53 protein-coding genes (2 of these 53 cut by a window edge) are annotated in these 56,602 nt (G+C 70.6%); 31 read left to right on the forward strand and 22 right to left on the reverse strand.

Going from position 1 to position 56,602, the window contains the following annotated elements; genetic code table 11:
* Positions 1 to 1,401: the 5' portion of a transglycosylase domain-containing protein gene (locus HNR57_RS06015; protein WP_184558831.1), read on the reverse strand. It extends 756 nt beyond the left edge of the window; the window shows 1,401 of its 2,157 coding nt (coding positions 1-1,401); its start codon is at positions 1,399 to 1,401; its stop codon lies off the left edge, out of view.
* Between the two features lie 252 nt (positions 1,402 to 1,653).
* On the opposite strand from HNR57_RS06015, the gene HNR57_RS06020 reads away from it, so the two are divergent.
* Positions 1,654 to 1,875, forward strand: a complete 222-nt coding sequence (locus HNR57_RS06020; protein ID WP_184557282.1) for an FmdB family zinc ribbon protein — start codon at positions 1,654 to 1,656, stop codon at positions 1,873 to 1,875.
* A gap of 56 nt (positions 1,876 to 1,931) precedes the next feature.
* Positions 1,932 to 2,699, forward strand: coding sequence for a DedA family protein (locus HNR57_RS06025; protein ID WP_184557285.1), 768 nt, complete (start codon positions 1,932 to 1,934; stop codon positions 2,697 to 2,699).
* Here HNR57_RS06025 and HNR57_RS06030 read toward each other — a convergent pair.
* Genes HNR57_RS06030 through HNR57_RS06040 form a run of 3 tightly spaced genes read right to left on the reverse strand, consistent with a single transcriptional unit; the run spans position 2,620 to position 7,220 of the window.
* Entirely contained in the window at positions 2,620 to 3,429 is an 810-nt protein-coding gene (locus HNR57_RS06030; RefSeq protein WP_184557288.1) for an HAD family hydrolase, read from the reverse strand. The genes HNR57_RS06025 and HNR57_RS06030 overlap by 80 nt on opposite strands.
* On the reverse strand, positions 3,429 to 6,023 hold the full coding sequence (locus HNR57_RS06035; protein WP_184557291.1) for a phosphoribosyltransferase: 2,595 nt from the start codon (positions 6,021 to 6,023) through the stop codon (positions 3,429 to 3,431). The genes HNR57_RS06030 and HNR57_RS06035 overlap by 1 nt, the downstream gene beginning before the upstream one ends.
* A 30-nt stretch (positions 6,024 to 6,053) precedes the next feature.
* A complete protein-coding gene (locus HNR57_RS06040; protein WP_184557294.1) occupies positions 6,054 to 7,220 on the reverse strand; it encodes an HpcH/HpaI aldolase/citrate lyase family protein in 1,167 nt (388 codons plus the stop codon).
* 227 nt (positions 7,221 to 7,447) lie between these two features.
* Here HNR57_RS06040 and HNR57_RS06045 point away from each other — a divergent pair, with 227 nt between their 5' ends.
* Positions 7,448 to 8,362 carry a TerD family protein gene (locus HNR57_RS06045; protein WP_184557297.1) on the forward strand — a complete coding sequence of 305 codons (915 nt, stop codon included), beginning with the start codon at positions 7,448 to 7,450 and terminating at the stop codon, positions 8,360 to 8,362.
* 37 nt (positions 8,363 to 8,399) lie between these two features.
* On the opposite strand, the gene HNR57_RS06050 is transcribed toward HNR57_RS06045, so the two are convergent.
* From HNR57_RS06050 to HNR57_RS06075, 6 genes are all read right to left on the reverse strand, one after another.
* Entirely contained in the window at positions 8,400 to 9,137 is a 738-nt protein-coding gene (locus HNR57_RS06050) for a TerD family protein (protein WP_184558833.1), read from the reverse strand.
* Between the two features lie 128 nt (positions 9,138 to 9,265).
* Positions 9,266 to 10,411, reverse strand: coding sequence for a DUF475 domain-containing protein (locus HNR57_RS06055; protein WP_184557300.1), 1,146 nt, complete (start codon positions 10,409 to 10,411; stop codon positions 9,266 to 9,268).
* Between the two features lie 125 nt (positions 10,412 to 10,536).
* A complete protein-coding gene (locus HNR57_RS06060) occupies positions 10,537 to 11,112 on the reverse strand; it encodes a TerD family protein (protein WP_184557303.1) in 576 nt (191 codons plus the stop codon).
* A gap of 139 nt (positions 11,113 to 11,251) precedes the next feature.
* A complete protein-coding gene (locus HNR57_RS06065) occupies positions 11,252 to 11,827 on the reverse strand; it encodes a TerD family protein (RefSeq protein WP_031131329.1) in 576 nt (191 codons plus the stop codon).
* A 146-nt stretch (positions 11,828 to 11,973) separates the two neighbouring features.
* Positions 11,974 to 12,432 (reverse strand): peroxiredoxin, encoded by a 459-nt coding sequence (locus HNR57_RS06070; RefSeq protein WP_102908925.1) that lies wholly within the window; start codon positions 12,430 to 12,432, stop codon positions 11,974 to 11,976.
* A gap of 105 nt (positions 12,433 to 12,537) precedes the next feature.
* On the reverse strand, positions 12,538 to 12,975 hold the full coding sequence (locus tag HNR57_RS06075; RefSeq protein ID WP_062926619.1) for a DUF3052 domain-containing protein: 438 nt from the start codon (positions 12,973 to 12,975) through the stop codon (positions 12,538 to 12,540).
* Between the two features lie 418 nt (positions 12,976 to 13,393).
* Here HNR57_RS06075 and aceE point away from each other — a divergent pair, with 418 nt between their 5' ends.
* Positions 13,394 to 16,141 carry a pyruvate dehydrogenase (acetyl-transferring), homodimeric type gene (gene aceE / locus HNR57_RS06080; protein ID WP_184557306.1) on the forward strand — a complete coding sequence of 916 codons (2,748 nt, stop codon included), beginning with the start codon at positions 13,394 to 13,396 and terminating at the stop codon, positions 16,139 to 16,141.
* 70 nt (positions 16,142 to 16,211) lie between these two features.
* Positions 16,212 to 16,958 carry a potassium channel family protein gene (locus HNR57_RS06085; RefSeq protein WP_246554311.1) on the forward strand — a complete coding sequence of 249 codons (747 nt, stop codon included), beginning with the start codon at positions 16,212 to 16,214 and terminating at the stop codon, positions 16,956 to 16,958.
* 65 nt (positions 16,959 to 17,023) lie between these two features.
* Here HNR57_RS06085 and HNR57_RS06090 read toward each other — a convergent pair whose 3' ends face one another.
* Positions 17,024 to 17,332, reverse strand: a complete 309-nt coding sequence (locus HNR57_RS06090) for a small hydrophobic protein (RefSeq protein ID WP_184557309.1) — start codon at positions 17,330 to 17,332, stop codon at positions 17,024 to 17,026.
* A gap of 235 nt (positions 17,333 to 17,567) precedes the next feature.
* Positions 17,568 to 19,193, reverse strand: coding sequence for an MFS transporter (locus tag HNR57_RS06095; RefSeq protein ID WP_184557312.1), 1,626 nt, complete (start codon positions 19,191 to 19,193; stop codon positions 17,568 to 17,570).
* A gap of 115 nt (positions 19,194 to 19,308) precedes the next feature.
* On the opposite strand from HNR57_RS06095, the gene HNR57_RS06100 reads away from it, so the two are divergent.
* The 3 genes from HNR57_RS06100 to HNR57_RS06110 all read left to right on the forward strand — a co-directional run bounded on the left by HNR57_RS06100 (position 19,309) and on the right by HNR57_RS06110 (position 22,141).
* A complete protein-coding gene (locus HNR57_RS06100; protein WP_246554312.1) occupies positions 19,309 to 19,941 on the forward strand; it encodes a TetR family transcriptional regulator in 633 nt (210 codons plus the stop codon).
* Positions 19,942 to 20,014: 73 nt separating this feature from the next.
* On the forward strand, positions 20,015 to 21,223 hold the full coding sequence (locus HNR57_RS06105) for an alpha/beta hydrolase (RefSeq protein WP_184557315.1): 1,209 nt from the start codon (positions 20,015 to 20,017) through the stop codon (positions 21,221 to 21,223).
* 66 nt (positions 21,224 to 21,289) lie between these two features.
* On the forward strand, positions 21,290 to 22,141 hold the full coding sequence (locus HNR57_RS06110; RefSeq protein ID WP_184558839.1) for a DUF4429 domain-containing protein: 852 nt from the start codon (positions 21,290 to 21,292) through the stop codon (positions 22,139 to 22,141).
* A gap of 78 nt (positions 22,142 to 22,219) precedes the next feature.
* Here HNR57_RS06110 and HNR57_RS06115 read toward each other — a convergent pair whose 3' ends face one another.
* Both HNR57_RS06115 and HNR57_RS06120 read right to left on the reverse strand, forming a co-directional pair.
* Positions 22,220 to 23,236, reverse strand: coding sequence for an aldo/keto reductase (locus HNR57_RS06115; RefSeq protein ID WP_184557318.1), 1,017 nt, complete (start codon positions 23,234 to 23,236; stop codon positions 22,220 to 22,222).
* Positions 23,233 to 23,697 (reverse strand): MerR family transcriptional regulator, encoded by a 465-nt coding sequence (locus HNR57_RS06120; protein ID WP_184557321.1) that lies wholly within the window; start codon positions 23,695 to 23,697, stop codon positions 23,233 to 23,235. The genes HNR57_RS06115 and HNR57_RS06120 overlap by 4 nt, the downstream gene beginning before the upstream one ends.
* Before the next feature lie 162 nt (positions 23,698 to 23,859).
* On the opposite strand from HNR57_RS06120, the gene HNR57_RS06125 reads away from it, so the two are divergent.
* Both HNR57_RS06125 and HNR57_RS06130 read left to right on the forward strand, forming a co-directional pair.
* Positions 23,860 to 24,267, forward strand: coding sequence for a GNAT family N-acetyltransferase (locus HNR57_RS06125; RefSeq protein WP_184557324.1), 408 nt, complete (start codon positions 23,860 to 23,862; stop codon positions 24,265 to 24,267).
* 18 nt (positions 24,268 to 24,285) lie between these two features.
* The gene (locus HNR57_RS06130; RefSeq protein ID WP_184557327.1) at positions 24,286 to 25,101 is read left to right on the forward strand and encodes a serine hydrolase domain-containing protein; all 816 of its coding nucleotides are present in this window, start codon (positions 24,286 to 24,288) and stop codon (positions 25,099 to 25,101) included.
* On the opposite strand, the gene HNR57_RS06135 is transcribed toward HNR57_RS06130, so the two are convergent.
* The gene (locus HNR57_RS06135) at positions 25,098 to 25,754 is read right to left on the reverse strand and encodes a pirin family protein (protein WP_184558841.1); all 657 of its coding nucleotides are present in this window, start codon (positions 25,752 to 25,754) and stop codon (positions 25,098 to 25,100) included. The two genes, HNR57_RS06130 and HNR57_RS06135, sit on opposite strands and share 4 nt — an antisense overlap.
* 61 nt (positions 25,755 to 25,815) lie before the next feature.
* Here HNR57_RS06135 and fasR point away from each other — a divergent pair, with 61 nt between their 5' ends.
* The 5 genes from fasR (at position 25,816) to fabF (ending at position 30,750) form a co-directional block, all read left to right on the forward strand.
* Positions 25,816 to 27,021 carry a fatty acid biosynthesis transcriptional regulator FasR gene (gene fasR, locus HNR57_RS06140; protein WP_184557330.1) on the forward strand — a complete coding sequence of 402 codons (1,206 nt, stop codon included), beginning with the start codon at positions 25,816 to 25,818 and terminating at the stop codon, positions 27,019 to 27,021.
* Positions 27,022 to 27,110: 89 nt separating this feature from the next.
* Positions 27,111 to 28,043, forward strand: coding sequence for an ACP S-malonyltransferase (locus HNR57_RS06145; protein ID WP_184557333.1), 933 nt, complete (start codon positions 27,111 to 27,113; stop codon positions 28,041 to 28,043).
* Positions 28,044 to 28,059: 16 nt separating this feature from the next.
* A complete protein-coding gene (locus tag HNR57_RS06150; RefSeq protein WP_184557336.1) occupies positions 28,060 to 29,061 on the forward strand; it encodes a ketoacyl-ACP synthase III in 1,002 nt (333 codons plus the stop codon).
* A gap of 81 nt (positions 29,062 to 29,142) precedes the next feature.
* A complete protein-coding gene (locus tag HNR57_RS06155; RefSeq protein WP_003989952.1) occupies positions 29,143 to 29,391 on the forward strand; it encodes an acyl carrier protein in 249 nt (82 codons plus the stop codon).
* An 87-nt stretch (positions 29,392 to 29,478) separates the two neighbouring features.
* Complete coding sequence (gene fabF / locus HNR57_RS06160; RefSeq protein ID WP_184557339.1) at positions 29,479 to 30,750, forward strand: beta-ketoacyl-ACP synthase II; 1,272 nt, start codon at positions 29,479 to 29,481, stop codon at positions 30,748 to 30,750.
* Positions 30,751 to 30,898: 148 nt separating this feature from the next.
* Here the strand turns inward: fabF and HNR57_RS06165 are convergent, their stop codons facing one another.
* Complete coding sequence (locus tag HNR57_RS06165) at positions 30,899 to 31,393, reverse strand: DUF3145 domain-containing protein (RefSeq protein WP_184557342.1); 495 nt, start codon at positions 31,391 to 31,393, stop codon at positions 30,899 to 30,901.
* A gap of 259 nt (positions 31,394 to 31,652) precedes the next feature.
* Between HNR57_RS06165 and HNR57_RS06170 the strand changes: the two genes are divergently transcribed.
* Complete coding sequence (locus HNR57_RS06170; protein WP_184557345.1) at positions 31,653 to 32,540, forward strand: SGNH/GDSL hydrolase family protein; 888 nt, start codon at positions 31,653 to 31,655, stop codon at positions 32,538 to 32,540.
* A gap of 27 nt (positions 32,541 to 32,567) precedes the next feature.
* Positions 32,568 to 33,539, forward strand: a complete 972-nt coding sequence (locus HNR57_RS06175; RefSeq protein WP_184557348.1) for an aldose epimerase family protein — start codon at positions 32,568 to 32,570, stop codon at positions 33,537 to 33,539.
* 82 nt (positions 33,540 to 33,621) lie between these two features.
* Here HNR57_RS06175 and HNR57_RS06180 read toward each other — a convergent pair whose 3' ends face one another.
* Positions 33,622 to 36,102 (reverse strand): beta-glucosidase family protein, encoded by a 2,481-nt coding sequence (locus HNR57_RS06180; RefSeq protein ID WP_221342150.1) that lies wholly within the window; start codon positions 36,100 to 36,102, stop codon positions 33,622 to 33,624.
* Between the two features lie 64 nt (positions 36,103 to 36,166).
* On the opposite strand from HNR57_RS06180, the gene HNR57_RS06185 reads away from it, so the two are divergent.
* Positions 36,167 to 36,748, forward strand: a complete 582-nt coding sequence (locus HNR57_RS06185; protein ID WP_184557354.1) for a TetR/AcrR family transcriptional regulator — start codon at positions 36,167 to 36,169, stop codon at positions 36,746 to 36,748.
* A 1-nt stretch (position 36,749) separates the two neighbouring features.
* Here the strand turns inward: HNR57_RS06185 and HNR57_RS06190 are convergent, their stop codons facing one another.
* The gene (locus tag HNR57_RS06190) at positions 36,750 to 37,136 is read right to left on the reverse strand and encodes a RidA family protein (protein ID WP_184557357.1); all 387 of its coding nucleotides are present in this window, start codon (positions 37,134 to 37,136) and stop codon (positions 36,750 to 36,752) included.
* Between the two features lie 50 nt (positions 37,137 to 37,186).
* Between HNR57_RS06190 and HNR57_RS06195 the strand changes: the two genes are divergently transcribed.
* On the forward strand, positions 37,187 to 38,125 hold the full coding sequence (locus HNR57_RS06195; RefSeq protein WP_246554313.1) for a LysR family transcriptional regulator: 939 nt from the start codon (positions 37,187 to 37,189) through the stop codon (positions 38,123 to 38,125).
* Between the two features lie 90 nt (positions 38,126 to 38,215).
* Positions 38,216 to 39,448, forward strand: coding sequence for a pyroglutamyl-peptidase I (locus HNR57_RS06200; protein ID WP_184557363.1), 1,233 nt, complete (start codon positions 38,216 to 38,218; stop codon positions 39,446 to 39,448).
* Here HNR57_RS06200 and HNR57_RS06205 read toward each other — a convergent pair.
* Positions 39,399 to 40,226 carry an EI24 domain-containing protein gene (locus tag HNR57_RS06205; protein WP_184557366.1) on the reverse strand — a complete coding sequence of 276 codons (828 nt, stop codon included), beginning with the start codon at positions 40,224 to 40,226 and terminating at the stop codon, positions 39,399 to 39,401. The genes HNR57_RS06200 and HNR57_RS06205 overlap by 50 nt on opposite strands.
* 143 nt (positions 40,227 to 40,369) lie before the next feature.
* Between HNR57_RS06205 and HNR57_RS06210 the strand changes: the two genes are divergently transcribed.
* A complete protein-coding gene (locus tag HNR57_RS06210) occupies positions 40,370 to 42,943 on the forward strand; it encodes a M14 family zinc carboxypeptidase (RefSeq protein WP_184557370.1) in 2,574 nt (857 codons plus the stop codon).
* Positions 42,940 to 44,085, forward strand: a complete 1,146-nt coding sequence (locus HNR57_RS06215) for a serine hydrolase domain-containing protein (RefSeq protein ID WP_184557373.1) — start codon at positions 42,940 to 42,942, stop codon at positions 44,083 to 44,085. Before HNR57_RS06210 ends, HNR57_RS06215 begins: the two co-directional genes overlap by 4 nt.
* Positions 44,086 to 44,163: 78 nt before the next feature.
* Here HNR57_RS06215 and HNR57_RS06220 read toward each other — a convergent pair whose 3' ends face one another.
* A complete protein-coding gene (locus tag HNR57_RS06220; protein ID WP_184557376.1) occupies positions 44,164 to 44,583 on the reverse strand; it encodes an organic hydroperoxide resistance protein in 420 nt (139 codons plus the stop codon).
* 94 nt (positions 44,584 to 44,677) lie between these two features.
* Complete coding sequence (locus HNR57_RS06225) at positions 44,678 to 45,700, reverse strand: NADP-dependent oxidoreductase (RefSeq protein WP_184557379.1); 1,023 nt, start codon at positions 45,698 to 45,700, stop codon at positions 44,678 to 44,680.
* Positions 45,701 to 45,802: 102 nt separating this feature from the next.
* On the opposite strand from HNR57_RS06225, the gene HNR57_RS06230 reads away from it, so the two are divergent.
* A complete protein-coding gene (locus tag HNR57_RS06230) occupies positions 45,803 to 46,252 on the forward strand; it encodes a MarR family winged helix-turn-helix transcriptional regulator (RefSeq protein WP_184557382.1) in 450 nt (149 codons plus the stop codon).
* Between the two features lie 176 nt (positions 46,253 to 46,428).
* Here HNR57_RS06230 and HNR57_RS06235 read toward each other — a convergent pair whose 3' ends face one another.
* Positions 46,429 to 47,301, reverse strand: a complete 873-nt coding sequence (locus HNR57_RS06235; RefSeq protein WP_184557385.1) for an SCO2400 family protein — start codon at positions 47,299 to 47,301, stop codon at positions 46,429 to 46,431.
* Positions 47,302 to 47,554: 253 nt separating this feature from the next.
* Here HNR57_RS06235 and HNR57_RS06240 point away from each other — a divergent pair, with 253 nt between their 5' ends.
* The 8 genes from HNR57_RS06240 to HNR57_RS06275 all read left to right on the forward strand — a co-directional run.
* Entirely contained in the window at positions 47,555 to 48,718 is a 1,164-nt protein-coding gene (locus HNR57_RS06240) for a mandelate racemase/muconate lactonizing enzyme family protein (RefSeq protein WP_033306141.1), read from the forward strand.
* Positions 48,715 to 49,719: a zinc-dependent alcohol dehydrogenase gene (locus HNR57_RS06245; RefSeq protein WP_184557388.1), complete on the forward strand. Its 1,005-nt coding sequence runs from the start codon at positions 48,715 to 48,717 to the stop codon at positions 49,717 to 49,719. The genes HNR57_RS06240 and HNR57_RS06245 overlap by 4 nt, the downstream gene beginning before the upstream one ends.
* A gap of 122 nt (positions 49,720 to 49,841) precedes the next feature.
* On the forward strand, positions 49,842 to 50,810 hold the full coding sequence (locus HNR57_RS06250) for a hypothetical protein (RefSeq protein WP_184557391.1): 969 nt from the start codon (positions 49,842 to 49,844) through the stop codon (positions 50,808 to 50,810).
* Between the two features lie 139 nt (positions 50,811 to 50,949).
* Entirely contained in the window at positions 50,950 to 52,062 is a 1,113-nt protein-coding gene (chvE, locus tag HNR57_RS06255) for a multiple monosaccharide ABC transporter substrate-binding protein (protein ID WP_376772181.1), read from the forward strand.
* 46 nt (positions 52,063 to 52,108) lie between these two features.
* The gene (mmsA, locus tag HNR57_RS06260; protein ID WP_184557396.1) at positions 52,109 to 53,659 is read left to right on the forward strand and encodes a multiple monosaccharide ABC transporter ATP-binding protein; all 1,551 of its coding nucleotides are present in this window, start codon (positions 52,109 to 52,111) and stop codon (positions 53,657 to 53,659) included.
* Positions 53,656 to 54,900 carry a multiple monosaccharide ABC transporter permease gene (gene mmsB / locus HNR57_RS06265; protein WP_107454755.1) on the forward strand — a complete coding sequence of 415 codons (1,245 nt, stop codon included), beginning with the start codon at positions 53,656 to 53,658 and terminating at the stop codon, positions 54,898 to 54,900. Before mmsA ends, mmsB begins: the two co-directional genes overlap by 4 nt.
* A 56-nt stretch (positions 54,901 to 54,956) precedes the next feature.
* The gene (locus HNR57_RS06270; protein ID WP_184557399.1) at positions 54,957 to 56,105 is read left to right on the forward strand and encodes an aldose epimerase family protein; all 1,149 of its coding nucleotides are present in this window, start codon (positions 54,957 to 54,959) and stop codon (positions 56,103 to 56,105) included.
* Between the two features lie 171 nt (positions 56,106 to 56,276).
* On the forward strand, positions 56,277 to 56,602 hold the start of the coding sequence (locus HNR57_RS06275) for a pyridoxal phosphate-dependent aminotransferase (RefSeq protein WP_184557402.1). Its footprint extends 1,456 nt past the window's final position; the window shows 326 of its 1,782 coding nt (coding positions 1-326); it begins with the start codon at positions 56,277 to 56,279; its stop codon lies off the right edge, out of view.

A 56,602-nucleotide genomic window follows, 5' to 3' on the forward strand; every position in this document is an offset into this window, starting at 1 on the left:
GGCTGCGGCGTAGACGAAGGGCAGGAAGGCCGAACCGGCGGGCACGGTGGTCGCGTTCGACTCGTTGTAGCCCTGCGTGCGATGGTCGGGACCGCCGTGGACGGCGAGGATCCGCCCGTCGGTGGCCACCGATGAGGCGCCGAAGTGCAGGGACTTCGCCTTGGCCGCGTCCTTCTTCCGCGCCTGCTTGCGGGCCTTGACCACGGCGTCGGTGAGTGCGGTCTCCTGCTTGCGGTCGAACGTCGTGTAGATCTGGAAGCCGCCGAAGTCGAACTCCTTGTCCGAGAGGTGCGCCGCCTTCTTCGCGTACCGGGCGGCCAGCTCCACGAGGTAGTCGCTCTGCTTGCCGGTGTCGAACCCGGGCGCCCGCTTGAGCGGTTCGGGGAATTCCGTGTACCGGGCCCGCTCGGCCTTCGACAGGGTGCCGACGTCGACCATGCGGTCGAGGATCCAGGTCCAGCGCTCCACCGCCCGGGCGTGGTTGGCCTCGCTCAGGGCCGGGTCGTAGAGCCCCGCGCCCTTGAGGAGGGAGGCGAGGAAGGCGGCCTCGCTGACGTCGAGCTCGCCGACCTCCTTGCCGTAGTAGGCCTGGGCGGCGCGCTGTATGCCGTAGGTGCCGCGGCCGAACCAGCTCGTGTTGAGGTAGCCCTCCAGGATGTCGTCCTTGCTCATCCCGTTGTCGAGCTTGAGGGCGATCATGGCCTCGGTGAACTTGCGGCCGACCGAGCGGTCCTGGTTGAGGTAGACGTTCTTGACGTACTGCTGGGTGATCGTGGAGCCGCCCTGGGTCTCTCCCTGGCCGAGGGTGCGCCACACGGCGCGGGCGAGGCCGCTGAGGGATATCCCCGGGTCGCTGTAGAAGCTCGCGTTCTCCGCCGCCAGCACCGCGTCGCGGACGTCCTCCGGTATGTCCTCCAGCGGCATGGCCTGCCGCCGCACCCAGCCGGTGCGGGCCATGGGCGTCCCGTCGGACCAGAAGTAGACGTTGTCCTGCTGGGTGGCGTACGAGTTGAGGTTCTCCGGGATGTCGGTGGCGGCGTAGGCGGAGCCGAGGAGCACGACGGTCACACCGGTGAACGCCAGCGCCGCGCCGAGCCACTGCCGCCAGGAGGGTGCCCAGCGCCGCCAGCCGGCACGGTCGGCGTGCGGGTAACGGGGCCTGAGGCGGCGGGCGTCGGACAAGACGCGGGTGACGAGCCGCGTCAGCCCCGGGGATGCGGCGGGGAGACGGGACAGGGCGGAGGCACGGGGGGCCTTGCGCCGGCGGCGTGACCTGCCGCGTCCGCTGCCGTCCGGCGCCGTGCCGGAGCGCGTGCCCGCGCTGCCGGTGGCGGCCGGCTCGACGGCGCGCAACATCATGGTCTCGTCCGCGTTCGGGGAAGCGGGGACCTTCAACTGCATGGTCTCGTCCGATTCCCGCCCAGCCTTGGACACGGCTGCGTCTCCCTCCCGCTCACGGTGGTGCTCGCGCGGAAGGACATGGCTGCCGTGGTCGACGGCAGCGAGCCCTCACGTTCCCCCGCCCTTACGGCTTCTCGCGGCGTTCGAAAGTTACCAGCGGCCTTTACAGTTCCTCCACACCGGTACGGCAAGAGTGATCAAACGGAATCCCGAAGGGCCCGCATGTCCGCCGTCGCGGATTAACCTGTCTCCATGCCTCGCTACGAGTACCGCTGCCGGACCTGCGGCGACACCTTCGAACTCAGCCGCCCCATGGCGGAGTCCTCCGACCCCGCCGCCTGCCCCTCCGGTCATGAGGACACGGTGAAGCTCCTCTCCACGGTCGCGGTCGGAGGCTCGGCCTCCGCCCCGGCTCCGGCGCCCCGTGCGGGCGGCGGCGGGGGCGGCTGCTGCGGAGGCGGCTGCTGCGGCTGACGCGCTTCCCGGGTTTCCTCAGGAGTCCTTCAGCTTCGGTTTCCTAGCGTGGTGGCATGACAGCCATCGCAGCGGACGCCGGACCGCAGTGGGTCAACGACCTGATGGACGCGCTGGGCGCGCCGGGTGCCGGTCTCGCCATCGCCCTGGAGAACCTGTTCCCGCCGCTGCCCAGCGAGGTGATCCTGCCGCTGGCCGGGTTCGCCGCGAGCAGCGGCCGGATGAGCCTGCTCGCGGTCCTGCTGTGGACGACGGCCGGCTCGGTGATCGGCGCGCTCGCGCTGTACGGGGTCGGCGCGCTGCTCGGCCGTGACCGGACGGTGGCGATCGCGGGCCGGCTGCCGCTGGTGAAGGTCTCGGACATCGAGAAGACCGAGGCGTGGTTCCTCAAGCACGGCACCAAGGCCGTGTTCTTCGGCCGGATGATCCCGATCTTCCGCAGCCTGATCTCCGTGCCGGCGGGCGTGGAGCGCATGCGTCTGCCGGTGTTCCTGGGGCTGACCACCCTGGGCAGCGCGATCTGGAACACGGTGTTCGTGCTCGCGGGTTACTTCCTCGGCGCCAACTGGCACCAGGTCTCGGACATCGTCTCGACCTACTCGAAGGTGGTCCTGGCCGTGGCGGCCGTGGCGGTGGCGGCGTTCATCGCGGTACGACTGCTACGACGCCCTGAAGGTGCGCGGGGAACCGCGCGACAAGCCACCGCGCAGCCGCACCCGCACGACGACCAGGACACCCGAGTCCTCAGGCGCCCCGTACCGCCCCCAGAAACTCCCGCAGGATCCGCTCCCCGGCGAGGACACCCCGGTCGGGAAGCACCCTGATCGAGGGAGCCGTGAAACCGGTGTCGGCCAGCTCCCCGTGGCCGGGCCGCCAGCCCTGGTCCGCCGCGAGGAGCAGGTCGGTGTCGAGCAGGGAGTCACCCGCGGCGAGCGTGATATCGGCCCCGGTCCGCCGGGCGACCTCCCGCATCGCCGCGCTCTTGGTGAGCGGCTTGGGAACGGCGTAGATCTTGCGGCCCTGGAGGGACACGGTCCAGCCGCGGTTCTCCGCCCACACCGCGAGTTCCTTCACCCAGTCCTCGTCGAGCAGCTCGCGCTCGACGACGAGGTAGGCGAAGAGGTCGTCGGCGACGCGGTGCTTGCGCACCCAGACCGGGTCGGCGGCCCTCAGCAGATGCTCCTGCACCTCGGCCAGGGGCGCGCACTGGTCGGCCAGCCGTGCGGTGACCTGGGCGTGCCAGTCAGGGTCGGAGACCCCGTCCACCATGAGGTGTCCGCCGTTCGCGCAGATCGCGTACGTGGGCTGCGGACCCGGCAGGTTGATGCGCTGGTACTGCTTGCGCGTCCGGGTCGTCGTGGGCACGAACACGGCCGCGTCGCCCAGGTCGGTGAGGAGCCGGGCCGCCGTCTCCGTCATGTACGACAGGGGCTTGCTCTCGTGCACCTCGACGCACAGCAGCCGGGGGGCCCGCGCGTCCGGCATGGTGAGCGCCAGGGCGGCGGCGGAGTAGATCAGGGTGCGGTCGAGGTCGCTGGCGACGAGTGCGGGCATCAGAGGGTCACCGCCTTGCCGTCGGCGCCGGTCGCGCCCCGGGTGTACTTGGGGTGGATCAGGCCGACGCAGGTGTAGGGCAGTCCGTCGACCTCCTCGACGGGCACGCCGCGCTGTTCGGCCAGCAGGCGTACGTGGTCCAGGTCGCTGCCCGCCCCGGCGCGTGCCAGGACCCTCCAGGGCACGCGGCGCAGCATGACCCGGGTGGTCTCGCCGACGCCGGGCTTGACGAGGTTCACGTCGTGGATGGCGTACTCCTCACTGATGCGCTCGACGGCGGCCCAGCCCTCCCAGGTGGGCGAACGGTCGGTCGCGAGCAGTTCCTTGGCCTGGGCGCAGGCGGCGTCGGCGATCTCGGGGAAGCGGGCGGACACGGCGTCCAGGAAGGCCACCGAGACGTCGGTGGCGGCGAGGTCGCGGTAGAACTTCGCGCCGTGGAAGTCGTGCGGTCCGACCAGGTCCGCACGCAGCACGGTCCGCGAGATCAGGCCGGAGACGGTGGAGTTGAGGCAGGCGGAGGGGATGAGGAAGTCCTCGCGGGTGCCGTAGGTGCGGACGCAGGAGCCCGGGTCGGCCAGCACCGCGATCTCGGGGCTGAAGCCCGTGATGCCGTCGGAGTTCTCGAACTCCTCCAGGGCCTGGGCGAGTTCGCGGGTGATGGCGCCCTTGCCGGTCCAGCCGTCGACGAAGACGACGTCCCGGGGGTCGTGGTGCTCGGCGAGCCAGCGCAGCGCGTTGGCGTCGATGCCCCGGCCGCGGACGATCGACACGGCGTAGTGCGGCAGGTCGAGGCCGTGCCGGTGCTGGGCCCAGCGGCGCATGAGGATGCCGACGGGCGTCCCGGCGCGGGCCAGGGAGACCAGCACGGGACGCGGGGACCGCTCCGCGAGGACCGTCTCGGTGACGACGCCGACGGCCTGGGCGATACGGGCCGCCGACTCCTTCAGCGCGGCGTGGAACAGCTCCTGGTACTGCTCGCTGGGCTGGTACTCCACGGGCAGCGACTCCGCGTAGTGCGCGCCGCCGCTCTGGATGGCCTCCTCGCGCTCCTCGGTCGGCGCCTCCAGCGTCACGTCCGAGAGGTCCTGGAGCAGCCAGCCGACCTCCTCGGGCGCGTACGAGGAGAAGGCGGGGCCGCGGAGGGGCTCGGGCAGCATGGAGGGCCTTTCGGGGGCGTACGACGGTATGACGGCGAGGAGGACCCGCGGCGTGTGCGCGGCGAGGCGGGCCAGCAGACCGCCGGGCGCGTGCAGGGCGGGGGTGTCCCCGGCCGAGTCGACCACCGCGACGACGGCGTCGAAGCCGGCGCCCGCGACGTTGTAGGCGTAGCGCTCGCCGGGGCCGTCGGCGGGATCGTCGTGGGCGGGGAAGGCGAGGCGGGTGCGTATCGCGTAGCCGGGGTCATCGACGGCGAGGACGGGTGAGCGGGTGGTGGTGGAGTAACGGACCTCGATGTCCGTCACACGTTCCAGCTCCCGGGCCAGCCTCAGCGGCGCGTACATCAGCTCCTCGAAGCCGAGGATGTGTACGCGGCGGGCTTCTGCCGGCAGCGCGTCCGCCAGGCGGCGGGCCATCGCCGGGAGGGCGTCCTCCAGGCGTTCCCGATGGGCGGGGGTGAAGCCGTGACGTCCGCCGTCCGGCAGGTCGGCGGGCCAGTGCAGGTCGATGCGGTCGCAGTCCGGCTGCGGGCCGGTGGGGGCCGGTCGCGCGGTTCCCCGCGCCCCTGGGGAGACGGCCTCCTGGCCGGCTTCGACGGCAACGCCGCTGTCCGGGGGCGCGGGGAACTGCGCGACCGGCCACGACGGTGCCGCGGACGACCGAACACCAGCCGCGGCACTCTCGGCCTCGTACCGCGCCACGAGCTCCTGCCCCTTCTCCAGCACCCCCTCCGGCAGCCGTACGGTCCCCGACGCTGCCGTGACCAGGTCGACCCGGGCGCCGATCTCCCCGGCGAATTCCGCGAGGCGCCCCGCATCGGCGGCGGACCGCATGTCCACCAGCGCCACCACGACATACCTCCGCCGCGGATACCGCCCATGAAGATCACGGACAGTGTTCAGCACCGTGTTCCCCGTGGAGAACTCGTCGTCGACCAGGACCAGCGGCCCGTCGCCGGTGAGCAGCGCGGGGTCCTCCGGCAGCAGCAGGTGCGAGGTCGCGTGGGAGTGGGCCTCCTCGAAGCCGCCGGCCGGGGCGACACCGGCGACCGGGCGCCGGGTGGAGTGCAGGTAGGGGGCGAGGCCCAGCCCGTCGGCGACGGAGTGGCCGAGGCCGGTCGCGGTCTCGGCGTAGCCGAGGACAACGGCCCTGCGGGCCTCGTCGTCGCCCAGCAGGTCCCGCACCCGGCGGCCGAGCTCGACTCCGTAGCCGTACACCACGGACGGCGACTGCGGCACGTGCTTGCCCAGGACGTTCGACACCAGCAGGTGGGCGCGCTTGGGATTGCGCCGCAGTGCCAGCCCCAGCAGGCCGGTCAGCCGGTCGTCGCCGGCGAGCTCCACACCGAGCCGCTCGGCGACCCAGCTGCCGGACCAGACCCCGTCGGCGTCCTCGCGCACCTCGCGGTGCTCCCCCTCGTTCACTGCCTTCTCCATGAACCCTTCGAATCCTCGGAAGCCGCGCGGTCAGGCCGGCAGTCCCGCCGCCAGCAGTTCCACGAAGCCGATGTCCTGGTTCGCCACGCCGAAAACCTCGGCACGCAGCAGGGTCCGCTCCGCCCAGGCCCGGTGCGGCTTCACCTCGTTCATCTTGTTCGTGTACGCCGATCTCAGCACACCCCCGCCGCCGCGCTCGGGGCGCAGGATGTCCTGGGCGTCCGTGAACTCCTCGTGGCTGACGACCGACAGGGCGTGCACCGGCAGTACGTGCGAGGGGTGGATGCAGGTCTTGCCCAGCAGTCCGTTGGCGTGGTCCAGGGAGATCTCCCTCAGCAGGCCGTCCATGGCGTGCTCAATCAGCTTCTCGCGCAGCTCCGCGGCCTGCACCTCCAGGAAGGGGCTCTGCCGCAGCAGCGGCTTGAACATGCGCTCCTGGACCCGGAAGTACTCCCACACCGGCCCGGTGACGGTGAAGCCGGTCCCGTCGGCGCGGCCCAGCATGTTCACCACGTCGGCGATCACGGAGGCGACGATCTGCACGTCGTAGGCCGTCATGTCGGGGCCTCTGCGCAGCCCGTAGGAGGAGCAGAAGTCCGTCACGCCGAGGCGCAGGGCGAGGACGCGGTCGCGGTACTTGTCGATGGCCCGGGAGATGCCCTCCAGGGTCTCCACGCGCGACTCCCGGTACAGCAGCTCCGGGGACTCCAGCACGGGCATGGCGAAAAGGCGGCGGCCGCTTTCCGCCTCGGTGGTGGCGAGGGCCTCCAGGAAGGGGATGCCGCGTTCCTCGGTGAACTTGGGCAGGACGAATCCGGACAGCAGCCGGACGGCGGGACCGAGGCGTCGTACCAGGTCCGGGATCTGCTCGGGGACGCGGACCCGGATGAACAACAGCGGCGGGTCGGCGTCCGGCAGGGCGTCGAGGGCGGTGATCTGGCGGACGAGGTTCTCCTCGCCGGGGCCGACGTCCGCGTCGTCGATCGAGTCCTCCAGGCACAGCACCATCGAGACCACGCCGCGCGCGGCCTGCTTGAGGACGTCGTCGGCCAGGCGCGGCCGGGTGGCGGGGCTGTACAGCGTGGCGCCCAGGGCGACGGAGAGCAGGCGGCCCGGGGAGTCCGGGGTGAACGCGCACGGCTCGCGGAAGAAGAGACGCTTCCGCACCTCAGGGGCGATGTGCCCGAAATGACGCATAAAGCTCCCCCGTGGTGATGTTGCGGCCTGCGAATCGACGAAAGGTGGCCGGTAATAGTACGTAGATGTCCATGTCACAGGTTCCCATGAGGCATGAATTTCAGGTAACGCGGGCAAGCACAGCCGGGCCCGGCCATGACGACGGTAGTCCGCGGCGGCCGTCGGCGCCGCTCGTGACCGCGGCCCCCGCGTTGTCGTGAGCAGGACCGAGAGGGCAGGATGACCGCATGACGCACGCCATGCTGAAGGGGTCGAACGTCCCGCTGGAAGCCACCACGGTGCGCGCCGTGCTGCGCTGGACACCGGGGCAGGGGGTTCCTGACGTCGACGCCTCCGCGCTGCTCCTCGGCCCCGACGGTCGTGTGCGCTCCGACGAGGACTTCGTCTTCTACAACCAGCCCCGGCACCCGGCCGGGAAGGTGTGGCGGCTCGGCAAGAAGCGGGTCGCCGAGGGCCTGACCGACACGATCCAGACAGATCTCACCGGTGTCGAGTCCGGGGTCAGCCGGATTCTGCTGGTCGCATCGGCGGACGGTGTGACGTTCGACCGCGTGCGGGAGCTGCGCATCCTGCTGTACGACGCGGCGGACACCGGCGCCGAGGCGCTGGCGTATTTCGACGTCACGCCGGAGACGGGCGAGGAGACCGCGCTGATCTGCGGTGAGCTGTACCGGCGCGGGGAGGGCTGGAAGTTCCGGGCGCTGGGCGAGGGCTATTCGAACGGGCTGAAGGGGCTCGCGACCGACTTCGGCATCTCGGTGGACGAGTCGGAGGCGGCGGAGGAGGAGGAGGCGACCACGACGGTCCCCGCGCCGCCGACCACGAACACGGCCGCGCAGCCGACGACAGCGGGCGCTGCCCAGCAGCCCCCCGAGGTCTCCGTGCCGCTGCCCCCGGAGCAGCCGACCGCGGCGCCCGGACAGCCCGGCTACGGATATCCGCCGCAGCAGCCGCCGGCGACGCAGCCGGCCTACGGCTACCCGCAGACCACCGGCCGGCCCGCGTACGGCTACCCCCAGGCGCCGGCAGCGTCGGGTGCCGCGGGGGCGCAGAGCGGCTACGGCTACCCGCCGCCGGTCACCGCGGTCCCCGACCCGGACTTCGCGCTGCCCCCGCAGGGCCCGCAGTTCGTGGGGCGCTGAGCAGAGCTCCGGCGCGTGGCCGGTCACGGCCGCGCGGTCAGCGGTCGACCTTGGTCTTGTAGCCCCGCCCCCACTGCAGTCCCCACCCGTACAACCGGTCGAGCTCGGCCTGGAAGCCGTAGACGAACTTCGCCTCGCGGCGGACGATGATCTCGTTCTTCACCTTCTCGATCATGACGACGGCGCAGGAGCGGGCCTGCGGCTGGCGTTCGTCGAGGTGGATCTCGACGCGGGGGCCGTTGCTCGGGTAAAGGGTGACGATGGCGTGCGCGCGGTCGAAGGCGGGCGTCTGGTCGTAGATGTAGACGAAGACCAGCAGCCGCTTGATGCTGTCGCGGTGGTCGAGGTTGATGTACATCGTCTCGCCGGACGCGGAGCCGAAGCGGTCGTCGCCGCTGAGCTTGACGTACGGCGCGGCGTTGGTGTCCCCGAAGTAGCCGCCGAGGGGCTGGACGACGCCCTTGCTGCCGTCCTGGAGCTCGTAGAGGCAGCCGAGGTCGAGGTCGACGTTGACCATGCTCTGGCTGTGGCCGACGACCTCGGGGGGCTTGAGGGCCCGGAAGGGATGGCGCAGCAGGCTCTCGCGCTGGGAGCCGCCGAAGTCGGAGGTGCGCATCCGCCAGCTCAGGTTGACGCGCAGATGGCCGGTGGCCGCGCCCTGTTTGGTCAGTGATATCTGCGCGCGTCGCTTGGTCAGCTCGATCGCGTTGGTCGACGCGTCGCCCGAGTCGAACTGCGCCTCGCGCCCACGCCGAAGTCCGTCGAACAGGCCCATTCCGCCCCCACGTTCACTCGGAGACCGCAGGTCATCACCGTACCCACGGCCCATGACGACCGACGGGGCGGCCGCCGAGGAGTCCTCGGTGGCCGCCCCGCACAGAGCGTTCCTCACCCGGAGGGGTGTCACACCCCGGACGAGACCTCAGTCTTCGAGTCCGAGCCGGCGTCCCCCTCGGCCGCCGCGATGGCGCGGTTGCGCCGTACGGAGGACCAGAAGGAGGCACCGATCAGGACGACCCCGATGAGGCCGGTGATGATCTCGTTGATCTCGTACCGGATGGTGACGAGCAGGATCGCGGCGAGCGCGCCGATGGCGTAGTGCGCGCCGTGCTCCAGGTAGACGTAGTCGTCGAGGGTGCCCTGGCGGACCAGGTAGACCGTCAGCGACCGGACGTACATGGCGCCGATGCCGAGGCCGAGGGCCATCAGGACGATGTCGTTGGTGATGGCGAAGGCGCCGATCACGCCGTCGAAGGAGAAGGACGCGTCCAGGACCTCCAGGTAGAGGAACATGAAGAACGCGGCCTTGCCCGCCACGACGACCGCGGAGCGCGGCTTGCCGGCGCGCACCGCTTCTTCCTCCTGCTCGTGCTCGCGTTCCTCCTCCTCTTCGAGCTTGTCCTCGAAGTAGCCGGAGAGACCGCCCACGATCATGTAGGTGATCAGGCCCGCGATGCCGGAGAGCAGGACCGTCTCCGCCTTGTCGACGTGGGTGCCGCCGTGCTGGTGGGCGTGGGTCGCGAAGGTCATGGCCGAGATCAGCAGGACGATCAGCGCGATGCAGACCGACAGCATGTCGACCTTGCCGAGCTTGGCCAGCGGACGCTCCAGCCAGCCGAGCCACTTGATGTCCCGGTCCTCGAAGATGAAGTCGAGGAAGATCATCAGCAGGAACATGCCACCGAACGCGGCGATCGCCGGGTGCGCGTCGGTGACCAGCTGCTGGTACTGGTCCTTGTCGGTGAGCGCGAGATCGACGGCCTCGATCGGCCCGAGCTGGGCGCTGATCGCGACGATCACGACAGGGAAGATCAGCCGCATGCCGAAGACGGCGATCAGGATGCCGATCGTGAGGAAGATTTTCTGCCAGAAGGCACTCATCTTCTTCAGGATCCCGGCGTTGACCACCGCATTGTCGAAGGACAGCGAGATCTCGAGGACGGACAGGATCGCTACGACACCGAACGCGGTCCACCCTCCGTAGAAGACCGCTGCGACCAGGCCGAGCGCGGTGACCGCGAACGACCACCCGAAGGTTTTCAGAACCACTGGCTACCCAATCGTGTGTGTACGGGGCTCCCCCGCGCCGTACCCGGCTTTACGAACTTTTGAAGCCGAAGTCTAGTCGGGCCCCCTCCGCACCCCACTGGCCCCTGGATTTTGCTCATAACGCGTTATGAGACGTTGACCCCGAAGTCCAGTGCGATGCCCCGCAGCCCCGACGCGTACCCCTGCCCGACGGCCCTGAACTTCCATTCGCCCTGATAGCGATAGAGCTCGCCGAAGATCATCGCGGTTTCCGTGGAGGCGTCCTCGCTGAGGTCGTAGCGGGCGAGCTCCTGGCCGTCGGCCTGGTTGACCACCCGGATGAAGGCGTTGCTGACCTGGCCGAAGGTCTGGCCGCGCTCGTCGGCCATGTGGATCGAGACGGGGAACACGATCTTGTCGCACCCCGGCGGCACCTTGGGCAGGTCGATCAGGAGCGACTCGTCGTCGCCGTCGCCCTCGCCGGTGAGGTTGTCGCCGGTGTGCTCGACCGAGCCGTCCGGGCTCTTGAGCTGGTTGTAGAAGACGAACCACTCGTCCCCGAGCACGCGCCCGTTGCTGCACATCAGGGCGCTGGCATCGAGGTCGAAGGGTGCTCCGGTGGTGGAGCGCGCGTCCCAGCCGAGCCCGACCAGCACCTGAGTGAGGTTGGGTGCGGCCTTGGACAGGGAGACATTGCCCCCCTTGGCGAGCGTGACGCCCATGATGCTGTCCCTCCCCTTGGGGCCACAGGCCCGGTGGTGTCACTGAGGTGGTCCTGCACGTCCGGCGCCGCACGTAAACCGTGCGGCGCCGGACAAGAAGGCCTTCGGGCCCTGTCGCCAGGGCCCGTGCGGTGGTGGTTCAGACGTTCACGCCGAAGTCCTGCGCGATGCCGCGCAGGCCCGAGGCGTAGCCCTGGCCGATGGCGCGGAACTTCCACTCCGCGCCGTGCCGGTAGAGCTCACCGAAGACCATCGCGGTCTCGGTCGAGGCGTCCTCGCTCAGGTCGTACCGGGCGATCTCGGCGCCGCCCGCCTGGTTCACGACGCGGATGAACGCGTTGCGCACCTGGCCGAAGGACTGCTGGCGGGTCTCGGCGTCGTAGATCGAGACCGGGAAGACGATCTTTTCCACGTCGGCCGGGACGGTGGCGAGGTTGACCTTGATCTGCTCGTCGTCGCCCTCGCCCTCACCGGTGAGGTTGTCACCGGTGTGCTCCACGGAGCCGTCCGGGGTCTTGAGGTTGTTGAAGAAGATGAAGTGCTGGTCGTTGCCGACCTTGCCGGAGTTGTTCAGCAGCAGCGCGCTGGCGTCCAGGTCGAAGTCCGTGCCGGTCGTGGTGCGGACGTCCCACCCCAGACCGATGATGACCGCGGTCAGGCCCGGCGCCTCCTTGGTCAGCGATACGTTGCCGCCCTTGCTGAGGCTGACTCCCACGAGTCCTCCATTGGTGTCCAGGGGCGGGATGCCCCGTTGTGCTCGGATGTCGGATCAACGAGTCGATCCTAGTGACGGGTTCCCGCCCCACCCAGGCCCTGAAGCAGGGAATTGAGCGGGTGTCGGGCGCGTGCCGCCCGACCGGGTCACAGGGAGTCGAGCGCCTTCACGTAGTCGTTCAGGTCGCGCGCGTCCGGCAGGCCGTTGACGACGGTCCACCGCACGACGCCTTCCTTGTCGATGACGAAGGTGCCGCGCACGGCGCAGCCCTTGTCCTCGTCGAAGACGCCGTAGGCCCGTGAGACGTTGCCGTGCGGCCAGAAGTCGGACAGCAGCGGGTACTCCAGGCCCTCCTGCTCGGCGAAGACGCGCAGGGTGTGGATGGAGTCGTTGGAGACGGCGAGCAGCTCGGTGTCGCGGTCGGAGAACTGCGGCAGGTTGTCGCGCAGCTCGCACAGCTCGCCGGTGCACACGCCGGTGAAGGCGAAGGGGTAGAAGAGCAGCACCACGTTCTTGCGGCCCCGGAAGTCGGACAGTTTCACGGCCCTGCCGTGGTTGTCCTTGAGCTCGAAGTCAGGGGCCTTCTCGCCGGCCTGGATCGCCATCGCTGTGGGTGTCCCTTCGTGGGGCTTTTCGGGTGGGACCACCCTACGCAGGCACCGGCACAGGCCGATGGGCGGGCCGACGGCGCCGGCCCGCCCGCGGTTCGACTACCGCTTGGACTTCGCGGCCTTGGGCGTGGCCAGCCGGCTGCCGCTCCAGTCCTTGCCGACGCTGACGCTCTTGGACGCCGTCAGACCCGCCGTGGTGGCGGCTTCCGAGATGTCGCTCGGCTCCACGTACCCCGAACGGCCGGTCTTCGGCGTCAGGAGCAGGATCGCGCCGCCCTCTTCGATGTACGTGGTGGCATCCACCAGCGCATCCGTCAGGTCGCCGTCGTCGTCACGGAACCACAGCACAACGGCATCGGCCACGTCGTCGTAGTCCTCGTCCACCAGGTCGGCCTCGATGATGCCCTCGATGGCCTTGCGGAGCTCCTGGTCCACGTCGTCGTCGTAGCCGATCTCCTGGACCACCTGCCCGGGCTGGAACCCCAGCCTGGCGGCAGGGTTCGTCCGCTCCTCCGCGTGGTCCGCGGTCGCGCTCACGGGTTGCCTCCTGATCATGTCTTGGGAATAACTCAGCCACGCGCGTGCGCGAAGCATTGGCCGTAGTCCACACGGGCGGGGCGGATCGCGCAAGTACCCGGCCGTTCAGACCGCCGAAACGGTGACGATCCTGGCCGTGTCACCGCAACTCCAGGCACACCATCATGGCCCCAGGTGACGCACACCACACCTTTCTGCCCCGTTTGGGCGTTTGGGAATCGTCTGTGGGTACGAGACTCGAAGGTATTCACCCCATACGTCACGGAGTCGATCTCACGTCTGGGTTACCGCTCGGTAGAGATGACGTTTCACGGCCGCGAGGTGGACCATGGGGAGCGGCGCGCCCCCCAGCGACGACGCCCCGGCGACGACAGCGAAACAGCGGCCCTCGCAGGCCCTCTGACAGGTAAGGAACAGCGTGGCTTCCGCATCCGATCGCAACCCGATCATCATTGGCGGCCTTCCGAGTCAGGTTCCTGACTTCGATCCCGAAGAGACTCAGGAGTGGCTCGACTCCCTCGACGCCGCCGTCGACGAGCGCGGCCGGGAACGTGCCCGCTACCTGATGCTGCGGCTGATCGAGCGGGCCCGCGAGAAGCGCGTGGCCGTGCCGGAGATGCGCAGCACGGACTACGTCAACACCATCCCCACCAAGAGCGAGCCGTTCTTCCCGGGCAACGAGGACATCGAGCGCAAGGTCCTCAACGCCACCCGCTGGAACGCGGCGGTGATGGTCTCCCGGGCCCAGCGCCCCGGCATCGGGGTCGGCGGGCACATCGCCACGTTCGCGTCCTCCGCCTCCCTCTACGACGTCGGCTTCAACCACTTCTTCCGCGGCAAGGACGAGGGCGACGGCGGCGACCAGGTCTTCTTCCAGGGGCACGCCTCGCCGGGCATCTACGCCCGCGCGTTCCTGCTGGACCGGCTCGGCGAGCAGCACCTGGACGGCTTCCGCCAGGAGAAGTCGAAGGCGCCGCACGCGCTGTCGTCGTACCCCCACCCGCGGTCGATGCCGGACTTCTGGGAGTTCCCGACGGTGTCGATGGGCCTCGGCCCGATCGGTGCGATCTACCAGGCGCGGATGAACCGCTACATGGAGGCGCGCGGGATCGCCGACACCTCCAAGTCGCACGTCTGGGCGTTCCTCGGCGACGGCGAGATGGACGAGCCGGAGTCGCTGGGCCAGCTGTCCATCGCCGCCCGCGAGGGCCTGGACAACCTCACGTTCGTCGTCAACTGCAACCTCCAGCGGCTCGACGGCCCGGTGCGCGGCAACGGGAAGATCATCCAGGAGCTGGAGTCGATCTTCCGGGGTGCCGGCTGGAACGTGATCAAGCTGGTCTGGGACCGCAGCTGGGACCCGCTGCTCGCCCAGGACCGCGACGGCGTGCTCGTCAACAAGATGAACACCACGCCGGACGGGCAGTTCCAGACGTACGCCACGGAGACCGGCGCGTACATCCGCGACCACTTCTTCGGTGACGACCACCGGCTGCGGGCGATGGTCGAGGGCATGACCGACGACCAGATCCTGCACCTCGGCCGCGGCGGTCACGACCACAAGAAGATCTTCGCGGCGTACAAGGCGGCCGTGGAGCACAAGGGCCAGCCGACGGTGATCCTCGCCAAGACGATCAAGGGCTGGACGCTCGGGCCGAACTTCGAGGGCCGCAACGCCACGCACCAGATGAAGAAGCTGACGGTCGACGACCTCAAGCGCTTCCGCGACCGTCTGCACCTGCCGATCCCGGACAAGGAGCTGGAGTCCGGCGTGCCGCCGTACTACCACCCGGGCCGGGACTCGGAGGAGATCCAGTACATGCACGACCGCCGCAAGTCTCTCGGCGGTTACGTCCCCACGCGCGTGGTCCGCTCCAAGCCGCTGGCACTGCCCGATGACAAGACGTACGCGACCGTGAAGAAGGGCTCGGGCCAGCAGTCCATCGCGACGACCATGGCCTTCGTCCGGCTCCTCAAGGACCTCATGCGGGACAAGGAGATCGGCAAGCGGTTCGTGCTGATCGCGCCCGACGAGTACCGCACGTTCGGCATGGACTCGTTCTTCCCGAGCGCGAAGATCTACAACCCGCTCGGTCAGCAGTACGAGTCGGTCGACCGCGACCTGCTGCTCGCCTACAAGGAGTCGCCGAACGGCCAGATGCTGCACGACGGCATCTCGGAGGCGGGCTGCACAGCCTCGCTCATCGCCGCCGGCTCGGCCTACGCCACACACGGCGAGCCGCTGATCCCGGTCTACGTCTTCTACTCGATGTTCGGCTTCCAGCGCACCGGCGACCAGTTCTGGCAGATGGCGGACCAGCTGGCCCGCGGCTTCGTCCTGGGCGCGACCGCCGGGCGTACGACCCTGACCGGTGAGGGCCTGCAGCACGCGGACGGCCACTCCCAGCTGCTCGCCTCCACGAACCCGGGCTGCGTCGCCTACGACCCGGCGTTCGGCTTCGAGATCGCCCACATCGTCAAGGACGGCCTGCGCCGGATGTACGGCGGCTCCGAGGAGCACCCGCACGGCGAGGACGTCTTCTACTACCTGACCGTCTACAACGAGCCGATCCAGCACCCCGCCGAGCCCGAGAACGTGGACGTCGAGGGCATCCTCAAGGGCCTCTACCGGTTCAGCGAGGGCACGGCCGGCTCGATCCCGGCGCAGGTCCTGGCATCCGGTGTCGCGCTGCCCTGGGCGATCGAGGCGCAGAAGATCCTGGCCGAGGACTGGAACGTCAAGGCGGACGTCTGGTCGGCGACCTCCTGGAACGAGCTGCGGCGCGAGGCCGTGGCTTGCGAGGAGCACAACCTGCTGCACCCCGAGGAGGAGCAGCGGGTGCCGTACGTGACGCGCAAGCTCGCGGACGCGCAGGGGCCGGTCGTGGCCGTGTCCGACTGGATGCGGGCCGTCCCGGACCAGATCGCGCGCTGGGTGCCGCAGACGTACCAGTCGCTCGGCGCGGACGGCTTCGGCTTCGCCGACACGCGGGGCGCCGCCCGGCGGTTCTTCCACATCGACGCGCAGTCGATCGTGGTGGGCGTGCTGACCGAGCTGGCGCGTGAGGGCAAGGTCGACCGCTCGGTGCTCAAGCAGGCCATCGACCGCTACCAGCTGCTCGACGTGTCGGCCGCCGACCCGGGGGCCGCGGGCGGCGACGCGTAGGACGCCGAGGGCGTTTCCTCGGGGCGGCACCCTGACCGGTGCCGCCCCTCGCGTTTCCTACCATGCATCCATGACGCTCCCGATGACCGCATCGACCACGCCGGCCCGTTGGGAGCGGCGTACCCAGGGCCCGCTGCTGGCGCTGGCCGTCGTGTTCGCGATCGCCTACGCCATACCGATCGTGGCGCCGCGGGCTCCGCAGGACGTGCTCACCACGTGTCATGTCGCCAACTGGGTGGTGTGGGCCGCTTTCGCCGCCGACTATCTGGTCCGCCTGTGGCTGGCAGAGGACCGGCTGCGGTTCGTGCGCGGCAATCCGCTGGCCCTGCTGGCCGTCGTGCTGCCGCTGGTCCAGCCGCTGCGGCTGCTGAAGCTGGTGTCGATGCTGTTCCTCGCCGGGCAGCGGGCGCGGATGGCTTCGCAGGTACGGGTCACCACGTACGTCGCGGGGTCGTGCCTGGGACTGCTCGTCTTCGGGGCGCTGGCCGTGCTGGAGGTCGAGCGGGACGAGCCCGGTGCCTCCATCCACACCCTGGGGGACGCGGTCTGGTGGGCGTTCACCACGATGACCACCGTGGGGTACGGGGACATGGCACCGACCACCGGCCTGGGGCGGATGCTGGCGGTCGGGCTGATGCTGTCCGGGATCGCGCTGCTCGGTGTCGTGACGGCGAACATCGCCGCGTGGTTCATCGCACGGTTCGAGAAGGACGACGTCGAGGAGCGGAGGCAGACCGAGGCGATCCGGGAGCTGACCGACGAGGTGCGGGCGCTGCGGGCGGAGTTGGCGGCGCTCAAGGGGACGCCGGCCGACTAGCGCATCGGGCACGAAGGTGGGCCCCCGGTCGCATCGCCGGAGGCCCTTCCCTCGCCGCACTCGGGTCAGAGCATGCCCATGCCCGGTGTGGCCGCTCCGGACAGCCAGATGATGGCCAGGAGCGTGTCGATGGCGCCCAGGACCAGGGCGACCACGGCCGCGGTGGGGCGTGCGCCCGACCATGTGCGGCCCATGGCGAGCCAGCCGCAGACCATCGCGGCGGGACCGAGGACGATCCCGAGCACGAAGAAGCCTGCAACGGCGCAGATGACTCCGATGAGTCCGAGCGTCGCGCGATCCGTCCCGGCCCGTGACCACGTCCGGCCACGTGAGCGGGGGTGCCTGCGCGTACCGTGTCCGAAGCTCGCCATCATCAACTCCCGTAAACCCTCGATCGGTTGGGGTTCGATTCGGGTACGACATGGCGAGTACCCCGTCAGCGCGCTTCAATCCCGCTGCCTGCGCGCTGCCCCCCTCCGGCAGCGCGCCGCAGCGTCCACCCTCCATGCCCTGCGGAGGACTTGACCCACTGTGACCTGCGGCGCGTACCGGAGGGGAGAGTTCGGCGGTGGTGTTCACCCGGATAGGCGAACGAGCCGCCGGGGAGCGTCAGATGTGCGCCGCGCCCGCACCGGCCTCCGCGTTCTCACCGCGCTTGGTGAGGAACGCGACCAGTACCGCCACCACGGCGACCCCGGCCGCGACGAGCGAGGCCGCGCTCATGCCCGAGATGAACGTGTCGTGCGCGACGCCCGTGATCTTCGCGGCGATCGCGTCCGGAGTGCCCGGCGCGAGCGGCGGGACGCCGACCTGGACGGCCTCGGAGGCCTGGTGCTTCTGCTCCGGGGTGAGCGGCGGGAGGCCCGCCTTCGCCCAGTTGCCGGCGAGGTCGCTGTTGACCTTGGAGGCCATGACGGCGCCCAGCACGGCCGTACCGAGGCTGCCGCCGATCTGCATGGCGGCCTGCTGGAGACCGCCCGCGACGCCCGAGAGCTCCATCGGGGCGTTGCCGACGATGACTTCGGTGGCGCCGACCATGACCGGCGCGAGGCCGAGGCCCAGCAGGGCGAACCAGAGCGACATGATGCCGCTGCCGGTGTCCGTCTCCAGGGTCGACATCCCATACATGGCGATCGCGGTGAGCGCCATGCCGCCCGCGAGCGGGACACGGGGACCGAACTTGGTGATCATCGCGCCGGCCAGCGGCGAGCCGACGATCATCATGCCGGTGAGCGGCAGCAGGTGCAGACCGGCGTCGATCGGGCTCATGCCGTGCACGTTCTGGAGGTAGAACGTCACGAAGAACAGGCCGCCCATGAAGGCGATGGCCATCAGCACCATCAGCACGACACCCGCGGACAGCGCCACGGAACGGAACAGCGCGAGCGGGATCAGCGGCTCCTTCACCTTCGTCTCCCAGAAGGCGAACAGCGCGAAGCACAGCACGGAGGCGCCGAGGAACCCGAGGGTCTTGGCGTCGCCCCAGCCCCACTCGGACGGCGGGGCCTTGATGAGCGCCCACACCAGGCAGAACACAGCGGTCGACAGCAGGGCGATGCCCAGGATGTCGAAGGAGCGCGGGGCGTTCTCGGCGCGGTGGTCGAGCAGGATCAGCACGCCGAGGACCACGGCGAGGACGCCGACCGGCACGTTGATGAAGAACACCGACTGCCAGTTGACGTGCTCGACGAGCACGCCGCCGAGGATCGGGCCGCCCGCGGTGGACGCGCCGATGACCATGCCCCAGATGCCGATGGCCATGTTCAGCTTCTCGGCCGGGAAGGTGGCTCGCAGCAGGCCGAGCGCGGCCGGCATCAGCAGCGCGCCGAACAGTCCCTGCAGGACGCGGAAGACGACGACGAACGCGATGCTGTCCGACAGGCCGATGGCGCCCGAGGCGGCGGCGAAGCCGACGACGCCGATGAGGAAGGTCTGCCGGTGACCGAAGCGGTCGCCGAGCTTGCCCGCGGTGATCAGGGAGACCGCGAGGGCGAGGAAGTACCCGTTGGTGATCCACTGGACCTCGGCGAAGGTCGCGCCGAGGTCCTTCTGGATCGCCGGGTTGGCTATGGCCACGATGGTGCCGTCGAGGGCCACCATCATGACCCCCACAGCGACGGTGATGAGGGTGAGCCAGGGGTGCCCTCGCAGCCCCTTGCCCGGCGTCGCGTCGGACGGCGTCGCCGGTACCTTGCCCCCCGGCCCCGTCGTGTCGATGGTGGTCTGACTAGTCATCCTTCGAGGCTAGTGACAGCCACTGACAATTGACAAACCAATTCACTAGTCGGTAACTGACACAACATCCCCGTATAGCCTGAACTGGGCAAACACTTCAGACGAGAGGCACGCCTTGAACCTGCGCGAACGCAAGAAGCGGCGCACCCGGGACGCACTGCTGCGGGCCGCGCTGGAACTCTTCGTCACGCGCGGGTACGAGGAGACGACCGTCGACGACATCGCCGCCGCCGTGGACGTCTCGCAGCGGACCTTCTTCCGGTACTTCGCCGGCAAGGAGGAGACGGCGTTCTTCGTGCCGCGCCTCGCCGAGACGCTCGTCGTCGAGGCGCTGCGCACGCGCCCGCCGGGCGAGGTGCCGCTGGAGGCGCTGCGCCGGGCCGTGCTGGAGAGCTGGGACGCGATCAACGAGGCCGTCGCGGAGCTCGTGCCGATCGACCTCCACCTGCGCGTCTACCGGGTGATCGAGTCGACGCCCGCGCTGCTCGCCGCCCATCTGCGGCGGTCGGCGGAACTGGAGGAGCAGCTCGCGTGCATCATCGCCGAACGCGAGGGGCTCGACGTGAACGCCGACCCCCGGCCGCGGATCGTCGTCGCCCTCTTCGGCGGGGTGATTCGTGTCACCGAGCGCCTGTGGTCCGCGGGGGACGACCTCACCCTCGACGGCATGCGCCAACTCACCACGACATACCTGGATCAGGTGGGTCCCGCACTGGCCGGGAACTGGCGCGCGGAGCAGTCCCCTTAGCGCATAAACCGAAACGTGATCCCGGTCACTTGGTTAACGCGAGACCCTCTCGTTCTCCTAGTGTGTCCTTTCAGTGACTTCCTTCGACACCTCCCCGCAACTGAACGTCTGGCGCGCACTGCTCGCTCTGGCCGTCGTCTTCGTGATGCTGGCGACCACCGGCTGGACGGCCCTGCGCAACCAGCGGGGCGCCACACCGCTCCAAGCCTCGCTCTCCGCCTGGGAGAACGGGCGGATCGGCGGGCACCGGCTGCCGGACCCGCAGTCCGAGCCGACGAGGCTGGCCCGCTTCTTCGCCTCGCTCACCGAGCAGGACCGTACGACCCTGGTCCGCAAGTACTCGCTCGCGGTGGGCAACATGAACGGCGCGCCGGTCGAGCTGCGCTACCGCGCCAACCATCTCGCGCTCGCGAAGGCGCGCAAGGTCGAGCGGGAACGCATGCACGACAAGCGCCTCACCCCGGCCGGACAGCACGAGGCCGGGCGCAGGATGCACCGCTTCGGGGACCTCATGGAGAAGGGCCGGCACATCCTGGCCTTCGACCCGGAGGGCTCGGGCCGGGTGGCGGAGGTCTTCGGCGACCTGCGCGAGGCGGAGCGGGTCTCGGTCGTCGTCCCCGGTGTCGACACCGACCTGCTCACCTTCCAGCGCACCCACCGCAAGTACGCGGCGCCCGTCGGCATGGCGAAGTCCCTGTACGCGGCCGAGCGGCAGGTGAGCCCCTCGACCCGTACGGCCGTCATCGCCTGGGCCGACTACACGGCACCCAGCGGACTCGGCATCGACTCGGCCACCGCGATGCGCGCCGAGGAGGGTGCCGTACGGCTGAACGCGCTGGTGCGGGCGCTGCCGGGCGGCTCGCCGGTCTCGCTGTTCTGCCACAGCTACGGCTCCGTGGTGTGCGGCGTGGCCGCGCACGCGCTGCCGGGCCGGGTGTCCGACATCGCCGTGGCCGGCAGCCCCGGCATGCGCGTCGAGAAGGCCGCCCAGTTGCAGACCAGCGCACGGGTGTGGGCGATGCGGGACTCCGACGACTGGATCCAGGACGTGCCGTACCTGGAGGTCGGCGGGCTGGGTCACGGAGCCGATCCGGTGTCCGCCGGGTTCGGGGCGCGGGTGCTGTCGGCGGCGGGTGCGAAGGGTCACGCGGGCTATTTCGAGCCCGGGACGGCAAGTCTGTTCAATTTCGCAGAGATCGGCGTTGGCGCATACCGCTCGGTGCACTGCGCGCACGAAGACGGCGTCTGCCGTACCGGTTTGTCCGGCACGGCGGCGGCCTGACGCGCGTAGAGGCGCAGAAATTGCGGTCTGCTCGGCAGGGGGACGGAGGAGCGCGTGCCGCATACGATGAGCCGCATGGGTGACGTACTGGCCGGATTGCATGCCGCCTGGGAGTTCGAGTCCGACTCCGTGCTCATCCGCTACGAACGGGGGATTCGAACACCCAAGCTCTTCCAGGCCCTCGGGGAACGCCGTGTGCCCCTGGAGGCGATCGCCGGGGTGACGCTGACCCGCGGGAAGCGCGGCACCGTCGTGCTGCGCGTCGAGCCGCGCCCCGGGGCGGACCCGTTGATGGAGGCGGCCGCCGGGCAGCTGAAGGAGAGCGGCGATCCCTACCGGCTGGTGCTGCCCGCCGACCGGGAGGTGCTCGCGGAGTACTACGCCGACGAGCTGCGGGCGCTGCTGACCGAGTCCGGGCCTGCGGAGCGGTTCCTGGTGAAGCCGCCCGAGGGGCCGTTGTCCTTCAAGGCGTACGACGGGAAGGCGACCTTCGACGGACGGACCGTGAACTTCCGGTGGTTCTGGACGGGGGCGTCGTCGGCGAAGTGGAAGGCCGGCGACCAGAGCTTCTCCGTCGGGGAGCTGAACGGGGTGGAGTGGCGGTCGCCGGAGGTCTTCGAGGGGCATTTGCGGCTTTTGCGCCGGGATGCGGAAGTGTCGGGGGCTCAGGCCGATCAGGATCCCGCGGCGGTGGTGTTCGGGCTGGGATACGGGCCGGTGCACGAGTCGCTGCCGTTCGCGGCCGCCGTGCTGGCGGCCGTGCGGTCGTCGAGTCCGGTGGCCGCCGTGCCCGCGCCGCGGCGGGACCCTGCCGACATCGCCGAGCGCATTCGTCACCTGGGCGAGCTGCATCAGGCCGGGTTGGTGACGGATGAGGAGTTTTCGGTCAAAAAGGCGGAGTTGTTGGCGGAGCTTTAGCGGGTGCGGGGTGCTGCGCGCCGGCGGGTGCGGGCCGCCTCTGGCCGGTCACGCAGTTCCCCGCGCCCCTGAAAACCCTTACTCGCGGCCCGCTGACGTGAACGCCATGTCCGCGTAGCGGTTGCCCGCCACCTGGGCCGCTATGCCGTCCAGCAGGTCCAGTTGCTCGTCGGTCAGGACGATGCCGGTCGCCGCGGTGTTCTCCTCCACCCTGGAGGGCTTGCGGGTGCCCGGGATCGGGACGACCGGGAGGCCGTGGATCGTCGCCTGCTGCTGGGTCCAGGCCAGGGCGATCTGACCGAGGGTCGCGTCATGGGCCTTGGCCACCGAGCGGATCAGCTCCAGCAGGGTCGCGTTCGCCGTGGCGTTGTCGCCCGTGAAGCGGGGCTGCTGGCGGCGGAAGTCACCGGCGCTCAGGTCCTGCTCGGCGTCGGTGAAGGAGCCGGTGAGGAAGCCCCGGCCGAGGGGTGAGTACGCGACGAGGGCCACACCCAGCTCACGGGCCGCGGGGACGACATGCGTCTCGATGTCCCGGCTGAACAGCGACCACTCCGACTGCACGGCGGCGATGGGGTGGACGGCGTGCGCGGCGCGCAGTTCGTCCGCAGTGACCTCGCTCAGGCCGAGGTGCTTGACCTTGCCCTCGCGGACCAGGTCGGCCATCGTGCCGACGCTCTCCTCGATCGGCACGTTCACATCGCGCCGGTGCATGTAGTAGAGGTCGATGGCGTCGACGTCCAGGCGCTTCAGGCTCGCCTCGACGGCCTGGCGGATGTAGGGCGGGTCGTTGCGGATGACCCGGCGGGTCGGGTCGTCCGGGGGTATCGACAGAGCGAACTTGGTCGCGATGACGACCTCGTCGCGGTGGGCCTTGAAGAACGGCGACAGGAACCGCTCGTTCTCGCCGGCGCCGTACGCGTCGGCCGTGTCGTAGAGGGTGACGCCCAGTTCGAGAGCCCGCTCCAGGGTGGCGCGGGAGGCGTCCGCGTCCGAGGGGCCGTAGGCGAAGCTCATGGCCATGCAGCCGAGGCCCTGGACACCCACCTCGGGGCCGTTGTCGCCGAGCCTGGCCGTCGTGATCCTGCCGTCCGTCATCGGGACCTCTCCGACGCCAGGGCCTGCCCGGCGTCCGCGTAGAAACTGATCTTCCGGTCGAGCACGGCGAGCGTGCCCCGGAGTTCGTCGATCCTGGCCAGGACGTCCTCGCGGGTCGTCTTCAGCAGCTGGAAGCGCTCGCCGTAGGTGTGGTCGCCCTCGCGCACCAGTTCCGCGTACCGGACCATGTCCGCGACCGGCATGCCCGTCAGGCGGAGCTTGCCGACGAGGTCGAGCCAGTCGAGGTCGCGGTTGGTGTAGCGGCGCTGGCCGGTGTGGGAGCGGTCGATGTGCGGCATCAGGCCGATGCGCTCGTACCAGCGCAGGGTGTGTGCCGTCAGGCCGGTGAAGGCGACGACCTCGCTGATCGTGTAGTGGTCGTCGCCGTCCGGGCGCCGGTTCTGCTGCGGCGGGCCGGCGCAGGTGTCGGTCCTGGTCCCCGTGGTCTCCATCACCGTCATGGCCCCAACGCTAGAACCTTGGAGTGCGCTCCAAGCAAGCGCCGACGGTAAGAAATCGGCAGGACGTTTCCTGATCCGGATGGTCAGCGTACGGACTCATGAGTGTCGTAACGCCGTGCCCTGCCCGCCGACGCGGAGGAAGTCCTGCGACTGCGCCAGGTCATGATCGACGCGGTGTTCGCCGCCGATCCGCCCATCGCCTGGCACGGGGAGTCGCTCCCCACGCTGAGAGCCAAACTGGGCGAGCAGGAAGGGGACTTCACGGCGTTCGTCGTCGACCACCCGGACCGGCCGGGGGCGCTGGCCTGCCTGGTGGCCGGGACGATCGACTACCGCATCGGCAAGCCGGGCGACCCGCACGGCATGGTGGGCTTCGTGTTCAGCGTCGCCACCGACCCGGACGCCCGGCGCCGGGGTTACGCGCGCGCCTGCATGACCACGCTCCTGGCCTGGTTCCGCGAGCGCGATGCCCGGCGCGTGCAGCTCACCGCCTCGCCGGAGGCCGAGCCGCTGTACGTCTCCCTCGGCTTCCGGCCCAAGCCCGACCCCTTGCTGGAACTCACGCTCTGAGCGCATAGGCTCGAACGCATGTCGCTGAAGAGCCTCGCCCTGATCGAGAACTGGCCGGTTCCCACCGCTGCGGCGGGTGTCGTACGAGCGGACGGCACCGTCCTCGGCACCCACGGGCCGGCCGGGCGGCGGTTCCCGCTCGCGTCGGTGACCAAGCCGCTGGCCGCCTACGCGGTGCTCGTCGCGTACGAGGAGGGGGCCGTCGAGTTCGACGAGCCCGCGGGTCCCACCGGGTCGACGGTCCGGCACCTGCTCGCGCACACCTCGGGCCTCGCCTTCGACGAGCACCGGGTCATGGCCCCGCCCGGGGATCGGCGGCTGTACTCCAACGCCGGCTTCGAGCAGCTGGGCGACCACGTCGCGAAGGCCACCGACATCCCGTTCGGGGAGTACCTGCGGCAGGCCGTGCTGGAGCCGCTGGGCATGACCTCGACGACCCTGGAGGGCTCCCCCGCCAAGGACGGGGTGTCGACGGTCGAGGACCTGCTGCGGTTCGCCGCCGAGGTGCAGGCCCCGCGGCTGCTGGACCCCCGCACGGTCGCCGAGGCGATGACCGTTCACTACCCGGGCACCAAGGGCGTCCTGCCGGGGTACGGCCACCAGAACCCCAACGACTGGGGGCTCGGCTTCGAGATCCGCGACTCCAAGTCCCCGCACTGGACGGGCTCGTCGTCCTCGCCGCGCACCTTCGGGCATTTCGGGCAGTCCGGTACGTTCCTGTGGATCGACCCGGACGCGGGCGCGGCCTGCGTGGCGCTGACGGACCGGGCGTTCGGCCCGTGGGCGATCGAGGCGTGGCCGGCGTTCACGGACGCGGTGCGGGCCGAGCTCTAGGCCGCGTTCATCTCCCAGATCAGCAGTTCCGCCTCGGTCAGGCCCTCGGCCTCCAGGCCCTTGGCGTCCGTGATCCGGGCCGCGTCGCCGGTGCCCAGTTCCTCGCCGTCCAGGCGGACGTCGCCGCGCACCACGTGCACGTACGCGTACGCCCCGTCCGGCACGGCCGTCCGCTCCCCGGGCCCGAGGCGCCGCACGTGCAGCATCGCGCCGGCCTCCGGGACGGCGTAGGGCGTCGAGTCGGCGATGCCGCGGACGACCTCGTAGGACGGGTCGCCGCCGGGCCGCAGCGGGGCCAGCCACATCTGGATGAAGGTCAGGGGCTCCGGGCCGTCGTTGCGCTCCACGTGCCGCACGCCGCCCGCCGAGCTGAGCCGCTGCACGTCGCCGTGCCGTACCACCGACTCGTGCCCGGTGGAGTCGCGGTGGGTCAGCTCGCCCTCCACCACCCAGGTCACGATCTCGGTGTGGCTGTGCGGGTGCTCGTCGAAGCCCGCTCCGGGCGCCAGCCGCTCCTCGTTGCACGCGAGCACCGCGCCGAAACGGAGGTTGTCCGGGTCGTAGTGGGCCCCGAAGGAGAAGGCGTGCCAGGTCTCGATCCCGGCCGCCGGGTCACCGCCGGGGTAGCGCTCACCGGCGCGCCGCATGTCCATCACGCGGTCCACGGTAGACCCGGCGGCCCACCTTCCCGTCCGGATAAGGCAGTCTTGTCCCGTGCCCGAACCCGAAACCAGCAAGAACGACGCCGCAGCCCACGACGTCCATCCGCATGCCGCGACGCTGAAGCGGCTGGAGAAGTCGTCCGGATCGCTCGCCGCGCAGGCCATCGCGCGGATGGACGAGACGCTGCCCTGGTACCGGGCCATGCCCCCGGAGAACCGTTCCTGGATCGGTCTGGTCGCACAGGCGGGTATCGCGGCGTTCACCGAGTGGTTCCGGTACCCGGACGCCCCGCAGGCCATCTCCACCGACGTGTTCGGCACCGCGCCGCGCGAGCTGACCAGGGCGATCACGCTGCGCCAGACCGTGGAGATGGTGCGCACCACCATCGAGGTCATGGAGAGCGCGATCGACGAGGTCGCGGCCCCCGGTGACGAGCGGGTGCTGCGCGAGGCGCTGCTCGTCTACGCCCGGGAGATCGCCTTCGCCACGGCGCAGGTGTACGCGCAGGCCGCCGAGGCGCGGGGTGCCTGGGACGCCCGGCTGGAGTCCCTGGTCGTGAACGCCGTGCTCAGCGGCGAGGCCGACGAGGGGGCCGTGTCGCGGGCCGCCGCCCTCGGGTGGAACTCGCCGGAGCACGTGTGCGTGGTGCTCGGGACGGCGCCCGACGGCGACAGCGAACTGACCGTCGAGGCCATACGGCGCGCGGCGAGGCACGCCAAGCTCCAGGTGCTCACCGGCGTGCTCGGCGACCGGCTGGTCGTCATCGCGGGCGGCAGCGACAACCCGCTGGCCGTCGCCAAGTCGCTCATCGGCCCGTTCGCGGCCGGACCGGTCGTGGCGGGCCCGGTGGTGCCCGATCTGCAGGCCGCGACCCGGTCCGCGCAGGCCGCCGCGGCCGGGCTGAAGGCGTGTTCCGCCTGGCAGGACGCCCCGCGCCCGGTCCTGGCCGACGACCTGCTCCCGGAGCGGGCGATGGCCGGTGACCCCTCGGCCCGTGAGCAGCTGGTGGAGGAGATCTACAGACCGCTGGAGGAGGCCGGGGCCGCGCTCCTGGAAACCCTCAGCGTCTATCTCGAACAGGCGAGCAGTCTGGAGGGCGCCGCCCGGATGTTGTTCGTCCATCCCAACACCGTCCGCTACCGGCTTCGACGTGTGACTGACGTCACCGGTTGGTCACCCTCCGATGTACGCTCTGCGTTCACACTGCGGATAGCGCTGATCCTGGGGCGTCTGGTCGATGGAGATCTCCAGCCCTAAGGTTTTGTCGAGGCTCGACAAAACCCCTCCGTGTTCTTCGTCCTTGTCCCCACGGGCGGCCGTGCCCGTCCCCAAGAGAGAGTGTGAGAGTGCTCGTACTCGTCGCTCCCGGCCAGGGCGCTCAGACGCCCGGCTTCCTGACCGAATGGCTCGACCTCCCCGGTGTTCGCGGTGCCCTCGAGGCCTGGTCCGACGCCGTGGGACTCGACCTGATCCGTTACGGCACCGAGGCCGACGCGGAGGAGATCCGCGACACCGCGGTGGCGCAGCCGCTGCTGGTCGCCGCCGGACTGGCGTCCGCGCGGCTGCTCTTCGACGACCCGGCCGACCTGCCCGCGAAGGTCGGTGCCGTCGCCGGGCACAGCGTCGGCGAGTTCACCGCCGCCTCGCTCTCCGGAGTGCTCCCGCACGAGGAGGCCCTCCGTCTGGTCCGCACCCGCGGGCTCGCCATGGCCGAGGCCGCCGCCGTCACCGAAACCGGTATGGCCGCGCTGCTCGGCGGCGACCCCGCCGTGACGGTTCCGCACCTGGAGAAGCTGGGCCTGACGCCGGCGAACATCAACGGCGCGGGCCAGATCGTCGCGGCCGGCACCAAGGAACAGCTCGCCGCGCTGGAGGCCGACAAGCCCGAGGGCGTGCGCAAGGTCGTCGCACTGAAGGTCGCGGGCGCGTTCCACACGCACCACATGGCCCCCGCGGTCGACACGCTGGCGAAGGCCGCCGAGGCCCTGGCGCCCGGCGACCCGAAGCTCCCCTACGTCTCCAACAAGGACGGGCAGGCCGTCGCCGCCGGCACCGAGGTGCTGGAGCGTCTGGTCGGCCAGGTCGCCAACCCCGTCCGCTGGGACCTGTGCATGGAGACCTTCAAGGGCCTCGGCGTCACGGCCCTGATCGAGCTGTGCCCCGGCGGCACCCTCACCGGCCTGGCCAAGCGGGCCCTGCCCGGCGTGAAGACGCTGGCCCTGAAGTCCCCCGCCGACCTCGACGCGGCCCGCGAGCTCATCGCCGAGCAGAGTGCCTGAGAAGGAGCCCGAGAGCATGGCGAAGATCAAGCCCAGCAAGGGCGCCCCGTACGCGCGCATCCTCGGCGTCGGCGGTTACCGCCCGACCCGGGTCGTGCCGAACGAGGTGATCCTGGAGACGATCGAGTCGTCCGACGAGTGGATCCGCTCGCGCTCCGGCATCGAGACGCGGCACTGGGCCTCCGACGAGGAGACCGTCGCCGCGATGTCGCTGGAGGCGTCCGGCAAAGCCATCGCGGACGCGGGCATCTCCGCCGAGCAGATCGGCGGCGTGATCGTCTCGACCGTCTCGCACTTCAAGCAGACCCCGGCCGTCGCCACCGAGATCGCCGACAAGCTGGGCACCGCCAGGGCCGCCGCGTTCGACATCTCGGCGGGCTGCGCGGGCTTCGGGTACGGCCTCACGCTCGCCAAGGGCATGATCGTCGAGGGCTCGGCGGAGTACGTCCTGGTGATCGGCGTCGAGCGGCTGAGCGACCTGACCGACCTGGAGGACCGCGCGACGGCCTTCCTGTTCGGTGACGGTGCCGGCGCGGTCGTGGTCGGCCCGGCGCAGGAGCCGGCGATCGGCCCGACCGTGTGGGGCTCGGAGGGCGACAAGTCCGAGACCATCAAGCAGACCGTGCCGTGGACGGACTACCGCGACGGGACGGTCGAGAAGTTCCCCGCGATCACCCAGGAAGGCCAGGCGGTGTTCCGCTGGGCCGTGTTCGAGATGGCGAAGGTCGCCCAGCAGGCGCTGGACGCGGCCGGGATCAGCGTGGACGACCTGGACGTCTTCATCCCGCACCAGGCCAACGTGCGGATCATCGACTCGATGGTGAAGACGCTGAAACTGCCGGAGCACGTCACGGTCGCCCGTGACATCCGCACCACCGGCAACACCTCGGCCGCCTCGATCCCGCTCGCGATGGAGCGGCTCCTGGCGACCGGAGAGGCGAAGAGCGGCGACACCGCGCTCGTCATCGGCTTCGGGGCGGGTCTCGTCTACGCCGCGACTGTCGTTACCCTCCCCTAGGCACTCCGTGCCGGATCATGCGATCCGGCACGGGCGGAAACACCTGCCACACCCTCTGAATATCTACGAAGGAGCGCCGACATGGCCGCCACTCAGGAAGAGATCGTCGCCGGTCTCGCCGAGATCGTGAACGAGATCGCCGGCATCCCGGTTGAGGACGTCCAGCTGGACAAGTCCTTCACCGACGACCTGGACGTCGACTCGCTGTCCATGGTCGAGGTCGTCGTCGCCGCCGAAGAGCGCTTCGACGTCAAGATCCCCGACGAGGACGTCAAGAACCTCAAGACCGTCGGTGACGCGACCGACTACATCCTCAAGCACCAGGGCTGATCGGCCGATCAGGCCTCTGGGCTGAACTGCCCCGCCACCCGGCGGTGGCGCCGCTTAATCCTCGGATCCGTTGGAGAAAGAATTCCCGTGAGCTCGACCAATCGCACCGTGGTCGTCACCGGTATCGGCGCAACCACACCGCTGGGTGGCGACGCAGCCTCTACCTGGGAGGGCCTGATCGCCGGACGTTCCGGCGTCAAGCCCCTGGAGCAGGAGTGGGCGGCCGACCAGGCCGTCAAGATCGCGGCCCCGGTGGCCGTGGAGCCGACCGAGGTCATCCCGAGGCCGCAGGCCCGCCGCCTGGACCGCTCGGCGCAGTTCGCGCTGGTCGCGGCCAAGGAGGCTTGGGCCGACGCCGGTTTCGAGGCCAAGGCCGGCGAGGACCCGAACATCGACCCCGACCGGCTCGGCGCGGTCATCGCCTCCGGTATCGGCGGCGTGACGACCCTGCTCGACCAGTACGACGTGCTGAAGGAGAAGGGCGTCCGCCGCGTCTCCCCGCACACCGTGCCCATGCTGATGCCCAACAGCCCGTCGGCCAACGTCGGACTGGCCGTGGGTGCCCGCGCGGGCGTGCACACGCCGGTCTCCGCCTGCGCCTCGGGCGCCGAGGCCATCGGCTACGCCATCGAGATGATCCGCACCGGCCGTGCCGACGTGGTCGTCGCGGGTGGCACGGAGGCCGCGATCCACCCGCTGCCCATCGCCGCGTTCGGCAACATGATGGCGATGTCCAAGAACAACGACGACCCGCAGGGCGCGTCGCGCCCCTACGACACCGCCCGCGACGGCTTCGTCCTCGGTGAGGGCGCCGGTGTCGTGGTCCTGGAGTCGGCCGAGCACGCCGCGAAGCGCGGTGCCCGGGTGTACGCCGAGGCGGTCGGGCAGGGCGTCTCCGCCGACGCGCACGACATCGTGCAGCCGGAGCCGGAGGGGCGGGGCATCTCGCACGCCCTGCAGAACCTGCTGGACCGCAACGACCTGGACCCGGCGGAGATCGTGCACGTCAACGCGCACGCGACCTCCACGCCGGCCGGGGACATCGCCGAGCTGAAGGCGCTGCGGAAGGTGTTCGGCGACGACGCGGACCACTTCGCGGTGTCCGCGACGAAGTCGATGACCGGGCATCTGCTGGGTGGTGCGGGTGGTGTGGAGACGGTGGCGACCGTGCTCGCGCTGTACCACCGGGTGGCTCCGCCGACGATCAACGTGGAGAACCTGGACCCGGAGGCGGAGGCGAATGCCGATGTCGTCCGTGGTGAGGCTCGGAAGCTGCCCGTCGAAGGACGGATCGCCGCGCTGAACGACTCGTTCGGGTTCGGTGGGCACAACGTGGTACTGGCGTTCCGGACCATCTGATCCTGAGCGTTGTCTGGCCCGAACTCCCTGAGGGGGTTCGGGCCATTCGCCGTTTCTGTGACGTTGTGTGCCGGGTGCGGGCTTGTGGGGGCTGTTCGCGCCCACGCGGCGGAGCCGCACATCGAAACAGCCCCGCGCCCCTAAAAGCTCATACCACCTGGTGGAGCCAGCGGACCGGGGCGCCTTCGCCTGCGTAGCGGAAGGGTTCCAGTTCGTCGTCCCAGGGCTTGCCGAGCAGCTTGTTGAGGTCGGCTTCCAGGTCCGTCTCCCCCTGGCGGCTGCGCTGGAGGGCCGCTCTGAGCCGGTCCTCGGGGATGAGGATGTCGCCGTGGATGCCGGTGACGGCGTGGTAGATGCCCAGGTCGGGGGTGCAGCTGTAGCGCTCGCCCTCGGCGGTGGCGCAGGGTTCCGCGGTGACCTCGAAGCGGAGGAGGTGCCAGCCGCGGAGCGCGGAGGCCAGCTTGGACGCCGTGCCCGCCTGGCCCTGCCAGGAGAACTCCGAGCGCCAGGTGCCCGGGGCGGCCGGCTGCCGGATCCAGTCCAGGCTGACGCGTGTGCCGAGCACCCCGGCGACGGCCCACTCGACGTGCGGGCACAGCGCGCGCGGCGCGGAGTGCACGTACAGAACTCCACGTGTCGTCACCGGAACCTCCGGGCAGAGCGGGACATGGTTTGAACGGGCGGAACGGCTGTGACCGGGCGGGTCACGTTGATGGCGAGGCTACCGTGCGGTGGCGCAAGGAGTGTGACGTACGGTCGGTCCAGGTGCCGGGAAACGCCTGCCATTCACCCAGGGGGACGCTTGTACGGGTGTGAGCCGTTGCACCTGATCGGCCGGGAACCCTCGTGCGTTGTTATTGGTTGGGGAGACAGGCACGGCGTGGCGAGGGGATGGACCAGGGATGCGGAAGCGGGGCCGTCGTACACGGGGCGTTCTGGCCGTCGTCGCGGCAGCCGTGCTGGGGGTCGCCGGGTGTGATGCCGTGGGGGGCGATTCCGCCGCCCCGTCCGAGTCCCCGAAGCCGTCGCCGAAGCCCACGCCCCTGTGGGATCGCAGCCCGGGTTCCGTCGCGGCCGTCGGTGACTCCATCACGCGCGGGTTCGACGCCTGTGACGTGCTGTCGGACTGTCCGGAGGCGTCCTGGGCGACCGGCGGCAGTCCCGAGGTCGACTCGCTCGCGGTGCGGCTGCTGGGGAGGGCCGGGGCCGCGCAGCGGAGCTGGAACTACGCCGTGAGCGGGGCCCGGATGGCCGATCTGCCCGGTCAGATGGCCCGGGCGGTGGGGCGCAAGCCGCAGTTGGTGACGGTGATGGTCGGGGCGAACGACGCCTGCCGGGCGACGCCCTCGGCGATGACCCCGGTCTCGGCTTTCCGTGCCGACTTCGAGGATTCCCTGCGCTCCCTGCGCAAAGCCCTGCCCAAGGCGCAGGTGTTCGTGGCGAGCGTGCCGAACCTGAAGCGGCTGTGGTCGCAGGGACGTACCAGCCCGATGGGCAAGCAGGTGTGGAAGCTGGGTATCTGCCCGTCGATGCTGGGCGACCCGGACGCCCTGGATTCTGCGGCGGCCCTGCGGCGGGACACGGTGCAGAAGCGGGTGGAGGACTACAACAAGGTCCTGAGGGAGGTCTGCGCCGAGGACAAGCGCTGCCGTTACGACGGGGGCGCGGTGTACGACTACCGCTTCGACACCGCCCAGTTGAGCCGCTGGGACTACTTCCACCCCAGCGTGAACGGACAGGCCCGGTTGGCGGAGATCGCATACCGCACCGTCACCGCGAAGAGGCCCTGACCCGGACTCTGACTTAGAGTTCCGCACATGAACGAACTCTTCGGAACACTTTCCGACGGGACCCCGGTGCACCGCTGGACCCTGGAACGGGCCGGCGTCCGGGTGCGGGTCCTGTCGTACGGCGGGATCGTGCAGTCCGTGGAGGTGCCGGACCGGGAGGGCCGGGCCGGAAACGTGGTGCTGGGGTTCCCGGACTTCGACGGGTACCTGGCCCACCCGGAGCCGTACCTGGGTGCCCTGGTCGGGCGGTACGCCAACCGGATCGCCGGTGGCCGTTTCGCCCTGGACGGGCGGACGTACGCGCTGGAACCGAACAACGGACCGAACTCGCTGCACGGCGGGGTTCGCGGCTTCGACAAGCGCATGTGGGAGGCGGAGCCCGTGGAGCACGGGGTGCGGCTGACGCGGATCAGCCCGCACGGCGAGGAGGGCTTCCCGGGGCGGCTGGAGGTCTCGGCGACGTACACGCTCGACGAGAGCGGTGCGCTGCGGATCGCGTACGAGGCGGTGACGGACGCGCCGACCGTGGTGAACCTGACCAACCACAGCTACTTCAACCTGGCCGGTTCCGGTGACGCGGGCGGCCACGAGCTGTGGCTGGCCGCCTCCCGGTACACGCCGGTCGACGCGGACCTGATTCCCGCCGGCGCTCCGGAGGAGGTGGCCGGAACGCGCTTCGACTTCCGCGAGGCCCGCAAGACCGGCTCCGGCTACGACCACAACTTCGTACTCGACAAGGGTGTGACGGACACTGCGGTGGAGGTCGCCGAGCTGCACGACCCGGCGTCCGGGCGGGTGCTGACGGTGGCGACCACCGAGCCGGGCCTCCAGCTGTACACCGCCGACCACCTGCGAGAGCCCTTCGCGCCCGGCGACGGCATCGCGCTGGAGACCCAGCACTTCCCCGACTCGCCGAACCGGCCGGAGTTCCCGACGACGGTGCTGCGGCCGGGCGGTGTGTTCCGCTCGGAGACGGTGTACGGGTTCGGCACCCGCTGAAGAAGCCCCGTGACGGGACCGGTGCCCCGGTCCGGAGGTCAGGTCCCGGACCGGGGCCGCTGCTGGGGGAACTTGTCCCGGATCAGACGTTAATCGTCGCGGTGATCCTGCGGTCCGTGATCGAGCGTCCGACCTGGATCTCGTACGAACCCTTCACAAACGACCACGAGCCGGTCGCTTCGTCCCAGATCTCGAAGGCACGGCGTGGCAGTTCGACCGTCGCCTCGGCGCCGGCGCCCGGTGCGGCCTCGACGCTCGCGAAGCCGGCCAGCCAGCGTGCCGGGCGGGTGGCGTCGGGGTCGGCCGGGGCGAGGTAGAGCTGGACGACCTCGCGGCCGGGGCGGTCGCCGGTATTGCGGAGGCGGACCTTGGCGGTGATCCCCCCGGCGGTCTCGGCCACTTCGACGGAGTCATAGGTCCAGTCGGTGTAGCCGAGGCCGTGCCCGAAGGGGTAGGCGGGGCTGCGGCCGTGCTTCTCCCAGGCGCGGTAGCCGATGAAGACACCCTCGTCGTAGGGGAGTTCGCCGTTCTCCGGGACGACCTGGGTGACCGGGGCGTCGGTGAGGGTGCCCCAGGTGGTGGGCAGGCGCCCGCCGGGCTCGTGAGCGCCGGTGAGGACGTCCGCGAGGGCCGCGCCGCCCTCCTGGCCGGGGAACCAGGACAGGAGCACGGCGGCGACGTCGTCGCGCCAGGGCAGTTCGACCGGGGAGCCGGAGTTGACGACCACGACGGTGTTGGGGTTGGCGGCGGCCACGGCGCGGACCAGGTCGTCCTGGCGGCCGGGCAGGCGCAGGTCCCTGCGGTCGAAGCCCTCGGACTCCACGCGGTCGGTGGTGGCGACCACGACGACGGCCGTGTCGGCGGCCCGGGCGGCAGCGGCGGCTTCGGCGATGAGCTCGTCGGGATCGCGCTGCGGGTCCTGGTGGGCGAGGGTGAAGCCGATGACCCGCATGGGGTGGTCGCCGAGCGGCGGGACCACGTAGGTGAGGGAGACCTCGACCGGTTCGCCCGCGGTGAGGTCGGGCCGGGCATGGGGCACCGGGGCGCCGAAGAAGGCCGCGAAGGGGTCGCCGTCCTCAGCGGGGCGCTGGACGTCGTCGAAGTACGTGGTGCCGGCGACGGTCAGCTTGAAGGGGCCGAGGCCCTTGAACCCGAAGGTGTGCGTGCCGCTCTCGCGCGGGGTGAAGGTGCCGGTCAGTTCGACACTGTGCAGGGTGTCGTGGGTGACGCCGTCGGGCAGGTCGTTGCCCATCCACTGGATGTGGCCGCTGGGCGCCGAGCGCGTGCCGATGACCCGGCCGGCCGCGTCCCGGCAGACGGCGCGCAGTTCGAAGCCCTGGTCCGCGACGGGGAGTTCGGTGTTCGGGTCGGCGCCGAGGGCGTAGGTGAGGGTGCCGTCGGGGAGGGCGGCGGTGAGACCGTCGAGCGGGGAGGTGACCCGGGCGGGGAAGACGGTGGCGGAACCGCCGCCGAGGACGCGGGCGTCGCGGGCGGCGGCGCCGATCAGCGCGACCCTGCCGGGCCGCAGCGGCAGCGCGCCGTTCTCGTTGCGGACCAGGACGAAGGAGCGGCGGGCGATCTCGCGGGCGAGCGCCTCGCCGTCGACGGTGGCGGGCGGGTCGGTGACGACCGGTTCGGCCCCGTCGAGGATGCCGACCCGGGCGGCGAGGCGCAGCACGCGGCGGACGGCCTCGTCCACCAGGGCCTCGTCGGCCTCGCCGTCGCGCACGGCCCGGGCGAGGGCCTCGCCGAAGACGGTGCCGGGGCCGGGCATGGCGATGTCGAGGCCGCCGGTGAGGGCGCCGGTGGTGGAGCGGGCGGCGGTCCAGTCGGAGACGTTGGCGCCGTCGAAGCCCCATTCGCCGCGCAGGACTTCGTTGACCAGGTAGTGGTGCTCGGTCATGGTCGGGCCGTTGACGGAGTTGTAGGCGGTCATGATGCCCCAGGGGTGGGCGTTCTCGACGATCGCCTCGAAGGGGGCCAGGTACAGCTCGCGCAGGGCGCGTTCGCCGACGAGGTTGTTCACGGTGAGGCGGTCGGTCTCGGCGTCGTTGGCGACGAAGTGCTTGACGGTGGTGCCGACGCCGCCGGACTGGACGCCGCGGACGTAGCCGGTGCCGATCCGCCCGGTGAGGTACGGGTCCTCGCTGTAGGCCTCGAAGTGGCGGCCGCCGAGCGGGGAGCGGTGCAGGTTGACCGTGGGGGCGAGCAGGACGTGCACGCCTTTGCGGCGGGCCTCCTGGGCCAGCAGCACACCGGCCCGGTGCGCGAGGCCGGGGTCCCAGGTGGCGGCGAGGGCGGTCGGTGAGGGCAGGGCGACGGACGGGTCGTCGGCGCTCCAGTGCACTCCGCGGACGCCGATCGGACCGTCGGACATGACCAGTGAGGCCAGTCCGGCCTCCGGCAGCGCGGGCAGGCTCCACATGTCCTGGCCGGCCAGCAGCCGCGCCTTGGCGTCCAGGTCGAGCTTGCCGAGAGCGGCCTCGACCGCCGCCTCGCGCCGTACCTCTGCTGTCTCCGCCACGTCGGCACCTCCACGTCGAAAGCCGCTGGATGTCACCATCGTGCACGGGTTGCCTGTGAGGTGGTAGGTTTCGTTACCTTCTCGTGATAACCGACGGTTCGGCATGTCGTACGGTGACGCCATGACGGCCAGGACGAGGAGTGAGGAACGGCGCGCGGAGATCGTGCGGGCCGCTCTGGAGGTGATCGCCGAGCGTGGTTACCGGGGGGCGAGCCTGGCCGCGGTCGCCGAACGGGTCGGCCTCACCCAGCAGGGGCTGCTGCACCACTTCCCGACGAAGGAGGCACTGCTGGTGGCGGTGCTCCAGGAGCGGGACCGCTGGGACGCGCTGCCCGCGGGCCGGCTGCGCCTGGACCTGCTGGCCTCGCTGGTCGAGTACAACGCCATGCGGCCCGCCATCGTCCAGACCTTCTCGGCGCTGCTCGGCGAGAGCGTGACGGAGGAGCACCCGGCCCGGGCGTACTTCACGGAGCGCTACGCCGGGGTGCGGGCCGGCATGGCCGGGGTGCTGCGCGCCGAGTACGGCGACCGGCTGCCGAGCGGCCTCACCCCCGAGCGGGCCGCACCGCTCCTCGTGGCGGTCCTGGACGGGCTGCAGTACCAGTGGCTGCTGGACCCGGAGTCGGTCGACATGGCGTCGGCGTTCCGGGACTTCCTGACGCTGCTCGGCGAGAGCGACGGCTGAACTAGCGCGCGGGTACGGCGGCCACGACCTCCACCTCGACGAGGGCCCCCGGGCGGAAGAGCCGGGACGCCTCGAAGGTCATGCTGGTCGGCGGGGTCCCGGTGAGGAACTGCCGCCGCACGGCCCCGTATTCGTCCAGCGCGGAGATGTCGGTCAGGTACGTGCGGATGTTGACCACGTCGGCCAGGGTCGCCCCGTGCGCCTCCAGCAGCGCGGTGAGCGTCTCGAAGACGCCCCGGGTCTGCTCGGCGAGCGTGGCGCCCTCCGCGATCTGCCCGGACACGAACAACAGGGCGCTGCCGTCGGCCTGTTCGATGCGGGCGACCTGGGAGTAGTAGGGGCTCAGGGGCTGGGGCGCGGAGGCGGGGTTGTCCACGGTGATCTGCATGCCGTCGACGCTAAGCGGGGCTGCGGAGATGCGACAAGCGAATGTCTAGCATGGCCGCCATGCCGAATACGCATGATGCCGGGGCCGAGGTCTCCACCGTCTGGCTGCGGGTCTTCCTGGAGGTCGCCCGGCACGGCTCGTTCACGGTGGCGGCGCGGACGCTCGGCTGGACGCAGTCCGCGGTGTCCCGGCAGATCGCCTCGCTGGAGGCGGCGCTGGACGGCGGCCCGCTCTTCGACCGGCTGCCGCGCGGAGTGGCGCTGACGGAGGCGGGGCGGCTGCTGGTGCCGCACGCCGAGACGGTCGCCGCCGCGCTGCACGACGCCCGCCGTGAACTCGGCGCCCTGCGCGAGGCGGCCGGCGGGCGGCTCCGGTTCGGCGCGTTCGCCACCGCCGACGCGGCCCTGGTGCCGCACGCCCTGGCCCTCTTCCGCGCCCGCCGGCCCCGGGTCCGGGTCACGCGCGAGGAGGGCCTCACCCCCGCCCTGCTGGACCAGCTGACGGCCGGTCACCTGGACCTCGCGGTCGTCTCGACGACGGGCCGCGCACCACTGGAGTCGTACGAGCTCCACCACCTCCTCGACGAGCCGCTGTACGTCGCCGTCCCGGACGGCCACCCCCTCGCGGCCCACGAGGGGCCGGTGCCGCTCGGACATTTCGCGGACGCCGACTGGATCTCCGGCAGCGCGCGCCCCGAGGGCACCCTCCTGGACGCGGCCCTGCGCCAGGGTTTCCGGCCGCGGGTCGCCCATGTCGTCGGCGAGTGGACCGCCAAGCAGGGCTACGTCGCCGCCGGGCTCGGCGTGACCCTCGTCCCGGCGCTCGCGGCGGAGTCCGTACGCCCGGACATCACGCTGCTGCGGGTACGCGACGAGGGCGCCCCGGCCCGGGCGGTGTACGCGGCGACGGTGCGCGGCCGGTCCCTGACCCCCGCGGCCTCGGCCTTCCTGGACGCCGTGCGGGAGGCGACGGCGAAGATCCCCGCCTGAGCCCCGCCCATGGCGTGGACCACGCCCGGCACGCGATACTGCGGTCCGTCCGGCACCGACCCCCCACCGCGACGGAAGGCCCCAACCCCCTTGAACTCCATACGTGTTCGCCTCGGCGTCCTCGGCCTCGCCCTGCTGACCGGTTTCACCACCCCGACGGCCGCGAGCGCCGCGCCGGCGGCCCCCTCCCCCACCGTCGAGGAGCAGCGGCTCGGCAGAGCCGCCCCGCAGGAGATCCTGCGCCGCTCCGGATTCGACACCGTGGCCCCGCGGCTGGCCCGGGCGCTGGAGGCGGCCCGCACCCACGGGGAGGCCCGCCGGGCGGTCACGCGCGAGGGCGCGCGGCTGTGGCAGCGCGCGGTCGACCGCGCGCAGGGGCGCGGACCGGCCGGCGGGGACCTGAGCCGGGACGACGACCGGCCGCTGTACTGGGCGCGGCTCGGCATGACGCGTGAAGTGCGCACCTGGGAGCCGGAGTTCGGTCTGACGGACGGGCAGCGGGCCGCGCTGCTGGACGAACTGGAGCGCTCCTCGCGCGGCCAGGACGCCATCCGCTATCCGCACGGCACGGGTCTGAAGCGGATCCTGCTCACCGGCTTCGACCCGTTCACCCTGGACCGGGACATCCGCATCTCCAACCCGTCCGGCGCAACCGCCCTGGCCCTGGACGGCACGGTGATCGAGACGGCGGACGGCCCGGCCCGGATCGAGACGGCCGTGTTCCCGGTGCGCTGGCAGGACTTCACCGAGGGCACGGTGGAGCGGGCCTTGCGGCCGTACCTGCCGAAGGTCGACCTCTTCACGACGGTCAGCCAGGGCCGGGTCGGGCGCTTCGACATCGAGCGCACCAACGGGGCCTGGCGGGGCGGCTTCGGGGACAACGACAACATCGGCCGCACCGGGACCGTGCCGGTGAGCGACCCGGCCACGCAGCCGCAGTGGACCACGACGACCCTGCCGTACGCGGCGATCGTCGCCGCGGACACCGGCCGCTTCCCCGTCTACGACAACACGAGCGTCACCGAGATCCCGGCCGGCGCCACCGAGCCCGTCGTACGCCCCGACGGGCCCACCCCCGGCTCGACCGCTCGCGCGGGCGGCGGCGGGGACTACCTCTCCAACGAGATCGCCTACCGGGCGACGCTGCTCCGGGACCGGCTGGGGCTGCGGGGCACGCTGCCGGGCGGCCATGTGCACACGCCGGTGCTGCAGTTCGGGGCCGGGAACACCACCGAGGTCACCGACGCGGAGTTCGTGCGGAACCGGCTGGACATCATCGCCCAGGTGAGGGCGATCCTGAGGGTGGCCGCGGAAGGGTCGTAGCGGCCTGGTCGCCCTTCTCGCCGTCCTCACGGATCTCCTCGTCCAGCAGGTCACGCGCCATGAGGGTGGCGCCCGCGACCGCGCCCGGCATCAGGAACACCGCGACGAACGGCACCAGGAAGGCCACGGCGAGGGGCGTGCCGAAGCCCCAGACGAGGGTCTTGCGGGAGCGCAGCAGGGCGAGACGGGCGCGCAGTTCGACGCTGCGGCGCTGGAGGGCGACGGCGGTCAGTTCCTCGGTGAGGAAGAACCCGGTGACGAACACCCCGATCACCGGGACGGCCGTCTGCCCGACCACCGGGATGAAGCCACAGCCGAACAGCAGCACACCCCACAGGGCGGCGCGCGCCACGATGCGGAGGCTGTCGCGGGCGGAGATCCACAGCTCGCGCCAGAGCGGCAGCCCCGACTCGGGGGCGTGCCCGTCCGGGGACACGTCCCGGTCGACCTTCTCGGAGAGGTTCTCGTAGAAGGGCTGCCCGATCAGCAGGGTCACCGCGGTGAAGGTCACGACGGCGAGGAGCAGGGAGAGGGCGAACAGCACGGCGGTCAGGAAGCCGCGGAAGAGGCCGGCCCACGGGCTCGACCAGTCGTCGGCGAAGGGCGTCGCCCAGGTCACGGCGTCCTCGCCCCACAGCGCCAGCGCGACCAGCACCGCCGCGTAGAGGACGAGGGTGATCAGGCCCGGGAGCAGCCCGAAGCCGTACTGCCTGCCGTGCCGGGCCACCCATCGCTGGCCCTTCAGGAGGTACCGGAAGCCTGCCCCTAGATCGCGCATGGGGAAACCCTATCGGGGCAGGCCGGGCCGCTCCCCCACAGGGCCGTACGGGGCTTCGGTGACACCAAGGCGCCCTTGTTGCCGTTGAGTCGAACCGGTACACCTCGCCGTACCGATCTCAGGAAGCCCCGGAGGAGGCACGCGTGCGCATCACCAGAAGCGTTCCCGCGAGACCCGCACTGATCGCCGCCCTGGCCCTGGCCACGGCGGGCTCACTCCTGCTCGCCCCCGGCGCGGCCGGCGCCGACCCGTTACCCGTCACCCGTGAGGGCTCCGCCCTGGACGACCGCGCGGCGCGGGCTCCCGAGAGCGCGGCGCGACGCGCGTTGACCGCGGACTCCTCCACCGGCACCACCACCCGCGGCTACCCCCGGCGCCAGACCCTCTCCCCCGACGCGCACAACCCCGGCGACAAGTCCCTGAAGCTGGGGCTCACGCCGTACCACGCGATCGCGCCGAAGCTGAACGCCCTGCAGCGCCTCGGCGACCGGGTGAGCGTGGAGGTGACGGGCCGCTCGGCCGGCGGCCACCGCCTCTACCTCGTCACCGTAACCGCCCCGGAGACCACCCGGCAGGCGCGCGCCCAGGAGCGGATGCGCGACCTGATCGAGAACGCGCCCGCCGCGGCGGCCAAGTCCCGTGAGATCAAGCGGGAGTACAAGGCACCGGTCTTCGTCAACAGCAACATCCACGGCAACGAGTGGGAGGGCACGGACGCCTCCCTGAAGGTCATCGAGCAGCTCGCGACGGCGAAGGACGCGAAGACCAGGGACCTCCTCGCGCACAGCCGCCTGTACTTCAACATCACGGCCAACCCGGACGGCCGTGTCGCCGGGACCCGCGCCAATGCCAACGGCTTCGACCTGAACCGGGACTTCGTCACCGCCTCCCAGCCCGAGACGCGGGCGATGCGGCAGATCGGGATCGGCAAGCAGCCGGCCGTCCTGCTCGACCTGCACGGCTACGTCAACGGCACCCTCATCGAGCCGACCACTCCCCCGCACGGCGAGAACTACGAGTACGACCTCTTCCTGAAGAACAGCTACGCCAACGCCCTCGGCATGGAGTCCGCGGTCAACGCCCTCGGCTACACGCCCGCGAAGGACGGCGTGGAGGCGGCCCAGATCCCCTTCCGCGACCAGGAGGAGGGCTGGGACGACTGGCCGCCGATCTTCACCCCGCAGTACGCGGCCTTCCACGGCACGGTGGCCGCCCACACGGTGGAGATCCCGCTGGCGGTGAACAACGAGGAGTACGACGAGCTGCCGGTGCCGGAGCTGCGCCGCCGTTCGGCGGTCAACACGGCGGTGGCGGGCGCGGCGATCCGCGCCACCCTGGACCACGTCCGTGAGCACCGCGGCGCCCTGATCACCGACCAGATCGAGGTCTTCCGCCGCGGTGCGACGGGCGCGGCGCAGGTGCCGGTGTCACCGGAGACGGTTCCCGGCGTCCCCGGCATCGGCCCGGAGGACGTCTACACGACCACGTTCCCGCGCGCCTACGTCATCCCGCCCGCCGGCGCCCGCACCCAGCGCTCGGGACCCGCCGCGAGCCGCCTGGTCGACCACCTGCTGGCCAACGGCGTCCGGGTCACCCGCGCCACCCGCCCCTTCCGGCTCGCCGGACGCGCCCACCCCGGGGGCTCGTACGTCATCGACATGCACCAGCCCAAGCGGGGCATGGCGAACGTGCTGCTGGCCGACGGCCGGGACATCAGCGGCAAGGTCTCGGTGATGTACGACATCTCCGGCTGGAGCCTGGGCAGTCTGTGGGGCGCCACCGTCGAGCGGGTGCCGTCGGGCAGCCTGCGGGGCGCACCCCTGCGCCCGGTCGGCGAGGCAGCACCCGTCACCCACGTGCCCGCGCACGGCGATCTGCGGCTGCGCCTGACCGATCCGCGCGAGATCGCCGCCCTCAACTCCCTGCTGCGGCAGGGCGTCCCGGTCCGGCGGGCGGCGGACGGCGGCGTGATCGTCCCGGCGTCGGCCCGCCGCGAGGCCCGCTCGGCCGCCCGCGCCCACGACGTCTCCTTCACGGCGACGCGGCAGAGGGGCACGGCACCGCTGCGCCGCCTTCGCGTCGCCGCCGCCGTCACGCCGGGTGAGCTGTTCGCCCTGCGGGAGATGGGCTTCGACGTCACGCCGGTCTCGACGGCCGTCCTGAACGCGGGCTTCGACTGGCGTGCGTCCGGTGCGGACGTGCTGTTCGTGTCCGCCGGGCTGGACCACGCGGCCCTGACCGCCCCCGCCCGGCAGGCCCTGGACACGTTCCTGGACGGGCACGGCCTGGTCGGCCGGGGCGCGACGGGAGCGGCCCTGAACGCGGCGGCGGGCCGGCTGGCCGTCGAGCCGGTGGAGGGAAACGCGGACGCGAACGGCGTGGTGCGGGTGACGAACTCGGGCGCCGTCACGCGCGACGCACCGGACCGCGGCTTCGTCTACGCCCCGCTCTGGTTCACCGACCCGGGCCCCGGCGTCCGCGTGGAGCAGTCGTACGCGACCGGGAACCCGCTGGTCTCCGGGCACTGGCGGCCGCTCGGGGACGGCACCGGCGGTCCCGCCGCTGCCGCCGGTCAGGCCTCGGTCGTCAGCGGGGACCGGACGGTCCTGTTCGGCACCGAACCACTCTTCCGGGACCATCCCAAGGGGGAATTCCCGCAGGTGGCACGGGCATTGTTCACAGTGGCGCACAGCGCTTCAGTCAAGGAGAGCGGATGACGCAGGAGATCCACGGCACCGTGGCGGACGGCTTCGAGGCGGTGCGTGAGGAGTTCGCCGCGTTCGTCGCCGGGGAGCGTGCCGATTACGAGGGGCAGCTGTGCGCCTACGTCCACGGCCGGAAGGTCGTCGACCTGTGGGCGGGGACCGGCGCGGACGCCCTCTACGGTGTGTTCTCGTCCACGAAGGGCGCCGCCTACCTGGTCGTGGCCCTGCTCGTCCAGGACGGCACGCTCGAACTGGACCGCAAGGTGACGTACTACTGGCCGGAGTTCGCGGCCGAGGGCAAGGGCGCCCTGACGGTGCGGGACCTGCTGGCCCACCGGGCGGGCGTGGTCGGTACCGACACCGGCTTCTCGCTCGCGGAGCTGGCCGACGACCGCCAGCTCGCCGAACGCCTCGCCGACCAGCGGCCGTTCTGGCGCCCCGGCACGGCGTTCGGCTATCACGCGCTGGTCGCCGGCGCCCTGGCCGGCGAGGTCGTGCGCCGAGCGACGGGCCGCACGCTCCAGGAGGTCTACCAGGAGCGGATCCAGACGCCGTACGGCCTTGACTTCCACCTGGGCCTGCCCGCGCCCGAGGAACCGCGCTTCCGCGGCACCCAGCCGATGGTCCCGACCCCGGAGCAGCAGGCCGTCCTCGACGCCACGCCCACCGGCCCGCACTCGCTGGCCTCGATCGCGTTCAACGGCAACGCGGCGGAGCCGACCGACCTCGTCTCCCTTCCGAACATGCCGCTGATCCGCGCCAAGGGCCCGGCGTCGGTGGGCGGGGTGGCGTCCGCGCGGGGCCTGGCGGGGATGTACGCGGCGGTGATCAGCGAGGTGGGCGAGCAGCCGGCACTGCTGAAGCCGGACACCGTGGCGGAGTTCGGCCAGTTCCACTCGGTGGGCTACGACCTGGTGGCCCGGGCCCACAAGTCGTTCGGGCTCGGCTTCCAGATGACGGCTGACACGTGGCACCCGTTCCTCGGCGCCGGGACGATCGGGCACAGCGGCGCGGGCGGCTCCCAGGCCTTCGCGGACCCGTGGAGCGGCCTCGCCTACGGCTACACCCGCCGCCGGTTCGCCTTCCCGGGCGGGGCGGCCCCGGAGAACGGCCGGCTGGCGAGGGCGGTCCACACGGCGGCGCTCGCCCTCTGAGGCCCCCTGGGCCCGGACACGGGCGGAGGCCGCACCCCACGTCCAAGGGTGCGGCCTCCGCGTACGCAACGACCGGCGTCAGACCAGCGTCACGGTGATGTTGCCGCGAGTCGCCTTCGAGTACGGGCAGACCTCGTGGGCCTTCCCGATCAGTGAGCGGGCGACTCCCCGGTCCACCTCGGGGATGTCGGCCGAGATCTCGACGATGATCCCGAAGCCGTCCCCGTTCTTGCCGAGGCCGACCTTCGCGGTCACGGTCGAACCGGTGAGGTCGGCGCCCTCCTGACGGGCGACGACACCGAGAGCGCCCTGGAAGCAGGCGCTGTACCCGGCGGCGAAGAGCTGCTCCGGGTTGGTGCCGGCGCCGCTCCCGCCCATCTCCTTCGGCGGGTTGACGACGACGTCGAGCTTGCCGTCGTCGGTGGCCACCCGCCCGTCGCGCCCGTTCTCTGCGGTGGCGACGGCGGTGTACAGGACGTCGGACTGCTGGATCGGCATGCGGTTGTGTTCCTTCGGTCGTCCGCCGCGGCTCGCGCCCGGGCCGAGCGGATTCGGAAAAAACTTACCGCATACCGGAAACCAACAGAAGGCGTCAGAGCTTGACGATCATCTTCCCGGTGTTGTCGCCGCGCAGGACGCCCAGGAACGCCTCCAGGTTGTTCTCGATGCCCTCGACGACGGTCTCCCGGTACTTGAGCTCACCCGAGGCGACCCAGGGGGCGACCTCCTGCACGAACTGCGGCTGGAGGTCGTAGTGGTCCCCGACCAGGAAGCCCTCGATGCGGCCGCGGGTCGCGATCAGACGGGCGAGGTTCTTCGGGCCCGGGGCGGGCTCGGTGTTGTTGTAGACGGAGATCATGCCGCAGACGGCGATCCGGCCGCCCTGGTTGAGGGAGCCGATGGCCGCCTCCAGGTGGTCACCGCCGACGTTGTCGAAGTAGACGTCGATCCCGTCCGGGGCGGCGGCGCGCAGCTGCTCGGCGACGGGCCCGTTCTTGTAGTTGAAGGCGGCGTCGAAGCCGTACTCCTCCGTGAGGAGCTTCACCTTCTCGTCCGACCCGGCGGAGCCGATGACCCGCGAGGCGCCCTTCAGCCGGGCGATCTGCCCGACCTGGCCGCCCACGGCACCGGCGGCGCCGGACACGAAGACGGCGTCGCCCTCCTTGAAGGCGGCCGTCCGCAGCAGGCCCGCGTAGGCGGTGAGGCCGGTCATGCCCAGCACACCCAGGTACGTCGACAGCGGCGCTGCCTCCGGGTCCACCTTCACGGCGTTCTTCGCACCGACGACCGCGTACTCACGCCATCCGAAGAAGTGCAGCACGTGATCCCCGGCGGACAGCCCCTCGGCGTTCGAGGCCACGACCTCGCCGACGGCACCGCCCTGCATGACCTTGCCGAGCTCGAAGGGGGCGACGTAGGACTTGGCGTCGCTCATGCGGCCACGCATGTACGGGTCCACGGAGAGGTACTTGTTCCGGACGAGGACCTGCCCCTCACCCGGCTGCGGGACCTCCGCCTCGACGAAGGCGAAGTCCTCGGGCTTCGGCCAGCCGACGGGACGGCTCGCCAGGTGCCACTCGCGGCTGACGGCGGGGAGGGTGGGGGTGTCGGTCATGGTGCGCCTTACCTCACTGGCTCGATGCGGATGTTTCAGTACCTGAAACAACCATGCTCCTGAAAATTTCAGATTGTCAAATAACCGGGTACCCTCGACGGCATGGCCTCCACCACACCGACGCCCCAGACGACGAACCACCGCCCGGATCCGCTGACCCTTGAGGTCGTCGAGCTGATCGGGGAGGTCGTGGCGCGGTTCCACGAGGACTACGAGTCGGCGGCGGCGGACCACGCCCTGACCGGCGCGCAGGCGCGGCTGCTCAGCCTGCTGTGCCTCGAACCGCTGCCGATGCGGCGGCTGGCCCGGCAGCTGAAGTGCGAGCCGTCCAATGTGACGGGGATCGTGGACCGGCTGGAGGCGCGGGGGCTCGCCGAGCGGCGGCCCGACCCCGCCGACCGCCGGGTGAAGGTGGCGGCGGCCACGGCCGAGGGCCGACGGGTGGCCCGGAGCCTGCGGGAGTCGCTGCGGTTCGCCGGGGAACCCCTGGCCGGGCTCTCCGAGGCCGAACGGGTGGCGCTGCGGGACACGCTGCGGCGGATGCTGGGCTGAGGGCGGTCCGCCTCGGCGGAGCCTGTGACGCTCGCGGCATCCTCGGCACGACCCGGCCGGAGGTGACTGAACCGTGTCCAGGTGCCGCGAACTCGACGTCTACGGGGGCTGTTCAAGGGCAGGAAGCGGCGCTTCCGTTCCTGTCACGCCGGCGAAGTCGGCCGGGTGAGCGAACGCTAGGTGCACCACCAGAGGAACCGCTTGCAGGGCTCGGACGGGGACGGTTCCGGTTGCGGGGCCTCGGTGGTCGGGTCCGACGTCGGGGCCGGGTCCGGAGGCGGCGGGGCCGCGGTGGGAGCGGAGGCCGGGCGGCTGGGGGCGCCTCCCGCCGTCGCCGACTCGGGGCCCTTCGACGGTTCGTCGTCCTTCGGGGATTTCGACTCCTCGTCGTCGGGAGTTTTGGAAGCGGACGGAGAGTCAGACGCCTCCGGCGAGGGCGAGCCTGACGGACCTTCAGCCCCGGCTGCCTTCCCGCCCGGACCGCTGCCCGGCTTCCCCGCCTCCACCGAGGCGTCCCCGTCCGCCGACTCGCCCCCGGCCGCGGCCGGCTTCGGCTTCGAACCGGGGGCGTCCATGCCGAGCTCCGCGAGACTCAGGCCCCCGGCCGCCAGCACGAACCCGGCCGCCACGAACAGGGCCCGCCGCCGCCGTCGTCGGTGTGCCGCGGCCTTGCGGTCCCGCCGGCTCGCCCCGCCCGGGCCTTCGGCGGCCGGGCCGCGCCCGCGTCCACGCCGCCGGGCGGCGCGGCCCTGGTACTCGCCGTCGTCGTCGCCGTCTTCGTTGCCGCGTGGGTCGTCGTACGGGCCGTCGTACGGGTCCTCGTACGGGTGGTCGTACGGCTCGTCGTCGTAGGCGTCGCCGTATCCGTCAGCGGAGGCGTCCGGCCCTGCCGGACTCTCCGGCGCCCCGTCGGCGTTCCCGGACGCGGTGTCGCCGTAAGGGCCGTACTCCGGCTCGCGCGGACGGCGCAGCGTTTCGGCCGAGGTGCCGCACCCCGGGCAGGCGAGGGCGCCGTTGAGGTGCCGTCGGCACGGGTCGCAGTAGTCCATGACGCGGGAAGGTTAAGTTCCGCGCAGGTCACGTTCCTAGATCCAGCTGTGAAGGTTCTGTAGGGACACGCCTCACCGGTGGTTTCGAAACTGTCGAAACCGTTATGCGCGCGACCCATTGACACCCCCGCCGCCCGATCCTTACTGTCACGCCAGCATTTCGAACGTGTGCCGAAATCTCGAACAAAACCTAGGGCACACTGACGGAACGCTGACGGAAACCGAGCCGACGAACCTGCGAGGGACAACCGCCGTGCGCATCACCGGAATCAGCACACACGTGGTCGGGACGCCGTGGCGCAACCTGACGTACGTCCAGGTGCACACCGACGAGGGGATCACCGGAGTCGGCGAGACCCGGATGCTGGGACACACCGACGCTCTTCTCGGGTACCTGAGGGAGGCCGAGGCCAATCACATCCTCGGCTCCGACCCGTTCGCTGTCGAGGACCTCGTCAAGCGGATGAAGTACGGCGACTACGGCCGTGCCGGCGAGATCGTGATGTCGGGTATCGCCGTGATCGAGATGGCGTGCTGGGACATCAAGGGCAAGGCCCTGGGCGTCCCCGTCTGGCAGCTGCTGGGCGGCAAGGTCACCGACAAGGTCAAGGCGTACGCCAACGGCTGGTACACCACCGAGCGGACCCCGGAGGCCTACCACAAGGCCGCCCAGGGCGTGATGGAGCGCGGCTACCGGGCGCTCAAGATCGACCCCTTCGGCACCGGCCACTTCGAGCTGGACCACCAGCAGACCCTGTACGCCGTCTCCCTGATCGAGGCCGTCCGGGACGCCATCGGCCCCGAGGCCGAGCTGATGCTGGAGATGCACGGCCGCTTCTCCCCCGCCACGGCCGTGCGCCTGGCCAAGGAGCTGGCGCCGTTCAAGCCGGCGTGGCTGGAGGAGCCGGTCCCGCCGGAGAACCTCAAGGCGCTGGAGAAGGTCGCCGCCAAGGTCGACATGCCGGTCGCCACCGGTGAGCGCATCCACGACCGGATCGAGTTCCGGGAGCTGTTCGAGAGCCAGGCCGTCGACATCATCCAGCCGGACGTCGGCCATATCGGTGGAATCTGGGAGACCAGGAAGCTCGCCGCCACCGCCGAGACCCACTACATGCTGGTGGCTCCCCACAACGTGGGCGGCTCGGTCCTGACCGCCGCGTCCCTCCAGGTCGGCTTCACCTCCCCGAACTTCAAGATCCTGGAGCACTTCAACGACTTCGCCGACGCGGAGATCAAGAAGGTGGTCAAGGGCGCCCCGCAGGTGAACCCGGAGGACGGCTGCTTCCACCTCTCCGACGCCCCCGGCCTCGGTGTGGAGCTGGACGTCGACGCCGCCGCCGAGTTCCCCCAGCAGCAGGCCCGTTTCGACCTCTGGGCGGAGGGCTGGGAACAGCGCAAGCCGAAGGGCTCGCAGTGAGCACCGCTGTCGTCATCGAGGCGCCCGGCGAGCACCGTCTCGTGCCGCACGAGCCCCGGCGGCCCGAGGCCGGCGAGGCGCTGGTCCGGGTGCACGCCTCGGGGATCTGCGGCAGCGACCGGGAGGTCTACCAGGGCAACCGGCCCGAGGGCTACGTGCGCTATCCGCTGACCCCGGGCCATGAGTGGTCCGGGACGGTGGAGGCCGTGGGCGCCGGTGTCCCGGGCTCCCTCGTGGGCCGCAAGGTCGTCGGTGAGGGCTTTCGAAACTGTCAGGTCTGCGACCGCTGCCACGCGGGCGACACGACCCTGTGCACGGCCGGCTACGAGGAGACCGGGTTCACCCAGCCGGGCGCGATGGCGGCCACGCTGACCCTCCCGGCCCGTCTCCTGCACGCCCTCCCGGACGACTGCGACCTCACCGCCGCGGCCCTCCTGGAGCCCGCCGCCTGTATCGCGGCCGCCGCGCTGAAGGGCAACGCCCAGCCCGGCGAGCGCGTCGCCGTGGTCGGCACCGGCACCCTCGGCATGTTCGCCGTGCAGTTCCTTAAGGCGAACTCGCCGGGCGAACTGCTGGTCGTCGGCACCCGCCGGGACCGTGAGGCGCTGTCGCGGAGTTACGGCGCGACGGACTTCCGGACGAAGGACCAGGAACTCCCGGACGACTTCGACGTGGTGATCGAGACGGCCGGATCCGCGGACGCCGCCCGGATCTCGGCCGGTCTGCTCCGGCGGGGCGGCCGGCTGGTCCTGACCGGTATCCCGGCGCCCGGCGCCGACGGTCTCGACCCGACGGACCTCGTCGTGAAGCAGCTGGAGGTGCACACCGTCTTCGGTGCTCCGCCGGACGCCTGGGCGCACACGGTGCGGGTGTTCGCCGCCGGGCTGCTCGACCCACTGCCGCTGGTGACGCACGAGCTGCCCCTCACCGAGTTCTCGCAGGCCATCGAGTTGGTCGGGGCCGGTGATCCCAAGGTGGGCAAGGTCCTGCTCCGCCCCTAGACGTACGCCGGTACGGGGGCAACCTGACGGCCCCCGTACCGGCGTACACCCACCGCACGCCGAGCCTCGCCGTACCCAGAGCCGCGAACCTCGTCCGAAATATCGAACCGAAGGACATTCCTGTGACCGACGCTCCCACCACGGCCGCCCGCAGGCCCGGTGAGCAGGCGCTCACCGCCCTGGGCCTGAGCGCGCCCGCCCCCGATCCCGCCGACGCCTCGCCGCACTCCTTCCCCGGCGGCGGCCGCTGGCGCACCGAGATCCCCTCCTGCGAGGGCCCCGAGGCGCTGGCGGTGGTGCTGAAGGAGGCCTCGCGGCTGGACGTGCCGATCCACCGGATCAGCCAGGGCAGCGGTGTGTGGATGCTGACCGACGCCGAGATCACCGAGATGGTCGAGTCGACCGGTGAACGCGACATCGAGCTCTGCCTGTTCACCGGCCCGCGCGGCACCTGGGACATCGGCGGATCCACGCGCACCGACTCGCGGGGGGCCGGTCTGCGCGCCCGGGGCCACGACGCCGTCGCCGGCTGTGTCGAAGACGCGGTCAGAGCCACGGAGTTGGGCGTCAAGTGCCTGCTCGTCGCCGACGAGGGCGTGCTGTGGACGCTGCACCGGGCGCGGGCCGCCGGGATCATCCCGGCCGACACGACACTCAAGGTCTCCGCGCTCATCGGCCCGGTCAACCCGGCCGCGTACGCGGTATACGAGCGCCTCGGCGCCGACTCGGTCAATGTGCCGAGTGACCTGACGCTCGATCACCTCACCGAGATCCGGCGGGTGTCGGGCGCTCCGATGGACATGTACATCGAGGCCCCCGACGACCTCGGCGGCTACGTCCGGATGTACGAGGTCGCCGAGCTCATCCGGCGCGGGGCACCGCTCTACCTGAAGTTCGGCCTGTCCAAGGCGCCCGGGATCTACCCCTACGGGCACCACATGCGGGAGCTGACCCTGGCCACCGCGAAGGAGCGGGTGCGGCGCGGCCGGCTCGCCCTGGATCTCCTGGCCCGCCACGGGGCGGACGGCGACATGGCGCCGCTCGGCTCCCGGCTGCCCGGCGATCTGCAACGGTTCGAAATCTCGTCATAACGTTCCGGCTACTCGCCTTACAAAAGAAGACACAGCCGCGCACAATCCCACACATCTCTTCTCGGTCTTTCCGGCACGACCACCCGGAGCGACTTCGCGCCCTCAGACCGAGCCCTGCCACAGATCAAGGATGATGATCATGCGTAACCGCAGAGCCGCCCTCACCGCCATAGCCGGAGCCGCGTCCCTCGCCCTCACCCTGTCCGCCTGCGGCCAGAGCGGTGAGGGGGGCAGCAAGGAGAGCGGAGGCGACACCAAGGGCGCCACCATCGGCATCGCGATGCCGACCAAGTCCTCCGAGCGCTGGATCGCCGACGGCAAGAACGTCGTCGCGGACCTGGAGTCCAAGGGCTACAAGACCAAGCTCGTCTACGGCGAGGACGACCCCGACCAGCAGGTCTCGCAGGTCGAGAACCTGATCACGCAGGGCGTCAAGGCGCTGATCATCGCCGCGATCGACAACAAGTCGATGAACAACGTGCTCCAGCAGGCCAAGGACGCGAACATCCCGGTCATCTCCTACGACCGCCTCATCCTCGGCACGCAGAACGTGGACTACTACGCCTCCTTCGACAACGAGAAGGTCGGCGAGCTCCAGGGCACCTACATCGTCGAGAAGCTCGGCCTGAAGGACGGCTCCAAGAAGGGCCCCTTCAACATCGAGCTGTTCGCCGGCTCCAACGACGACAACAACACCCGCTACTTCTTCCAGGGCGCGATGAACGTCCTGCAGCCCTACATCGACAAGAAGCAGCTCGTCGTCCGCTCCGGCCAGACCAAGCTCAACCAGGTCACCACCCTGCGCTGGGACGGCGGCACCGCCCAGAAGCGCATGGACGACATCCTGACCTCGGCCTACAAGCGCGAGCGGGTCGACGCGGTCCTCTCCCCCTACGACGGCATCTCCATCGGCATCCTCTCGGCGCTGAAGTCGGACGACTACGGCTCCAAGAGCAAGCCGCTGCCGGTCGTCACGGGCCAGGACGCCGAGGTCGCCTCGGTGAAGTCGATCATCGCCGGCCAGCAGTCGATGACCGTCTACAAGGACACCCGCCAGCTCGCCAAGGTGTCCTCGAACATGGTCGACGCGCTGCTGAACAAGAAGAAGCCCGAGGTCAACGACACCAAGACCTACGACAACGGCGCGAAGGTCGTCCCGTCCTACCTGCTGGAGCCGGTCGCGGTCGACAAGGCGAACTACCAGAAGGAGGTCGTCGACTCCGGCTACATCAAGGAGAGCGACCTCAAGTAGTCCCCGCCACCGACCGACGATTCACCACTGATTGGAAGGCACGACCATGGCGGGACCCGTCCTGGAAATGCGCTCGATCGTCAAGACCTTTCCCGGCGTCAAGGCGCTGTCGGACGTCACACTGACCGTCCGGCAGGGCGAGGTCCACGCCATCTGCGGGGAGAACGGCGCCGGCAAGTCGACCTTGATGAAGGTCCTCTCCGGCGTCCACCCGCACGGCACGTACGAGGGCGACATCCTCTTCGAGGGAGAGGTCTGCCAGTTCAAGGACATCCGGGCCAGCGAAGAACGCGGCATCGTGATCATCCACCAGGAACTGGCCCTGGTGCCCTACCTCTCCCTCGCGGAGAACATCTTCCTCGGCAACGAGCACGCCACCCGGGGGATCATCAGCTGGACCGAGACCCTGCGCCACGCGAGCGAGCTGCTGCGCCGGGTCGGTCTCTCCGACCACCCGGACACCCGTGTCGCCGACATCGGCGTGGGCAAGCAGCAGCTCGTGGAGATCGCGAAGGCCCTGTCGAAGAAGGTGAAGCTGCTCATCCTGGATGAGCCGACCGCCGCGCTGAACGACGAGGACAGCGGCAAACTCCTGGATCTCATCCTGGAGTTGAAGAAGCAGGGCATCACCTCGATCATCATCTCCCACAAGCTCAACGAGATCCGCAAGGTCGCCGACTCGGTGACGATCCTCCGCGACGGCCAGACCATCGAGACCCTCGATGTGAAGGCCGCGGAGACCACCGAGGACCGGATCATCAGCGGCATGGTCGGCCGTGACCTGGAGCACCGCTTCCCGGAGCGGTCGCCGCACGAGCCCGAGGAGGGCGCGGCCCCGGCCCTGGAGATCCGGGGCTGGACCGTGCACCACCCGATCGACCAGCAGCGCAAGGTGTGCGACGACGTGTCGCTGCACGTGCGGCGCGGGGAGATCGTCGGCATCGCGGGCCTGATGGGTGCCGGCCGCACCGAACTCGCGATGAGCGTCTTCGGGCGGACCTACGGCCGGTACGCGGCCGGCACGGTCCTCAAGGACGGCAAGGAGATCCGCACCAAGACCGTCCCGGAGGCGGTCAAGCACGGCATCGCGTACGTCACCGAGGACCGCAAGCACTACGGCCTCAACCTCATCGACACCATCAACCGGAACATCTCGCTGAGCGCCCTGGGCAAGGTCGCCAAGCGCGGTGTGGTCGACGAGCACGAGGAGCGGCAGGTCGCCGAGGGCTTCCGCAAGTCCATGAACATCAAGGCGCCGACGGTGTTCGAGCCGGTGGGCAAGCTGTCCGGCGGCAACCAGCAGAAGGTCGTCCTCAGCAAGTGGATCTTCTCGGGTCCGGACGTGCTGATCCTGGACGAGCCGACGCGCGGTATCGACGTCGGTGCCAAGTACGAGATCTACACGGTCATCGACCAGCTGGCCGCCCAGGGCAAGGCGGTCGTCTTCATCTCCTCCGAGCTGCCCGAGCTGCTCGGCATGTGCGACCGCATCTACACGATGGCCGCGGGGCGGCTGACGGGTGAGTTCTCGCGGGCCGAGGCCTCCCAGGAATCGCTGATGCGTCAGATGACGAAGGACAAAGAGGTAACCCGATGAGCACGGACGTGACCGCCAAGAGCCCGGCCCCCGCGCCGCCGGGCAAGAGCGGAGGGGCCGCGGGCGACGGCCTGTTGCAGCTGGTGATGGAGGGCATGCGCCGCAACATGCGGCAGTACGGCATGCTCATCGCGCTGGGCCTGATCGTGGTCCTGTTCGCCGTCTGGACCGACGGTGACCTGCTGCTGCCGCGCAACGTCTCCAACCTGGTGCTGCAGAACAGCTACATCCTGATCCTCGCGATCGGCATGATGCTGGTCATCATCGCCGGCCACATCGACCTGTCGGTCGGATCGCTGACGGCGTTCGTCGGGTCGATGGCCGCCGTGTTCATGGTCAAACAGGATCTGCCGTGGCCGCTCGCCGTGGTGCTGTGCCTGGCCGTGGGCGCCGTCGCGGGTGCGGTACAAGGGTTCTTCATCGCGTACGGCGGCATACCGTCGTTCATCGTGACCCTGGCGGGCATGCTGATCTTCCGCGGTCTGACGGAGATCTTCCTGGAGGGCCAGACCCTCGGCCCGTTCCCGGACGGTCTGCAGAAGGTCGCCAACGGGTTCCTGCCCGAGGTCGGCCCGAACACGAACTACCACAACCTCACCCTGCTGCTGGGCTTCGCGATGATCGCCTTCGTGATCTTCCAGGAGGTCCGTGACCGCAAGCGGCAGCAGGAGTTCAACCTGGACGTCCCGCCCGCCAAGCTGTTCCTGCTGAAGCTGGTCGCGATCGGCGCCGCGGTGCTGACGCTCACCATGCTGCTGGCCAGCTACAAGGGCGCCCCGATCGTGCTGCTCATCCTGGGCGTGCTGCTCGTCGGCTTCGGCTACGTCATGCGCAACGCGATCATCGGCCGCCACATCTACGCCATCGGCGGCAACCTCCCGGCGGCCAAGCTGTCGGGTGTGAAGGACAAGAAGGTCACCTTCCTGGTCTTCCTGAACATGGGCATGCTCGCGGCCCTGGCGGGTCTGGTCTTCGCCGCCCGCTTCAACGCGGCCTCTCCCAAGGCCGGCCTCAACTTCGAGCTGGAGGCGATCGCGGCCTCGTTCATCGGCGGTGCGTCGATGAGCGGCGGTGTCGGCACCGTCCTCGGCGCGATCATCGGTGGCCTGGTCCTGGGCGTGCTGAACAACGGTATGAACCTCGTCGGCATCGGCACCGACTGGCAGCAGGTCATCAAGGGCATGGTGCTGCTGGCGGCGGTCGGGTTCGACGTGTGGAACAAGCGCAAGGTCGGTTCGTAAGTCAGCTCGGGCCCCGCTGGAAGGCGGGGCCCTCTCCATATGCGGGAGCCGCACAGATGGAACTGAACAGACGCACGGTCATCGCTGGAGCGGCGGCGGCGGGAGTGGCCGCCACCACGCTCGGCGGCACGGCGCACGCCACGGGAGGCAGGAAGCCGGTGAAGACGCTCTTCGGCAAGCTCGCCGACGGCACCAAGATCTACAGCTGGTCGCTGGAGAACGGCGGCACCCGCCTGAAGGTCCTGTCCTACGGCGGCATCGTGCAGTCCCTGGAGATACCCGACCGCCGCGGCCGCTACGCCAACGTCTCCGCCGGCTTCGCCACCATCGACGACTACGTCGCGAAGAGCCCGTACTTCGGCGCCCTGATCGGCCGCTACGGCAACCGCATCGGCAAGGGCAAGTTCACCCTGGACGGCAAGAACTACCAGCTGTCCGTCAACGACGGTGAGCAGAGCCTGCACGGCGGTGCCAAGGGCTTCGACAAGCGCGTGTGGGACATCGAGCCGTTCGTGAAGGGCTCCGACGTCGGCCTGCACCTGTACTACACGAGCGTCGACGGGGAGATGGGCTACCCGGGCACGCTCAAGACGAAGGTGACGTACACGCTCACCCGGCACGGTGACTGGCGCGTCGACTACGAGGCCACCACGGACAAGGCCACCGTCGTCAACCTCACCAGCCACGTCTACTTCAACCTGGCCGGCGAGGGCAGCGGCACGATCGAGGACCACGAGCTCCAGATCGCCGCCTCCCGTTACACGCCCACCGACGCGGGCCTGATCCCCACGGGCGAGCTGGCCAAGGTCGCGGGCACCCCCTTCGACTTCCGCAAGGCCAAGCCGATCGGCCGGGACATCCGCGTCTCCCACCCGCAGCTGGTGACCGCCAAGGGCTTCGACCACAACTGGGTCCTGGACAAGGGCATCACCGCCCGCCCCGAGCACGTCGCCACCCTGCGCGACCCGGCCTCCGGCCGCACGATGAAGATCGCCACGAACGAGCCCGGCCTGCAGTTCTACTCGGGCAACTTCCTCGACGGCACGCTGACCGGCCCGTCCGGCCGCACCTACCGGCAGGGCGACGCGCTGTGCCTGGAGACGCAGCATTTCCCGGACTCGCCGAACAAGCCGAAGTTCCCGTCGACGGTGCTGCGACCGGGGCAGACGTACCGGACGACGACGATCCACACGTTCGGCTGCTGAGGCCGCTGACAGGTCTTCACAGACCGGACACACGTTCCGACCGTTTTACCGACGGTTGAACGGTGTCACCGTGGTCTCCGTATGAAAGGGCGGCCCGCGCTCCCCCGCGCGGGCCGCCCTTAAACGTCGGGCCCGTCCGTCCCCAGCGGGCCCGCCCCATACGGAGGTTCCATGGCCGACAACGTCACGTCGCTGTTCCGCAGTACCGCGGCCCACAGCCCGTCGATGGCGGCTCTGACACGTGAGGGCGGCGAGGGAGCCGGCCCCGTGGACTTCTGTATCCCCTGCAACCCGTACTTCCCGACCCCGGCCATGTTCGAGGACATGGCGGGCCGGCTGCGCGACATCATCACGTACTACCCGAGCAGCGCCGACACGATCACGGCCGAGCTGTGCAGCCTGCTCCAGCTGCCGCCGCAGTGCGTGGCCATGGGCAACGGCTCCACCGAGCTCATCACGTGGATCGACCACCTGCTGGTGCGCGAGTCCCTCGCCGT

This window comes from Streptomyces paradoxus (assembly GCF_014202475.1).
Taxonomy (GTDB): domain Bacteria; phylum Actinomycetota; class Actinomycetes; order Streptomycetales; family Streptomycetaceae; genus Streptomyces; species Streptomyces paradoxus.

Coding starts and splice junctions, on each gene's coding strand:
- HNR57_RS06020 (WP_184557282.1), top strand. CDS start 1,654: ATGCCTCGCTACGAGTACCGCTGCCGGACCTGCGGCGACACCTTCGAA.
- HNR57_RS06025 (WP_184557285.1), top strand. CDS start 1,932: ATGACAGCCATCGCAGCGGACGCCGGACCGCAGTGGGTCAACGACCTG.
- HNR57_RS06030 (WP_184557288.1), bottom strand. CDS start 3,429: ATGCCCGCACTCGTCGCCAGCGACCTCGACCGCACCCTGATCTACTCC.
- HNR57_RS06035 (WP_184557291.1), bottom strand. CDS start 6,023: ATGGAGAAGGCAGTGAACGAGGGGGAGCACCGCGAGGTGCGCGAGGAC.
- HNR57_RS06040 (WP_184557294.1), bottom strand. CDS start 7,220: ATGCGTCATTTCGGGCACATCGCCCCTGAGGTGCGGAAGCGTCTCTTC.
- HNR57_RS06045 (WP_184557297.1), top strand. CDS start 7,448: ATGACGCACGCCATGCTGAAGGGGTCGAACGTCCCGCTGGAAGCCACC.
- HNR57_RS06050 (WP_184558833.1), bottom strand. CDS start 9,137: ATGGGCCTGTTCGACGGACTTCGGCGTGGGCGCGAGGCGCAGTTCGAC.
- HNR57_RS06060 (WP_184557303.1), bottom strand. CDS start 11,112: ATGGGCGTCACGCTCGCCAAGGGGGGCAATGTCTCCCTGTCCAAGGCC.
- HNR57_RS06070 (WP_102908925.1), bottom strand. CDS start 12,432: ATGGCGATCCAGGCCGGCGAGAAGGCCCCTGACTTCGAGCTCAAGGAC.
- HNR57_RS06085 (WP_246554311.1), top strand. CDS start 16,212: ATGACGCTCCCGATGACCGCATCGACCACGCCGGCCCGTTGGGAGCGG.
- HNR57_RS06090 (WP_184557309.1), bottom strand. CDS start 17,332: ATGATGGCGAGCTTCGGACACGGTACGCGCAGGCACCCCCGCTCACGT.
- HNR57_RS06095 (WP_184557312.1), bottom strand. CDS start 19,193: ATGACTAGTCAGACCACCATCGACACGACGGGGCCGGGGGGCAAGGTA.
- HNR57_RS06110 (WP_184558839.1), top strand. CDS start 21,290: ATGAGCCGCATGGGTGACGTACTGGCCGGATTGCATGCCGCCTGGGAG.
- HNR57_RS06115 (WP_184557318.1), bottom strand. CDS start 23,236: ATGACGGACGGCAGGATCACGACGGCCAGGCTCGGCGACAACGGCCCC.
- HNR57_RS06120 (WP_184557321.1), bottom strand. CDS start 23,697: ATGACGGTGATGGAGACCACGGGGACCAGGACCGACACCTGCGCCGGC.
- HNR57_RS06125 (WP_184557324.1), top strand. CDS start 23,860: ATGATCGACGCGGTGTTCGCCGCCGATCCGCCCATCGCCTGGCACGGG.
- HNR57_RS06130 (WP_184557327.1), top strand. CDS start 24,286: ATGTCGCTGAAGAGCCTCGCCCTGATCGAGAACTGGCCGGTTCCCACC.
- HNR57_RS06135 (WP_184558841.1), bottom strand. CDS start 25,754: ATGGACATGCGGCGCGCCGGTGAGCGCTACCCCGGCGGTGACCCGGCG.
- HNR57_RS06150 (WP_184557336.1), top strand. CDS start 28,060: ATGGCGAAGATCAAGCCCAGCAAGGGCGCCCCGTACGCGCGCATCCTC.
- HNR57_RS06155 (WP_003989952.1), top strand. CDS start 29,143: ATGGCCGCCACTCAGGAAGAGATCGTCGCCGGTCTCGCCGAGATCGTG.
- HNR57_RS06170 (WP_184557345.1), top strand. CDS start 31,653: ATGCGGAAGCGGGGCCGTCGTACACGGGGCGTTCTGGCCGTCGTCGCG.
- HNR57_RS06175 (WP_184557348.1), top strand. CDS start 32,568: ATGAACGAACTCTTCGGAACACTTTCCGACGGGACCCCGGTGCACCGC.
- HNR57_RS06180 (WP_221342150.1), bottom strand. CDS start 36,102: ATGGTGACATCCAGCGGCTTTCGACGTGGAGGTGCCGACGTGGCGGAG.
- HNR57_RS06185 (WP_184557354.1), top strand. CDS start 36,167: ATGTCGTACGGTGACGCCATGACGGCCAGGACGAGGAGTGAGGAACGG.
- HNR57_RS06190 (WP_184557357.1), bottom strand. CDS start 37,136: ATGCAGATCACCGTGGACAACCCCGCCTCCGCGCCCCAGCCCCTGAGC.
- HNR57_RS06195 (WP_246554313.1), top strand. CDS start 37,187: ATGGCCGCCATGCCGAATACGCATGATGCCGGGGCCGAGGTCTCCACC.
- HNR57_RS06205 (WP_184557366.1), bottom strand. CDS start 40,226: ATGCGCGATCTAGGGGCAGGCTTCCGGTACCTCCTGAAGGGCCAGCGA.
- HNR57_RS06215 (WP_184557373.1), top strand. CDS start 42,940: ATGACGCAGGAGATCCACGGCACCGTGGCGGACGGCTTCGAGGCGGTG.
- HNR57_RS06220 (WP_184557376.1), bottom strand. CDS start 44,583: ATGCCGATCCAGCAGTCCGACGTCCTGTACACCGCCGTCGCCACCGCA.
- HNR57_RS06225 (WP_184557379.1), bottom strand. CDS start 45,700: ATGACCGACACCCCCACCCTCCCCGCCGTCAGCCGCGAGTGGCACCTG.
- HNR57_RS06230 (WP_184557382.1), top strand. CDS start 45,803: ATGGCCTCCACCACACCGACGCCCCAGACGACGAACCACCGCCCGGAT.
- HNR57_RS06235 (WP_184557385.1), bottom strand. CDS start 47,301: ATGGACTACTGCGACCCGTGCCGACGGCACCTCAACGGCGCCCTCGCC.
- chvE (WP_376772181.1), top strand. CDS start 50,950: ATGCGTAACCGCAGAGCCGCCCTCACCGCCATAGCCGGAGCCGCGTCC.
- mmsA (WP_184557396.1), top strand. CDS start 52,109: ATGGCGGGACCCGTCCTGGAAATGCGCTCGATCGTCAAGACCTTTCCC.
- mmsB (WP_107454755.1), top strand. CDS start 53,656: ATGAGCACGGACGTGACCGCCAAGAGCCCGGCCCCCGCGCCGCCGGGC.
- HNR57_RS06270 (WP_184557399.1), top strand. CDS start 54,957: ATGGAACTGAACAGACGCACGGTCATCGCTGGAGCGGCGGCGGCGGGA.